Origin of the sequence: Campylobacter sp. P255, from assembly GCF_003627915.1 — a bacterium.
Lineage (GTDB): Bacteria > Campylobacterota > Campylobacteria > Campylobacterales > Campylobacteraceae > Campylobacter_D.
The window spans coordinates 1-57,671 of the sequence record NZ_NREN01000001.1 but is presented as its reverse complement, the minus strand read 5'-3'; the positions used below and the strand labels follow the sequence as shown (position 1 = coordinate 57,671).

58 protein-coding genes (1 of these 58 running past the window's edge) are annotated in these 57,671 nt (G+C 30.8%); 23 read left to right on the top strand and 35 right to left on the bottom strand.

The window, feature by feature from the left end; translation table 11 throughout:
- Positions 1 to 470: the 5' portion of a rhomboid family intramembrane serine protease gene (locus CKA54_RS00285; RefSeq protein ID WP_120759005.1), read on the bottom strand. Its footprint begins 61 nt before the window's first position; only the first 470 of its 531 coding nucleotides appear in the window; the start codon lies at positions 468 to 470; its stop codon lies beyond the left edge, outside the window.
- A 116-nt stretch (positions 471 to 586) separates the two neighbouring features.
- Between CKA54_RS00285 and CKA54_RS00280 the strand changes: the two genes are divergently transcribed.
- Positions 587 to 997, top strand: a complete 411-nt coding sequence (locus CKA54_RS00280; RefSeq protein ID WP_120759003.1) for a PepSY-like domain-containing protein — start codon at positions 587 to 589, stop codon at positions 995 to 997.
- 3 nt (positions 998 to 1,000) lie between these two features.
- Here the strand turns inward: CKA54_RS00280 and CKA54_RS00275 are convergent, their stop codons facing one another.
- Both CKA54_RS00275 and ybeY read right to left on the bottom strand, forming a co-directional pair.
- Positions 1,001 to 1,969 (bottom strand): DUF3298 and DUF4163 domain-containing protein, encoded by a 969-nt coding sequence (locus CKA54_RS00275; RefSeq protein ID WP_120759001.1) that lies wholly within the window; start codon positions 1,967 to 1,969, stop codon positions 1,001 to 1,003.
- Positions 1,962 to 2,381, bottom strand: a complete 420-nt coding sequence (gene ybeY, locus CKA54_RS00270; protein WP_120758999.1) for an rRNA maturation RNase YbeY — start codon at positions 2,379 to 2,381, stop codon at positions 1,962 to 1,964. The genes CKA54_RS00275 and ybeY overlap by 8 nt, the downstream gene beginning before the upstream one ends.
- Before the next feature lie 52 nt (positions 2,382 to 2,433).
- On the opposite strand from ybeY, the gene queC reads away from it, so the two are divergent.
- Both queC and CKA54_RS00260 read left to right on the top strand, forming a co-directional pair.
- Positions 2,434 to 3,099 (top strand): 7-cyano-7-deazaguanine synthase QueC, encoded by a 666-nt coding sequence (gene queC, locus CKA54_RS00265; RefSeq protein WP_120758997.1) that lies wholly within the window; start codon positions 2,434 to 2,436, stop codon positions 3,097 to 3,099.
- 62 nt (positions 3,100 to 3,161) lie between these two features.
- The gene (locus tag CKA54_RS00260) at positions 3,162 to 3,734 is read left to right on the top strand and encodes a YceI family protein (RefSeq protein WP_120758995.1); all 573 of its coding nucleotides are present in this window, start codon (positions 3,162 to 3,164) and stop codon (positions 3,732 to 3,734) included.
- Positions 3,735 to 3,774: 40 nt separating this feature from the next.
- On the opposite strand, the gene CKA54_RS00255 is transcribed toward CKA54_RS00260, so the two are convergent.
- The 6 genes from CKA54_RS00255 to mobB are packed head-to-tail and all read right to left on the bottom strand — an operon-like array spanning position 3,775 to position 8,950.
- Positions 3,775 to 4,518 (bottom strand): substrate-binding domain-containing protein, encoded by a 744-nt coding sequence (locus tag CKA54_RS00255; protein WP_120758993.1) that lies wholly within the window; start codon positions 4,516 to 4,518, stop codon positions 3,775 to 3,777.
- Between the two features lie 58 nt (positions 4,519 to 4,576).
- Positions 4,577 to 5,518: a hypothetical protein gene (locus tag CKA54_RS00250; RefSeq protein ID WP_120758991.1), complete on the bottom strand. Its 942-nt coding sequence runs from the start codon at positions 5,516 to 5,518 to the stop codon at positions 4,577 to 4,579.
- Positions 5,519 to 7,405, bottom strand: coding sequence for a methionine--tRNA ligase (gene metG / locus CKA54_RS00245; RefSeq protein WP_120758990.1), 1,887 nt, complete (start codon positions 7,403 to 7,405; stop codon positions 5,519 to 5,521).
- Between the two features lie 14 nt (positions 7,406 to 7,419).
- Positions 7,420 to 7,614 carry a hypothetical protein gene (locus CKA54_RS00240; protein WP_120758988.1) on the bottom strand — a complete coding sequence of 65 codons (195 nt, stop codon included), beginning with the start codon at positions 7,612 to 7,614 and terminating at the stop codon, positions 7,420 to 7,422.
- Positions 7,614 to 8,462 (bottom strand): class 1 fructose-bisphosphatase, encoded by an 849-nt coding sequence (locus CKA54_RS00235; RefSeq protein WP_120758986.1) that lies wholly within the window; start codon positions 8,460 to 8,462, stop codon positions 7,614 to 7,616. Before CKA54_RS00235 ends, CKA54_RS00240 begins: the two co-directional genes overlap by 1 nt.
- Positions 8,463 to 8,470: 8 nt before the next feature.
- Positions 8,471 to 8,950, bottom strand: coding sequence for a molybdopterin-guanine dinucleotide biosynthesis protein B (gene mobB / locus CKA54_RS00230; protein WP_039663570.1), 480 nt, complete (start codon positions 8,948 to 8,950; stop codon positions 8,471 to 8,473).
- An 88-nt stretch (positions 8,951 to 9,038) separates the two neighbouring features.
- On the opposite strand from mobB, the gene CKA54_RS07620 reads away from it, so the two are divergent.
- Positions 9,039 to 9,533 carry a hypothetical protein gene (locus CKA54_RS07620; RefSeq protein WP_143297917.1) on the top strand — a complete coding sequence of 165 codons (495 nt, stop codon included), beginning with the start codon at positions 9,039 to 9,041 and terminating at the stop codon, positions 9,531 to 9,533.
- Here the strand turns inward: CKA54_RS07620 and CKA54_RS00225 are convergent.
- The 3 genes from CKA54_RS00225 to gltX are packed head-to-tail and all read right to left on the bottom strand — an operon-like array spanning position 9,421 to position 12,643.
- Positions 9,421 to 11,001 carry a lytic transglycosylase domain-containing protein gene (locus tag CKA54_RS00225; protein WP_172586653.1) on the bottom strand — a complete coding sequence of 527 codons (1,581 nt, stop codon included), beginning with the start codon at positions 10,999 to 11,001 and terminating at the stop codon, positions 9,421 to 9,423. The two genes, CKA54_RS07620 and CKA54_RS00225, sit on opposite strands and share 113 nt — an antisense overlap.
- Positions 11,002 to 11,058: 57 nt before the next feature.
- On the bottom strand, positions 11,059 to 11,346 hold the full coding sequence (locus tag CKA54_RS00220; RefSeq protein ID WP_120758983.1) for a YggT family protein: 288 nt from the start codon (positions 11,344 to 11,346) through the stop codon (positions 11,059 to 11,061).
- Position 11,347: 1 nt separating this feature from the next.
- Positions 11,348 to 12,643: a glutamate--tRNA ligase gene (gene gltX / locus CKA54_RS00215; RefSeq protein WP_120758981.1), complete on the bottom strand. Its 1,296-nt coding sequence runs from the start codon at positions 12,641 to 12,643 to the stop codon at positions 11,348 to 11,350.
- 132 nt (positions 12,644 to 12,775) lie between these two features.
- On the opposite strand from gltX, the gene CKA54_RS00210 reads away from it, so the two are divergent.
- A complete protein-coding gene (locus tag CKA54_RS00210) occupies positions 12,776 to 13,198 on the top strand; it encodes a PepSY-like domain-containing protein (RefSeq protein ID WP_120758979.1) in 423 nt (140 codons plus the stop codon).
- Positions 13,199 to 13,226: 28 nt separating this feature from the next.
- Here CKA54_RS00210 and CKA54_RS00205 read toward each other — a convergent pair whose 3' ends face one another.
- From CKA54_RS00205 to CKA54_RS00185, 5 genes are all read right to left on the bottom strand, one after another.
- Positions 13,227 to 13,760: a HyaD/HybD family hydrogenase maturation endopeptidase gene (locus CKA54_RS00205; RefSeq protein WP_120758978.1), complete on the bottom strand. Its 534-nt coding sequence runs from the start codon at positions 13,758 to 13,760 to the stop codon at positions 13,227 to 13,229.
- A complete protein-coding gene (gene cybH, locus CKA54_RS00200) occupies positions 13,757 to 14,449 on the bottom strand; it encodes a Ni/Fe-hydrogenase, b-type cytochrome subunit (protein ID WP_120758976.1) in 693 nt (230 codons plus the stop codon). The genes CKA54_RS00205 and cybH overlap by 4 nt, the downstream gene beginning before the upstream one ends.
- A gap of 15 nt (positions 14,450 to 14,464) precedes the next feature.
- Positions 14,465 to 16,180 carry a nickel-dependent hydrogenase large subunit gene (locus CKA54_RS00195; RefSeq protein ID WP_120758974.1) on the bottom strand — a complete coding sequence of 572 codons (1,716 nt, stop codon included), beginning with the start codon at positions 16,178 to 16,180 and terminating at the stop codon, positions 14,465 to 14,467.
- A gap of 2 nt (positions 16,181 to 16,182) precedes the next feature.
- Positions 16,183 to 17,322, bottom strand: coding sequence for a hydrogenase small subunit (locus tag CKA54_RS00190; protein WP_120758972.1), 1,140 nt, complete (start codon positions 17,320 to 17,322; stop codon positions 16,183 to 16,185).
- Between the two features lie 159 nt (positions 17,323 to 17,481).
- A complete protein-coding gene (locus CKA54_RS00185; RefSeq protein ID WP_120758970.1) occupies positions 17,482 to 20,055 on the bottom strand; it encodes an ATP-dependent Clp protease ATP-binding subunit in 2,574 nt (857 codons plus the stop codon).
- Between the two features lie 210 nt (positions 20,056 to 20,265).
- On the opposite strand from CKA54_RS00185, the gene CKA54_RS00180 reads away from it, so the two are divergent.
- From CKA54_RS00180 to CKA54_RS00135, 10 genes are read left to right on the top strand one after another with little or no spacing between them, the layout of a single operon-like run.
- On the top strand, positions 20,266 to 21,582 hold the full coding sequence (locus CKA54_RS00180; RefSeq protein ID WP_120758968.1) for a S41 family peptidase: 1,317 nt from the start codon (positions 20,266 to 20,268) through the stop codon (positions 21,580 to 21,582).
- Position 21,583: 1 nt separating this feature from the next.
- Positions 21,584 to 22,297, top strand: a complete 714-nt coding sequence (gene purC, locus CKA54_RS00175; protein ID WP_120758966.1) for a phosphoribosylaminoimidazolesuccinocarboxamide synthase — start codon at positions 21,584 to 21,586, stop codon at positions 22,295 to 22,297.
- An 8-nt stretch (positions 22,298 to 22,305) separates the two neighbouring features.
- The gene (gene purS, locus CKA54_RS00170) at positions 22,306 to 22,542 is read left to right on the top strand and encodes a phosphoribosylformylglycinamidine synthase subunit PurS (protein WP_120758964.1); all 237 of its coding nucleotides are present in this window, start codon (positions 22,306 to 22,308) and stop codon (positions 22,540 to 22,542) included.
- Complete coding sequence (gene purQ / locus CKA54_RS00165; protein WP_120758963.1) at positions 22,539 to 23,189, top strand: phosphoribosylformylglycinamidine synthase subunit PurQ; 651 nt, start codon at positions 22,539 to 22,541, stop codon at positions 23,187 to 23,189. Before purS ends, purQ begins: the two co-directional genes overlap by 4 nt.
- Positions 23,183 to 24,388 (top strand): SH3 domain-containing protein, encoded by a 1,206-nt coding sequence (locus CKA54_RS00160; protein ID WP_120758961.1) that lies wholly within the window; start codon positions 23,183 to 23,185, stop codon positions 24,386 to 24,388. The genes purQ and CKA54_RS00160 overlap by 7 nt, the downstream gene beginning before the upstream one ends.
- On the top strand, positions 24,366 to 25,055 hold the full coding sequence (locus tag CKA54_RS00155) for a 1-acyl-sn-glycerol-3-phosphate acyltransferase (RefSeq protein WP_120758959.1): 690 nt from the start codon (positions 24,366 to 24,368) through the stop codon (positions 25,053 to 25,055). The genes CKA54_RS00160 and CKA54_RS00155 overlap by 23 nt, the downstream gene beginning before the upstream one ends.
- Positions 25,052 to 25,420, top strand: coding sequence for a fluoride efflux transporter CrcB (gene crcB / locus CKA54_RS00150; protein WP_120758957.1), 369 nt, complete (start codon positions 25,052 to 25,054; stop codon positions 25,418 to 25,420). The genes CKA54_RS00155 and crcB overlap by 4 nt, the downstream gene beginning before the upstream one ends.
- 10 nt (positions 25,421 to 25,430) lie before the next feature.
- Positions 25,431 to 27,260, top strand: a complete 1,830-nt coding sequence (gene htpG / locus CKA54_RS00145; RefSeq protein WP_120758955.1) for a molecular chaperone HtpG — start codon at positions 25,431 to 25,433, stop codon at positions 27,258 to 27,260.
- Positions 27,257 to 27,592, top strand: a complete 336-nt coding sequence (locus CKA54_RS00140; RefSeq protein ID WP_120758953.1) for a rhodanese-like domain-containing protein — start codon at positions 27,257 to 27,259, stop codon at positions 27,590 to 27,592. The genes htpG and CKA54_RS00140 overlap by 4 nt, the downstream gene beginning before the upstream one ends.
- A 1-nt stretch (position 27,593) precedes the next feature.
- The gene (locus tag CKA54_RS00135; protein ID WP_120758951.1) at positions 27,594 to 27,968 is read left to right on the top strand and encodes a rhodanese-like domain-containing protein; all 375 of its coding nucleotides are present in this window, start codon (positions 27,594 to 27,596) and stop codon (positions 27,966 to 27,968) included.
- Between the two features lie 13 nt (positions 27,969 to 27,981).
- On the opposite strand, the gene mog is transcribed toward CKA54_RS00135, so the two are convergent.
- From mog to CKA54_RS00105, 6 genes are read right to left on the bottom strand one after another with little or no spacing between them, the layout of a single operon-like run.
- Entirely contained in the window at positions 27,982 to 28,509 is a 528-nt protein-coding gene (gene mog, locus CKA54_RS00130) for a molybdopterin adenylyltransferase (RefSeq protein ID WP_120758950.1), read from the bottom strand.
- 3 nt (positions 28,510 to 28,512) lie between these two features.
- The gene (locus CKA54_RS00125) at positions 28,513 to 30,111 is read right to left on the bottom strand and encodes an AAA family ATPase (RefSeq protein ID WP_120758948.1); all 1,599 of its coding nucleotides are present in this window, start codon (positions 30,109 to 30,111) and stop codon (positions 28,513 to 28,515) included.
- Positions 30,101 to 31,357 (bottom strand): tRNA (N(6)-L-threonylcarbamoyladenosine(37)-C(2))-methylthiotransferase MtaB, encoded by a 1,257-nt coding sequence (gene mtaB / locus CKA54_RS00120; protein WP_120758946.1) that lies wholly within the window; start codon positions 31,355 to 31,357, stop codon positions 30,101 to 30,103. The genes CKA54_RS00125 and mtaB overlap by 11 nt, the downstream gene beginning before the upstream one ends.
- Positions 31,354 to 32,883: a mechanosensitive ion channel domain-containing protein gene (locus tag CKA54_RS00115; protein ID WP_120758944.1), complete on the bottom strand. Its 1,530-nt coding sequence runs from the start codon at positions 32,881 to 32,883 to the stop codon at positions 31,354 to 31,356. The genes mtaB and CKA54_RS00115 overlap by 4 nt, the downstream gene beginning before the upstream one ends.
- The gene (gene aroB, locus CKA54_RS00110; RefSeq protein WP_120758942.1) at positions 32,880 to 33,938 is read right to left on the bottom strand and encodes a 3-dehydroquinate synthase; all 1,059 of its coding nucleotides are present in this window, start codon (positions 33,936 to 33,938) and stop codon (positions 32,880 to 32,882) included. Before aroB ends, CKA54_RS00115 begins: the two co-directional genes overlap by 4 nt.
- A gap of 7 nt (positions 33,939 to 33,945) precedes the next feature.
- Positions 33,946 to 35,352, bottom strand: a complete 1,407-nt coding sequence (locus tag CKA54_RS00105; RefSeq protein WP_120758940.1) for a COG3400 family protein — start codon at positions 35,350 to 35,352, stop codon at positions 33,946 to 33,948.
- 169 nt (positions 35,353 to 35,521) lie between these two features.
- On the opposite strand from CKA54_RS00105, the gene CKA54_RS00100 reads away from it, so the two are divergent.
- Complete coding sequence (locus CKA54_RS00100) at positions 35,522 to 39,583, top strand: autotransporter outer membrane beta-barrel domain-containing protein (RefSeq protein WP_120758939.1); 4,062 nt, start codon at positions 35,522 to 35,524, stop codon at positions 39,581 to 39,583.
- A gap of 12 nt (positions 39,584 to 39,595) precedes the next feature.
- Here CKA54_RS00100 and CKA54_RS00095 read toward each other — a convergent pair whose 3' ends face one another.
- The 9 genes from CKA54_RS00095 to CKA54_RS00055 all read right to left on the bottom strand — a co-directional run bounded on the left by CKA54_RS00095 (position 39,596) and on the right by CKA54_RS00055 (position 48,494).
- A complete protein-coding gene (locus CKA54_RS00095; protein WP_120759294.1) occupies positions 39,596 to 40,831 on the bottom strand; it encodes an MFS transporter in 1,236 nt (411 codons plus the stop codon).
- Positions 40,832 to 40,833: 2 nt separating this feature from the next.
- Positions 40,834 to 41,661: a cysteine ABC transporter substrate-binding protein gene (locus CKA54_RS00090; protein WP_120758937.1), complete on the bottom strand. Its 828-nt coding sequence runs from the start codon at positions 41,659 to 41,661 to the stop codon at positions 40,834 to 40,836.
- A gap of 76 nt (positions 41,662 to 41,737) precedes the next feature.
- The gene (locus CKA54_RS00085) at positions 41,738 to 42,475 is read right to left on the bottom strand and encodes an amino acid ABC transporter ATP-binding protein (protein ID WP_120758935.1); all 738 of its coding nucleotides are present in this window, start codon (positions 42,473 to 42,475) and stop codon (positions 41,738 to 41,740) included.
- Between the two features lies 1 nt (position 42,476).
- Positions 42,477 to 43,136: an amino acid ABC transporter permease gene (locus CKA54_RS00080; RefSeq protein WP_120758934.1), complete on the bottom strand. Its 660-nt coding sequence runs from the start codon at positions 43,134 to 43,136 to the stop codon at positions 42,477 to 42,479.
- Complete coding sequence (locus CKA54_RS00075) at positions 43,129 to 43,776, bottom strand: amino acid ABC transporter permease (RefSeq protein WP_120758932.1); 648 nt, start codon at positions 43,774 to 43,776, stop codon at positions 43,129 to 43,131. The genes CKA54_RS00080 and CKA54_RS00075 overlap by 8 nt, the downstream gene beginning before the upstream one ends.
- A gap of 43 nt (positions 43,777 to 43,819) precedes the next feature.
- Entirely contained in the window at positions 43,820 to 44,422 is a 603-nt protein-coding gene (locus CKA54_RS00070) for a Crp/Fnr family transcriptional regulator (RefSeq protein ID WP_120758930.1), read from the bottom strand.
- Entirely contained in the window at positions 44,415 to 46,238 is a 1,824-nt protein-coding gene (recG, locus tag CKA54_RS00065; protein ID WP_120758928.1) for an ATP-dependent DNA helicase RecG, read from the bottom strand. Before recG ends, CKA54_RS00070 begins: the two co-directional genes overlap by 8 nt.
- Positions 46,228 to 47,448 (bottom strand): pitrilysin family protein, encoded by a 1,221-nt coding sequence (locus tag CKA54_RS00060; protein ID WP_120758927.1) that lies wholly within the window; start codon positions 47,446 to 47,448, stop codon positions 46,228 to 46,230. The genes recG and CKA54_RS00060 overlap by 11 nt, the downstream gene beginning before the upstream one ends.
- On the bottom strand, positions 47,448 to 48,494 hold the full coding sequence (locus CKA54_RS00055; protein ID WP_120758925.1) for a dehypoxanthine futalosine cyclase: 1,047 nt from the start codon (positions 48,492 to 48,494) through the stop codon (positions 47,448 to 47,450). Before CKA54_RS00055 ends, CKA54_RS00060 begins: the two co-directional genes overlap by 1 nt.
- A 105-nt stretch (positions 48,495 to 48,599) precedes the next feature.
- Here CKA54_RS00055 and CKA54_RS00050 point away from each other — a divergent pair, with 105 nt between their 5' ends.
- Positions 48,600 to 49,793 carry an MFS transporter gene (locus CKA54_RS00050; RefSeq protein WP_120758923.1) on the top strand — a complete coding sequence of 398 codons (1,194 nt, stop codon included), beginning with the start codon at positions 48,600 to 48,602 and terminating at the stop codon, positions 49,791 to 49,793.
- On the opposite strand, the gene CKA54_RS00045 is transcribed toward CKA54_RS00050, so the two are convergent.
- Both CKA54_RS00045 and CKA54_RS00040 read right to left on the bottom strand, forming a co-directional pair.
- The gene (locus tag CKA54_RS00045; protein WP_120758921.1) at positions 49,790 to 50,572 is read right to left on the bottom strand and encodes a protein-glutamate O-methyltransferase CheR; all 783 of its coding nucleotides are present in this window, start codon (positions 50,570 to 50,572) and stop codon (positions 49,790 to 49,792) included. The two genes, CKA54_RS00050 and CKA54_RS00045, sit on opposite strands and share 4 nt — an antisense overlap.
- A gap of 9 nt (positions 50,573 to 50,581) precedes the next feature.
- Positions 50,582 to 51,133 carry a CheB methylesterase domain-containing protein gene (locus CKA54_RS00040; protein WP_120758920.1) on the bottom strand — a complete coding sequence of 184 codons (552 nt, stop codon included), beginning with the start codon at positions 51,131 to 51,133 and terminating at the stop codon, positions 50,582 to 50,584.
- Positions 51,134 to 51,277: 144 nt separating this feature from the next.
- Here CKA54_RS00040 and rpiB point away from each other — a divergent pair, with 144 nt between their 5' ends.
- From rpiB to ychF, 6 genes are read left to right on the top strand one after another with little or no spacing between them, the layout of a single operon-like run.
- The gene (gene rpiB, locus CKA54_RS00035) at positions 51,278 to 51,715 is read left to right on the top strand and encodes a ribose 5-phosphate isomerase B (RefSeq protein ID WP_120758918.1); all 438 of its coding nucleotides are present in this window, start codon (positions 51,278 to 51,280) and stop codon (positions 51,713 to 51,715) included.
- Entirely contained in the window at positions 51,712 to 52,044 is a 333-nt protein-coding gene (locus tag CKA54_RS00030) for a hypothetical protein (RefSeq protein WP_039618138.1), read from the top strand. Before rpiB ends, CKA54_RS00030 begins: the two co-directional genes overlap by 4 nt.
- Positions 52,035 to 52,580, top strand: a complete 546-nt coding sequence (gene apt, locus CKA54_RS00025; RefSeq protein ID WP_253254839.1) for an adenine phosphoribosyltransferase — start codon at positions 52,035 to 52,037, stop codon at positions 52,578 to 52,580. The genes CKA54_RS00030 and apt overlap by 10 nt, the downstream gene beginning before the upstream one ends.
- 1 nt (position 52,581) lies before the next feature.
- Positions 52,582 to 53,175 carry a DedA family protein gene (locus tag CKA54_RS00020; protein WP_120758914.1) on the top strand — a complete coding sequence of 198 codons (594 nt, stop codon included), beginning with the start codon at positions 52,582 to 52,584 and terminating at the stop codon, positions 53,173 to 53,175.
- Positions 53,172 to 54,623, top strand: coding sequence for a leucyl aminopeptidase (locus CKA54_RS00015; RefSeq protein WP_120758913.1), 1,452 nt, complete (start codon positions 53,172 to 53,174; stop codon positions 54,621 to 54,623). Before CKA54_RS00020 ends, CKA54_RS00015 begins: the two co-directional genes overlap by 4 nt.
- Entirely contained in the window at positions 54,620 to 55,720 is a 1,101-nt protein-coding gene (ychF, locus tag CKA54_RS00010; protein ID WP_120758911.1) for a redox-regulated ATPase YchF, read from the top strand. Before CKA54_RS00015 ends, ychF begins: the two co-directional genes overlap by 4 nt.
- Positions 55,721 to 55,725: 5 nt before the next feature.
- On the opposite strand, the gene CKA54_RS00005 is transcribed toward ychF, so the two are convergent.
- Entirely contained in the window at positions 55,726 to 57,489 is a 1,764-nt protein-coding gene (locus tag CKA54_RS00005) for a hypothetical protein (RefSeq protein WP_120758909.1), read from the bottom strand.
- Positions 57,490 to 57,671 lie beyond the last annotated feature (182 nt).

Genomic DNA, 57,671 nt, shown 5'->3' with positions numbered 1-57,671 from the left:
TACCAAGCCACATTTACCCCCATAAAAATAGGCACAAAACTCATTAATAATATCGCTACGATTAATCCTTTAGTGGCAGTTTTATCCAAATAAGCATAATAACCCATCAAAACACATATCGCACCACTTGCACCCACTACATTCACAAAACTTCCATCAAAGCTTAAATACACATAAAAAACACTAAGTAGAGAGCAAAACACTCCACCTATTAGATAAAGTAAGATAAATTTAAAACTTCCTAAATATTTCTCCAACATCATTCCAAACTGAAAAAGCACTATCATGTTTAAAATCAAATGCGTCCAGTTTCCGTGCATAAACATTGTGCTTAAAATTTGCCAGTAAAACCCTTGATAGAAAAATAAATTTAAACCCAAAATAAGATCTAATTTCAATGATCCAAAATAAAGATAATTTACAAAAATAAATACAACAACATTTAAAGCGATTAAAAAAGAAGCTACCATCACCCTACTTTGTTTTTTATTAATTATAACAAAAAGCTATTTAAATTCTAGCTTACACATAAAATTCACACTAATAAGATACAATATCGGCAAAAAAACAAAAAATAAGGTTAAAAATGAAAAAATTAGCTTTAGCTTTTTTTATTAGTTTAAATACTCTTAATGCTGGTATTGTTATAGCACCCGATTCACTACCAGTTAATATCAAAAAATTCATCAAAGATTATTTTAATGTAGATATAGGCTTAGTAGAGCAAGATGGTCATTCGTATGAAATTTATCTTAGCGATGGTAGCGAAATCGAGTTTTCTTTAAATGGAGAATTTAAAGAAGCAGAAAATTTTAGGTCACTCAATTATGCGATTTTGCCTTTAGCTATACAAAATACCATTAAAAACATCTACCCTAATACCGCAATCATAGAAATAGAAAGAAAAATTTCTTATTATAAAATCAAACTCAACAATCAAATGAAACTTTATATAGATCACAACGGAACTATTTTAAGACAAAAATTTGATGATTAAAGCTTATTTGATTAGACTCAAATAAGCTAATTTTGAATTACTTTTCCAAAATGGCTTTAACTCTTCAAAACTCACAAATACTTCAACAACTCCAGTTGAATAAGGAGCTATTTCATAAGGTTCCCATATAAAATTAATACCATCTTCTCTTAATTCAAAAATTTCACTCATTTTAAATTCTTTAAGATCAAATAATTCTTTTACATCATATAAGCTTGTGATTTTTTGTCTCATCATTTCTTGAAAGTCTTCATTGTCTAGTTTTAATTCTTTTTTCAATCTAAGAAGTTTCATATCATCGATATTATATGTTTTTCTTATAATATGGGTCATACCATGAGCTCCGCCTTTATACTCATAAATATTTTTCCCCAAAGAAATCACATGCGCATCTTGGTAAAAAACAAAAGCTTGTGAAAAAAATTCATTACTAATATTTTCTTCTTTTTGCCATTTTTCTAAATTTTCTTTTGCTTTTTGCCTGAGTGAGTTTTGGTCTAAGTTTTCATTAAAATCATCTATAATTTGCATTAATTTCTTATCTGCACTTGAAAATTTCAGTATATCTTCACTAAAATCAAATTCTATGCTTTTATCGTTTTGAAGCTTCTTTTCTTTTTTAACTGAAACTTGATAAATTTTTGCTTTAGACTTTAAAGATAAAAAATCTAATTCTTTTTTCTCTTCGTTTATTTTACATAAAGCTTTAAATTTATTTTGGAAAGTATTTTTTAATGCACAAGTCCCAAAATCTGCTATATCAATATAATACTCACCATTTCTAGCACTACCCCAAAAACTATACTGCTTTTGCTTATTTTGTACTAAACCATAGCTAGTGTGAGTTTTTTTAGAGCTATATAAATAAATATCAAATTCTTTTCCTTTTAAAATGTCTAATTTAAAAATATTTTCATCGTATGCATATAAACTCGCACATAAACTTAATACTGTGATGATTTTCTTATTCATTTTCAACCTCTTGCACTCTTACAATTAAGCTTTTTGGAAGTTTAAAATACTCAATCCACTCTTGCTCTTTTTCTCTCATTTGACCTTGATCTACCTCATGATCATAGCCTTGCAAATGCAACATTGCATGGATAAACAACAATGCCATTTCTTCTTCGCTAGTATGTTTATATTCTTGAGCTTTTTTATCAACTTCATCTAAATTTATCACTATACTACCTAGCAAATTTTCACAATTTTGCACCAACGGAAAAGACAACACATCTGTACTTTTATCAATCCCTCTTTGACTAAGATTAATCTCACGCATTGCATTTTCATTTACCAAAACAAGTTCTATATTTTGATCACTCATTTTTTGTGCAATTTTTTCAAGAAAAGAAATATCCATTTCCTCTTCACAAAAAATCATTATTATCCTTTTGGTTTTATAATTTCAAATTATATCAAATTTAAGGAAAAGTATGAAAAAAGCTCTTTGTGTTATTAGTGGAGGCATGGATAGCACCTTATGTGCGTATTTAGCTAAAAAAGAAGGGTATGAGATCATCGCCTTACACTTAGACTACAACCAACGCACTATGAATAAAGAAAGAGAATGTTTTAATAAAATTTGTAAAGAATTAAATATTCAAACAAAATATATTTTAGATGTTTCTTTTATAGCTAGTATTGGCGGAAATTCTTTAACTGATTATGCTTTAGAAATCCCCAAAGAAAAATTACACGAAGTAGAAGTACCAAATACCTATGTGCCTTTTAGAAACGGTATCTTTTTATCGATTGCAGGCGCAATAGCTGAAAAAGAAAAATGTGAGAGTATTTTTATAGGTGTGGTACAAGAAGATAGCAGTGGTTACCCTGATTGTAGTGAAAAATTCATACAAAAAGCAAGCGAATTCATTAACGAGGGTACTACAAATTCTTGCAAGGTACAAATTAAAACCCCTTTAGTTCATCTTAATAAAAGTCAAATTGTTGCATTAGCATTAAAAGAAAATGTAGCCTTAGAGTACACTTGGTCTTGTTATGAAAAAGAAGATAAAGCTTGCGGAAAATGCGATAGTTGTTTATTAAGACTTAGAGGTTTCAAAGAAGCAAACGCCAAAGACCCTATCGTATATGAATAAGAATTTATTTTCATTTTATTTTCATAAGTATAATAAATATTTCAAATATTCAAGGAGAAAAAATGAAAAAATTATTTTTTAGTTCACTAGTTGCTGTTTCTATTTTAACAAGCGCTACTTTTGCAAAAGATTTCAGTTTAGACAAAGCGCACACGAGTGTAGCTTTTAAAATCAAACATCTACAAATTAGCAATGTAAATGGAAATTTTAAAGACTACGATGCAACGATTGATTTTGACAGTGCAAATTTTGAATTTAAAAAATTACAAGCAAATATAAAAGTTGCCTCTATTAACACTGAAAACAAAGCTAGAGATGCACATTTACAACAAGATGATTTTTTCAAAGCAAAAACTCACCCAAATATCACTTTCACTATGAGTAAGTATGAAAAAATTTCCAATGAAAAAGGCAAAATGTATGGTGCGTTAAACATTGCAGGTGTAAGTAAAGATATCATTTTAGAAACCGAAATTGGCGGAGTTATAAAAACAGATAGCGGCAAAGAAAAAGCAGGTTTTGCCCTACAAGGTCAAATCAAAAGAAGTGATTTTAATTTTGCTCCAGATACCACTAGTCTAACGTTAGGTGATGAAGTGCAAATTAATATTGAGGCAGAGATTAACGAAAAATAACACTAAAAAAGCATTTTACTAAAGTAAAATGCTTTTTGGATTATTTTGCCATCCAACCTTCTTTTTCCCAAACTTTTTGAGCTTCTTCACTTTGTGTAAATTGAATAAATTCAGCTACTTTTGGATTTTTAAGTCCTTTTTGAGTTGGAACTATTTCAGCTGCTCTATATATGATTGAGTTTTTGTCTGCTTTAATAAAGCGATTTTCTTTTTCACCCACTGCTTTAATCCAATGTGTCCAAATGATCAAGGCATCGATGTTTTTATTATTTTTCCACTCATCAACAGCCGCTTTAGAATTTTTTGCATAAACTTTTATATTTTTTCTTAGTTTTTCTAAATTTTCAATTTTTCCTGTTTTTAAAGCCATATCTTCATACAAACCAACCTGCCCTGCTCCATCAACCACCATAACATTCACGCCATCTTTTAAAAGATCTTCAAATTTTTTAATTTTTTTAGGATTATTTGCTCTTACAATCATACCAGAACCTCTAGCATTTAAAACCTGCACATCTTCGATTTTAATTTGTTTTGGTATTGCTTTAATAAAGCCATCCATCATAGAAGTATTACCTGAGTAAATAATATCCGCATCTTTTTTAGCTTGCTTGATCCATTTAGGAGTTGGCCCTGCATTAATAATTACTTTTTCTCCATTTTTTGCTTCAAATTCCTTAGCAAGTTCTTTTAAAACAGGGGCAGGACCACCTGGACCATAAACTAAAATTTCAGCATTTAACGCAGCTGCTGCAACTAAACTAACAAATAAAATTTTTTTCATTTTTTGACCTTATTAATAAAATAAAATCAAAAATATACCATATAATGTTTGATAGTTTTTAATCAAAAAGACTTATATTTTTTTCTTTATAAAGAAAATATTCTAAAAAGTCTTCTTTATTTTCCTTAATCAAGCAGTATTTAAAATCAAAGAATTTTTTTAATTCTTCTAAATTAGTATAAGAAAAATCGCAAAGCAAGGAATTTTTTAGCGCGGTTTTAAACCCCTTAAAACTTTGGAGTTTCTGTGCGATAAACTCAAAATCTTTTTCATTTTCTACAAGTAAAATTACTCTAGAGCTACCACCAAAAGAACAAATTTGATTTTGAGAATTTAAAAAATACGCATCAAAAAGCTCTAGTTTTTTTTCATTAAAATGAAAAGATAGTTTTTGATTTTCTATCAAATCAATGAAACTAGCAAAAATATCCGCGTAAAAAAATGCAAATTTCAAATCTTTAAAATATAATTTTTTACAAAGTATACTTGTTTGAAATAAAGACTTAGCACCTAAAATTTCATAATCACAAGTCTTAAGAGTATGAAAATTTGATTTGAGTTTTAAGATAAATTGCTCATTGCTAGAGCAAAAAAATGTTCTTTCTTTAGCATTTTTTAAATTTTCAAAATCTACTAAAACATTAGAGCTTAAGACTTTAAAATTAAATGCTTTAGCAAATTTCAACTCCACATCATCACAATATACAAACTCACAAGATTTTTCTTCGCATAAAAATCTAAACAGTCTTAAGATAGCTTCTTCAAGATCATCAACTTGAAGATAAAACACATCCTCATCTTCAAGCTTTAATCTTTCTTCACTTACTATCACATAAGCACCAAGCTTTATAGCATAACTTGCTTGTTCTTGATTTTTAGCAAAAAAAGCACTTGCTTGTTTTACTTTATTTAAATCTATACTAAAATCATACACACTAGAGGTTGCACCATAGTTGACAACCTGTGCATTAATAAGCTCGCAAAAATTAGATATATTCATCTAGCCTATTAAAGCTCCATTTTCAATAAAACTTTGCGGACTAATTAAAACCAATTTTCCATCTTTTTCTGCACTTAAAATCATACCTTGGCTCTCGTGTCCAAAAATTTTAGCCTTTTTTAAATTAGTGATCACGCAAACTTGCTTACCAATCAACTCACTTGCCTTATAAAATTTAGCAATACCTGAAAGCACTTGTCTTAGTTCGCCATTTTCAAGCTCAAGTTGAAATTTTAAAAGTTTTTCACTTCCTTCGATATTTTGACAATCTTTTACCAAGGCTACCTTGATTTCGATTTTTTTAAAATCATCAATTTTAATCTGAGCTAAACTTGGTGTAGCTTCTTTTTTTTCTTCTTTTTTTTCTTCTTGTGTACATTCTACTTTTGGAAATAAAGCTTCACATGTACTAGATTTTAGATCGCATAATTGATAGTTTAAAATTAATTTTTGATAATTTTCATTTGAAATTTCAAAATTTAAAGCTTTTGCGATTTTTAACGCTGTTTTTGGCATAGCCGCATAAAGTAAAATAGCTACCTTTGCTAAAATATTAGCACATAGAGCTACCAAAGCATTAGCTTTTTGCGTTTGATTGTTTTTAATTAAATTCCAAGGCTCATACTTACTAATACATAAATTTGCTAATGACAAGGCTTTAAAAAGCTCTTCTAGATAGCGATTTGGTTGAATACCCTCTAAAGCATTAATTGCATGATCTAAATACTTTTTACACTCATGTAACTCCTGAGTAAAATACGAACTCACATCTTTAGAATCAATCACATTTTGGGAATATTTAGCACTCATACCGATAATTCTATTTAATAAATTTCCAAGTTCATTACTTAGCTCCGCATTAATTCTAGTAATCAATGCTTTTTGTGAAAAATCCCCATCATTGCCAAAAGGAACTTCTCTAAGTAAAAAATACCTAAAAGCTTCTAAACCAAAAGTATCTGCCACTTCTTTAGGTGCTACCACATTGCCTTTAGATTTACTCATTTTTTCACCATCTTTAGTCCACCAACCATGTGCTGCAATAAATTGAGGTAAAGGAAGCTCCAAACTCATCAAAAATGCTGGCCAATACACCGCATGAAAACGCAAAATATCCTTACCTACAAAATGAATATGAGCAGGCCAAAGATCCATATTTTTTTCATCAAGTCCATAGCCCAAAGCACTCACATAATTCATCAAAGCATCAAGCCAAACATACACTACATGTTTTTCATCATTTAGTTCTTTTGGAAGTTTTACCCCCCATTCAAAACTTGTTCTTGTGATGGAAAGATCTTTTAATCCTCCTTCAACAAAGTGAATTAATTCATTGGCTTTATTTTTAGGTAAAATTGGCTCTTTTTCTTTATACCATTTAAGAATTTGATCTTGATATTTAGAAAGCTTGAAAAAGTAACTTTCTTCTTTCAGTAGTTGTGTTTTTTTACCGCAATCTGGACAATGGCACTCATTTACAAGTTGAGTTTGAGTAAAATAACTCTCACAAGAAACGCAATAAAAACCCTCATATGTACCTTTATAAATATCACCTTTATCAAACATTTTTTTAAATGCTTTTTGCACACTTAATTTGTGGTTTTCATCTGTAGTTCTAATGAAATAATCATAAGAAATTTCAAACTCATCCCATAATTTTTTAAATTTAGCACTAATCTCATCTGCATATTCTTTAGGAGTGAAATTTCTAACACTAGCAGCTTGTTCTATCTTTTGGCCATGCTCATCAGTTCCTGTAAGAAAAAAAGTTTTCTGACCTTGCAAGCGATAAAATCTCGCCAAAGTGTCAGCTATGATTGTAGTATAAGCATGACCTATGTGTGCTACATCATTTACATAATATATAGGAGTAGTAATATAACGCATTTTTTACCTTTAAATTAAAAATCAAATCCACCTTCTTTGCCTTTAGACATGCTTTTATAAACAGCATCAATATACTCTTTTCTTAAAGCACATTCAAAAATCATAGAACAAGGCAAACAAGATTTTAAATTTTTTGCATTTTGACAAGTTACAAGTTCATTTTTTTTGACTTCTAAAGCTAGTTCAAATTCATCTTTTACTTCAGACATCAAAGTCCTTTGTAAGCTTGTTTTAATTTTTCAATTTCATATTTTGAACCCAAAAAGCATGGTGTGCTTGCATGAATTTTATCAAATTCTAATTCCAGCAAAGAATCATTTACACCATTGGTAGAAAATCCCCCTGCTTTTTCAAATATAAACGCAAAAGGAAACACTTCAAAATAAGCTCTTAGTTTTCCATTGGGTGCATCGGTAGTTGCAGGATATGAAAACAAACCTCCACCTTTGAGTAAAATTTGATGTAAATCACTCACCATTGCACCTGAATATCTTAAACGATAACCCTCATCAAACAAAGCTTTGATGAAGTCTCTATGTGTACTAGACCAGTTTTTTTGTGTTCCACCACTTGCATTTAGCTTCCCCTTTTCGCTGAGTTTTAACTCTTTCACATACACAAATTCATTATTTTCATTAAGTCTATAAAGTTTAGGAGTATCCATGCAAACTATCAACTCTAAACGCACACCATAAATCGCATAAACAGCCGCTTTTAAATTCTTAGCGTTCGCTTCATGCTCATAAATGGCAAAAATTGATCCTATAGCAAAATTTACATCAACCAAAGACGAACCATCTAACGGATCATAAGCTATGATGTATTTTTCATTTTCATTGATGAGTAATTGCTCTTGTTTTTCTTCACTAATTAAGCTTTTAATACCTTTACTTTGTTTTAAAACACGAGTAATAATCTCATCACTTTTAACATCAAGCTTAAGCTGGTTATCTCCTGTGGCATTTTGAGAACTTGTATAATCAAAATCTTTTAAATATCTAAGCTCATGAGAAATTTCAATCACAGCCTTTTGTATATCATTGATAATCTCTTGCATTTTCACTCCTATACTTTTTTTGAATTATTTAATATAAAATCACAAATACCTTCTAAATCATCTAAACAAAGCCAAGTTAAATTTTCATTTTCTATCTTTTCATAACTTGCTATAGCATTAGAATAGGCAAAATAAGACTCATCAACCTCTTTGCAAAATACACTAATTCTTGGCATATCTAAAGTCTTCAAACCCTCTATTAACAAAAAATCAAAATCATCTAATTTTGAAATCGCCTCTTCTAAAGTGCTTGGAGAATGTGTAAATAAAGTTGTTCTTGTAGGACTTAAAACCATCACATCTGCGCCACTTTGAAAAAATTTAAAACTATCTTTTTTAGCGATATCAAAACTTGCCTTATCTTTTGGATCATGCTTAATAATACAAACTTTATAATTTTGACCCATCAAATGCTTAGCTACTTGAGTAATCAAAGTAGTTTTACCCGAATTGGAAGGACCACTAAAGGCCATTGCTAATCTTTTCACTATGTTTTCCTTAATATAAAGAAAATAAGTATAATTATATCTTTTTAAAAGTTAAAAGCTTATAATTATGAAAAAATTAGGAAAAATTATGAAAAAACTTTTTACGATTATATTGCTTGCTTTTGTTTTTAATGCATGCGCAAATAAAACTCAAGAACAAAGCACGGTGAATTTAAAAAGCCAAACACTCATGTATGCGCAAAAAATCAACTTTAACTATAAAAACAACAGAACAGTGGCTTTGCTTAGTTATTTAAACCCTGTTCTTGATGAAAAAAGTCAAAAAGAAGTTTTTGTGTTAAGCTTTTTACCAAGCATTCATATCAATCAAGATCAAATTTCTATTTTAATTAATGGAGAAAAAACCACAATAAGCGCTTTAAAACCTAATGATGAATTATTTAAGTATATCATCAAAAGTGATTATGCAAGTTATTACAAAATCACCCTTGATGAATTAATTCAAAAACCTATTTTGCAGGTTTATTCGTGTTTTGAGAATCAGTGTTTTGAATCAAAGTTTCAAAAAATTTCGAAATCGGTGTATTATCGTTCAGAAGATGTAAATACACAATATAATTAGCTAAAACTTTTTTAGCATACGCCCTACTTTCAGCATAAGGAACGAGTTCCATAGATAAAAATGGCTCGTACTTTCCTGCTCTAAACATATCATCTCTTTTTAACATTCTCGTGGTAAAACCTATACCTCCATTATACGCATATGCTACAAAAACCGGAGAATTAAGTTTGGATTCTAAATAATCTAAATGATGGTTTGCAAAAGTATAAGCTGTTTTTGGTTCAAAAAGCATATCTTGATCAAAATTTGGAATTTGCAATTCTTTATTACCTATATGGTTAGCTAAAAATGGGATAAACTGCATTATACCCAAAGCATAAGAAGTAGAAATTGCTGTTGGTATAAAACGACTTTCTTGTCTAGCTAAAGCCAAAATCATCGCTTGTCTTTGGGTTGAATACGCTTTTAAGTATTCAAAATAAGGCATGATAAAATAATGCTTTGAAAAATTTTCCGCTCTTTCTTTAATATACGCATAAATAGCGATATTGTCTTTAGTATAAAAGTCTTTAGCAAGCTTGTTTAATTCTTCTGGAGTGCCTTTTGCGACTTCTTTTGCTAGTTTTTGCCAAGCAAAAGGATCTTTCATATCAAAGTCATTTTTTTGCTTTTTAGGATTTAATTTTTCTATTTTAGGTAAAGACATTCCTTTGAGTTCTCTTGCATAAAGAGTATAAATATTTAGCGAATCACTTTTTACAAGCTCATCAAGGTATTTTTTATCTTGAGTAATCAAATACAACCAAAAAACCGCATTATCTATCAATGGTCTGCTTTTAAAAGTATCTCTTGCAACTTGAAAAAATTCTAATGCTTTTTGATCATCATTTTCTAAAATAGCATTCACACCTAGATAAAATGCATTATCCTGAAAACTTAAATTCGCATCCACATTAACTAAAGATTTTCTAATCAAAGGGCTTTTTTTCTTAATGATAATTTCTTTTACAAAATTTGTAAATTCTTTCTCTTTGGCCAATTCATTGACAAAATCTTTTTCCAAGAAAAAGTCTTTTTTATCTTTTGTAAAGTCATAAATTTTGTAAAAATTAGCACTGTCATAGTTTAAAATCGCATAGTTCAAAGGATCTTTTGCATCAAAAGCCTCTAAAAGTTTTGCTAAATTAGGATTATCTTGTGGAATATTTTTTTTCATTGCATTGCGTATTGTGCTATTTAGATCTTGTATAAAGGTTAGACTATTTAATCTTACAAGCTGACATGTTGTGTTAGCATCTAAGATATTTTGAGTGTTAAATTTATAACAAGCTTCGTATTCTTTATTATACCCCAAAGGTGGCACAATAGCTTCAATAGCATTTTTAATACGCCCAGCATAACGATAAATATGCTCCTTTAAGCCTTCAACTTCATCTTTTTTAAATTCATTTTTTTCCAACAAACGATATAAATAATAATCCTTAGCCAAAGAGTTGGGTTTTTGCTCTAATTCTTCATATGAATACATCGCACAATTAGCATAAACCGCTCCAGCTAGTAATAAAATCACACTTTTTTTAAACACTTATAAACTTCCTAAAATTAAATTTGATAAAAATATTTGAATAAATTTTAACCCCAAAATAATAATCAAGGGTGCTAAATCAATACTTCCTATTCTAGTTGGGATAAACCTTCTTACAAAAGTATAAGCAGGTTCTGTTAAACGATATAAAATTTGTACAATAGGATTATATGGGTCAGGTCTTACCCAAGAAATCAATGCTGCAATAACTATAACCCACACATAAATTTCAATTACCAAAGAAAAAATTTGCACCAAAGATACAATCAAACTTGTTCCAATTCCCATTTTACTCCTTTATGATTTCTTTAACAAATGGCTTAATTAAGGTATAAATTTCACTCATTTCAGGCCCATGGGTAACCCCTGTTAGCACTAAACGCAAGGGCATAAAGAAATTTTTACCTTTTAGTTTTGTTTTTTCCATTAAAATCTTTTTAAACTCTTCATAGCTTTGTGGCAAATCCAAATCTTTTAAAACCTCCTTGATTAAACCACATTCGTTTTCAAATTCATGGTAATTTTTACTTGCAAAAATAGCTTGAATTTTTTCTTTGATTTCATTTAGTGTGCTAGCTTCTTGAGTATAAAATTTCGCAAGCTCTGCTACATCTTTGTCTAAATTAAGCATAGCATTTAACTGTGTATTATCTAACATTTTAATATGCTCACGGTTAATTTGCATTAAACGCTTTGTGTCAAATCTTGCTGGAGATTTTGAAACTTTTTTCAAATCAAACCATTCTATAGCCTCTTCTAAGGTAAAAATTTCTTTTGGAGTTTTATTACCCAAAAGGATCAAATAATTTGCAATAGCACTTGCAAGATAACCATGATCAAGCATCCACTTAACACTAGAATGCGCTTCTCTTTTGCTCATTTTAACGCCCTCTTCATTTAAAATGATAGGCAAATGTGCATATGTCATGCTTTTATCATAACCCAAACTAGCTCTAATATGCTCTTGTTTAGGAGTATTTGAAACATGATCTTCTCCTCTTATAATACAACTTACACCTTCAAGCATATCATCAACCGCACAAGCAAAATTATAAGTTGGGGTTTTATCTGCTCTCATAATTACAAAACTATCAATATCTTCAGGATTAAAGCTAATCTCACCTTTAATATAATCAGTAAATCGCATTTGCGATTGTGGTTTTTTAAGGCGAATTACAAAAGGTTTTTCACAATTTAATACATCGATATCTGCAAGTTTTTCGCATGTGCCATCGTATCTGTAAGCTTGATTTTTATTTTTAGCTAGTTCTTTTTTATGGGCTAACTCATCTTCTGTACAAAAACACGCGAATGCTTTTTTTTCACTCACTAATTTTAAAGCCATTTGACGATGAAATTTTAAATTCTCACTTTGCACATAATAATGCTGCCAAGCTATGCCAAATTCTTTTAAAATTGCTTTTATTTCTTCTTCTTTTCCGGCAATATTTCTAGCATTATCTGTATCTTCAATACGTAAAATAAAATCTGTATTTTCTTGTCGTGCTTTAATGTAATTAAATAAAGCAGCTCTTAAATTTCCAATATGCATATCTCCAGTAGGCGATGGTGCAAACCTATACATTATCTATCCTTTAAAACTTTTTTATCATTATACAATTAAATACTTGCTATTTTTTTTAAAAAAACAAAGTTCACACAAAATTCACTTAATATTATTATGATTTCACAAACAATTCAATTTAAAGGATAAAAAATGAAATTAAAAATAGCTTTAACAACATTAGCCCTAGCAAGTTGTGTTTTTGCTAAAGATATCGTTGTAGGTGTTAACGCTCTACCAGCAAACTCTAAAAACTTCATACAAAAACACTTCACAGGCTCTAATATCGCTTTAGTAAAACAAGATATTGATAGTTTTGATGTATACCTTGATAATGGTACAGAACTTGAGTTTTTCACAAATGGTGATTGGAAAGAAATTGATGCAAAATATAGACCAATTGATACATCATTTTTAAGTCCAAATGTTTTAGCAACAATTAAAAAAATGCACCCAAACGCAAGCGTAATCAAAGTTGAGAAAGAAATTCAAGGTTATAAATTTAAACTCAACAATATGATGGAAATTTATACTGATATGAATGGAAATTTCTTAGGACAAAAATTTGATGATTAATAAAACTAAAGACTAAGCAAAACTTAGTCTAGTTTTTATAAGAGCTTAAAGCAAGCTCTTGTATATCATAGTTTGCAATTCTCTCATAAGTGAAGCTTTTTTTCTCTAAAAAATCAAGTAAAATTTTCTCCATTTTTTCTAAAGCAGCCAAGACTTCTTTGGAAAGCTCAAAACTTAAGGGTTCTATACGTTTTGGCACACAAGCTAAAATTTGAGTTTTAGGCAAGTCTCCCATAAGCTCCATATACTGTAAAGTTTGTAGCATTTCAACTTCATGCGCACTACCACTCCAATTTACTTTTTTTGGCATTGCATCATAAGGAAAGAAAAATATATCTCCGATTTTAGCATCATCTGCTGCTATACAATCAATCACAACCATTTCATCATAATCAGCGATGATATAACTAAGTTGTAATGCCAATGTTCCACCATCTACAAAACTTACCGAATCCTTTTCATGATAAAATCTGTAGTTTTTTTCTAAAAGTTTGCAAAGATGAACGCCTAAGCCCTCATCTGCAAACATGATATTACCAATGCCTAAAACTAAAAGTTTCAATGATTTTCTCTTACAAATTTATAACCACTAAAGATAGCATCTAAAGCACCATCTTTACCTTTAACCGAGTTAAATACAGCCATATAAATATGCACTGGCACAAAAATCAACACAACCCACATTAAAATTCTATGATAGGTTCTAACATCAGCTAAACCACCCAACATTACTTCAACAGGTCTTAAAATGTCATATAAAAATCCACCCAAACCCTCATGATACACATGCATATAAAGAATCAAACCGGTTAAAATCAGCCCAAACATTACAAGATAAAAGAAAAAGTAAGTCGCAAATTGCAAAGGATTATACACGCCTTGTAAATGAGGATGTTTTCCTAAGAAAATATAAAATTTAATTTGCTCTATCCATAATTTTACATTAAAAATATCTTTAATACTTCTTCTTTCATTTGCACTTTTTGGATCAAAAAAGAACAAATACGTCTTAAAAAGCACACAAGCTATCATAATAAAACCAAAAATTTGGTGTACCATACGGTATTTTGCTTGCATGAATAAAGTTGGCTCAGATGAAATAGAAGGAGCTTGAAACACATAAGAAATGTAATATCCAGTTCCCACTAAAATCACGATCACAATCGCTCTTAACCAATGCGTAAAACGAAGACCGATACTAAATTCATACTCGGCCTTTCTATTTGATTTTAAGGAATGTTTAGAATCCATACTAAAGTCCTTTCCTTATAAATTTACATTTACTTTATACTCGCTAAGATTATTACCTTTAGTATCCATCACATGCACAGCACATGCAATACAAGGATCATAAGAGTGGATTGCTCTTATAACTTCTAAAGGTTGTTTAACATCAGCTAGTTTCATACCAATAAGACATTGCTCATAGCTCCCACCTACTCCATTTGCATCTTTTGGACTTGCATTCCAAGTAGAAGGCACCACTGCTTGCCAATTTTCAATTACACCATTTTTAATTCTACACCAATGGCTTAATGCACCACGAGGCGCACTTCCCATAAATCTACCTTTATACTCTTTGTTTTTATCGATCACATAAGTAGCACAAGTGCTTTCATCTGTTTTTAAATTTTCAACCAAAGAATTAAATGCTTTTAAACCGTGATCTGCAATGATTTTTGCTTCAATTGCTCTAGCACCTGTTCTTCCTAGAGTACTCATGAGCGCTTGAACTGGTAAGTTAGTTGCTTTTAAGAATGAATCAACTGCTTCTACAACAATTTGATTACCCTTAGCATAATTCACTAAAATGTTAGCCAATGGTCCAACTTGCATAGGTAAGTTTTCATATCTTGGAGCTTTAATCCAGCTATATTTGCCCTTAGTATCAAACACTTTACTATGAACCATATTGCCTTTATCATCAATACTTTCGCCATCAACTAAGCCAGTATAATTTGGATTTGTTTTGCCATCATAAGGATGTAAGGCTTCATTGTCTGCATACCAAGCTCTTGTGGCTTCTTCAGTGATTTTAGCTTCATCTACTTCTTCCACCTTACTCAAATCACCATTTCTAATAATACCGCCTTCAAACAACCATTCATCACTTGAAACTTGGAATTCTCTTTCGGTGTAAAAGTTATTAACGCCCACATCATTTAAAACACTCGCTTCTTTAGAATAAGCTTTTGCTGCCATGATTAAATCCGGATAATAAGCACGATTAATAAAATCAGCCACTTCTTGGAATTTAGTCATATACTCAGCCATTCTTGAAGGGTTTAAAAGATCCATAACACAAGTCACACCACCGACTGTTAAGCTTTGAGGGTGAGGATTTTTTGCACCAAAAATTGCCATTGCTTGGGCAATTGTTCTTTGAATTCTTAAACATTCTAAATAATGCGAAAGTGCGATAAGATTTTGCTCAGGAGTAAAGCGGTAAGTTGCGTGTCCATAATAAGCATTTGCAAATGGCCCAAGGTTACCTTTATCTACAAAAGCTTTTAATCTTTGCTGTACTTCTAAAAGCTTATCTGCACCTGTTGCATAAGGCACATCAGTGTATTTAAACGCTTCATCACTTGCTTTTTTTACATCAGCGCTTAAAGCACTTACAACATCAACAAAATCAAGCCCATGCAGTTGATAAAAATGTACAGGGTGATCATGCATATACAAAGCTGCATTCATTAAAGTTCTAGTTAAAACTGCATTTAACGGCGGAGTAATACCTAAAGCATTTTCTACCGCTATAATCCCTGCTCTATAATGTGAAAAAGTACAAACCCCACAAATTCTTTGAGTTAAAAAGCCCGCATCTCTTGGATCACGCCCCTTAACAATTGTTTCCAAACCTCTCCATAGAGTTGATCCCGAATATGCTTCCTTGATGACATTGTTTTCATCAACCACTACTTCAACTCTTAAGTGTCCTTCTATTCTAGTAAGTGGATCTATAATAATTCTTTTTGACATTCTTAATCCTTATTCTTTTCTAATGAAGCAATCACAGCATGCGCAGCAACAGCAACACCTGTTACACAAAGCACACCTATACCGATTTTATCTGAAATACTATCTGCACCCAAACCATAAACAGTATCAAATAATCTTCCTGCCATTACCTCTTCAAAAGGCCCCATAGTATCCCAAAAATCAGGTTCAGAACAACCTATACAGCCATGCCCAGCTTGCACCGGCCAAGAAGTGTGCTGATTAAATCTTTCTTTAGAGCAATTGTTAAATGTATAAGGTCCTTTACAACCTACCTTATATAAACAATATCCTTTTTTTGCACCCTCATCACCAAATTGTTGCACAAACTCACCCGCATCAAAACGCCCTCTTCTTTCACAAAGATCATGAATTCTTAAAGCGTAAGCCCATTTTGGTCTATTATAAGCATCAAGTGCTGGTAATGTTTGATAAAGTATATAATGAATCACATTGCCAATGATGTTTTTCTCGCTTGGAGGACAACCTGGAACATTGATCACTGTTTTGTTTGTAACTTTGCTTAAACTAACTGCATTACTCGGGTTGGGTCTTGCAGCTTGAATACCACCAAAAGCCGAACAAGTTCCTATAGCAAAAATAGCCAAAGCATTATCACAGGCTTGTTGCGCTATTTGCTTTCCTGTTTTACCATGCGGTCCTATAGTTAAAAAGTGCTCTGTATTACCTGTTGGTATACCACCTTCTACCATTAAGATATATCTACCTTTGTATTTTTCCATGGCAGATTCAAGGTTATACTCTGCTTGCCAACCTGCTGCACCCATTATAGTTTCATGATATTCTAAAGAAATATGATCAAAAATCAAACTATCGATTGTAGGCGCATCACTTCTTAACAAACTCTCAGAACAGCCTGTACATTCAGCCATATGAAGCCAAATCACCGGAAGTCTATCGCTAAGCTCAGCAGCTCTTGCAACTACAGGTGTAAAGCTAGCAGGTAATGCTAAAAATGCAGTCATCGCACTAGCCCATTTCATAAAATCTCTTCTTGAAAAGCCTGATTGTTCTAAGGCTTTAGAGATAGAAATCTCATTTTTCAAAAGAGGAAGTTTTTCTAATGCATCTAAACGGCGATTAAAAATATCCAAATCACTCATTTGTTGTTCCTTAATTTTTAAAAATATCATTAAAGATTTTAAAATATTTATTGTTAAGAATAGATAAAAAAATAATAATTTATTAAACAAAAATACAAAATGTTTACAATTTAATGTTAATAGGAGAAATTTACTCTAAATAAGCAAGTATAAACTTGCTTATTTTTTTGTAATTACAATAGAATCATCTTTTGAGTCTATAAAGATGGTTTCATTTTCATTTAATTCATCAGATAAAATCATATCGCTTAGTTTGTCCTCAACCATGTCATATAAAGCTCTTTTTAATGGCCTTGCACCAAAATCTACATCAAAACCAATCTTTGCAATCAAACTAGCTGCCTCATCACTCAAATTCGACTGAATACCTCTGTTTGCAAGAGTTTTTTGCAGGGTATTAAATAATAGTTTAACTATTTTAACCGCCTCGCTCTCTCCCAAAGGATTAAACGTAATAATATCATCTAAACGATTTAAAAATTCAGGCTTAAAAAATCCTCTAAGTGCTTCTTTGATCGCCTTATCTCTTTCGTCTCCTTTAAGCTCCATAATAAAATTAGCACCAATATTAGAAGTTAAAATAATAATAGTATTAGTAAAATCAACCGTAACACCTTTGCTATCTGTAGCTCTACCATCATCTAAAATTCCCAAAAGTATATTAAATACATCTTTATGTGCCTTTTCCACTTCATCAAACAAAATCACACTATAAGGTTTTCTTCTTACTACTTCGGTTAATTCCCCACCCTCTTCATGTCCTATATACCCAGGAGGTGCTCCTAAAAGTCTTGATACGCTATGTTTTTCCATAAATTCACTCATATCAAAACGCACCATAGCCTTTTCATCATCAAATAAAAATTGAGCCAAGGCTTTGGCACTTTCTGTCTTACCCACTCCAGTTGGCCCTAAAAATAAAAAACTTCCTATAGGTTTTCCAGCTTGATTCAACCCTGCTTTATTGCGCTTAATAGCTCTAGCCAAGGCACTTAAAGCCTCATCTTGACCTATAACACTTTTTTGCAAATATTCTTGAATATTTAAATACTTTTGTTTTTCAGAAGTAAGCATTTTTTGCACACTTATACCTGTCCACTTGCTTAAAATTCCAGCTACTAAATCCTCATCAACTTGATTTTTAAGCAAAACCCCTTCTTGTGTCATTTGCTTCCATTTTTCTTCTAAATTTAAAACTTCCTTTTCACACTCTAAAATCTTACCATACTCTATCTCAGCTGCTTTTTGAAAATCACCTTTATTTTTTGCAAAATTTGCTTCATTTTTCAAACTGTCAATTTCTTTTTTCTTTAAGCTAATGCCATTAAAAACAGCCTTTTCATTCTCAAACTGAGTATTTAGCTTAATCTGCTCTTCTTTTAAATTTGCTAATTCTTTTTTAATTTCTTCTAGTCTTTTTGTATTAGCTTCATTGTTTTCCATTTTTAAAGCTTCATTTTCTACTTCTAAACTTTCAATTTGCTTTCTAACTTTTCTTAATGAATTTGGCTCGCTTTCTATTTGCATTTTAAGTTCAGCCGCAGCTTCATCGATCAAATCAATCGCTTTATCAGGTAAAAATCTATTAGCGATATAGCGTTTAGATAATTTTGCAGCAGCCACTAAAGCACTATCATTGATGGTTACATTGTGATGAATTTCTAGTTTTTCTTTTATCCCTCTAAGCATAGCCAAAGCTTCATTTACATTTGGTTCGGCTACATTTACAGGCTGAAATCTCCTTTGCAAAGCTGCATCTTTTTCAAAATATTTTCTATATTCTTTTAAGGTAGTAGCTCCTATGGTATGAAGCTCACCTCTTGCTAATGCGGGTTTTAAAATATTTGCCGCATCCATACTGCCTTCGTTTGCACCAGCACCTACTATAGTGTGAATTTCATCAATAAATAAAATAATATTTTTATGCTTTGTTACTTCATTAACCACAGCCTTTAATCTATCTTCAAATTCGCCACGATATTTTGCTCCAGCTATTAAAGCACTCATGTCTAGTGCAACAACTTTTTTATTTTGTAAAGAAGTCGGAACATCTTTTTTTACTATTCTTTGTGCTAAAGCCTCTACCACTGCAGTTTTTCCCACACCAGGTTCACCAAGCAAGATGGGATTGTTTTTTGTTTTTCTTATTAAAATTTGCATTAATCTTTGAATTTCTTCTTCTCGACCTATTACTGGATCAAGCTCTCCATCTAAAGCTTTTAAAGTTAAATCAATACCAAATTTAGATAAAGAGTCTAAAGTCTCATCACTTGTTTTAGTATCTATCTTAGCACCCGATCGGATCAACTCTAATTCTTTTTTAAATTCATTCAAGTCCACAAACTTAGACAAAATACTCTTTATAGGTTCATTAAAACTTTCCGAAATAAGCCACATATCTACGGCTAAATAACTATCTTTGTTTTCTAAAGCCAAGCCCTTTGCTTTTTCAAAAGAATTAATAAAATCATTTGAAAATTTAATATTATCTTTATTAACATTTGAGCTTGTAGGAAGAGAAGCGATTTTGCTTTTTATTTCTAATTCAAAAGCTTCTTTTGAAATATTTAATTTATTAAAAACTTGATTTAGCAAACTTGAACTATCAACACTTAAAGCCCATAGCAAATGCAAGGGTTTAATTTCGCTATTTTTAGAATGAATGGCCAAAGAAATCGCACTTTCTACATTAGAAAGCATAGAGTCTGTTAAAAAATCTTGTATATTTGCCATTGTTACTCCTTTATTACTTTATATGAAAAATATTATATAACTTTAGTCTTATATTGTCAAGTTTATTTAGTTATTTTTATAAATATTATTTTATATTATTACACTAATATCATAAAAATATTTGGTATATTTACGATTTTTTAAGCAAAAATCAATAAAATTAGATAATTTATTTTTATGAATTCATATATTTAATTTTGGAGTTTTCCTTTGAAGACAAAAAGAAATCTTATTATTGCAGCAAGTCTTTGTAGTCTATTAACCGCTTCTTTTATTTTTACCAATCTACAGGCTAAAAACCCTGCACCAAGTGAAGCAGAAAAGAAAATAGAAGCTTTATCAAAACTCACAAGAACTATGTCTATTATCGAGCAATATTATGTTGATGATGTAAATTATACAGATTTGGTTGATAAGTCTATAGCAGGCTTATTAAGCAACTTGGATGCTCACTCATCTTTTTTAGATGAAAAAGGCTATAAAGAACTTAAAGAACAAACTAACGGGGAATTTGGTGGACTTGGTTTTACTATCACCCAAAAAGATGGTGCAATCACCGTAGTAGCTCCTATTGAAGGAAGTCCAGCGGATAAAGCGGGTATAAAAACCGATGATATCATCTTGCGAATCAACCATGAATCTACTTTAGGTATGACTTTAAATGAAGCTGTATCAAAAATGCGTGGAGAGCCTAAAACCAAAGTTACTTTAACTATTTATAGAAAAGGCGACCTTAAGCCGTTTGATGTTAATTTAAAAAGAGATATCATCAAGGTTGATAGTGTTTATGCTAAATTAATCGAAGATGAAAATCTACTCTATTTAAGAGTAACCAATTTTGACAAAAATGTCGTAGATGAAGCAGGTAAGGCCATAAAAAAACACTCTAATGCAAAAGGAATTATACTTGATCTTAGAACTAATCCAGGTGGAATTTTAAATCAAGCAGTTGGCTTGGTTAATCTTTTTGTTGATAAGGGCGTGATTGTTTCTCAAAAAGGCAAAATAGAAAGCGAAAATGTAGAATTTAAAGCAAATCCTAGCAAAAAAATCACCAACGCACCTTTAGTAGTGCTTGTAAATGGCGGTAGTGCTAGCGCTAGTGAGATTGTAAGCGGTGCGCTTCAAGACTTTAAACGTGCGATCATCATAGGAGAAAAAACTTTTGGTAAAGGTAGTGTTCAACTTATTTTACCTATGGATGAAAAAGGCAAAGAAGGATTAAGATTAACCATTGCAAAATACTACTTACCAAGCGGCAGAACCATACAAGCGGTTGGGGTTAGTCCTGATATAGAAGTATTTCCAGGTAAAGTAAGCAAAGAAGAAAATCAAGGTTTTGAAATCAAAGAAAGCGACCTTAAAAAACACCTGCAAGCTGAACTAGATAAAATAGGACACCAAGAAAAGAAAAAAGATACTAAAGAAGATAAAAATATCATTACCAAAGAGCAAATTCAAAATGACATACAATTAAAAACAGCAATTGATGCGATCAAAATTCTAAACATCACAAAAGGAGACTAATATGGCAACAAAACTAGAACTTTTATACGAAGGTAAAGGTAAAAAAATGTTTAAAACAGATAATGAGAATATTCTCATTACTGAATTTAAAGATGATTTAACTGCTTTTAATGCAGAAAAAAAAGGTAATGAAGCAGGAAAAGGTGCATTAAACTGCAAAATTAGCACTGAAATTTTTCATCTTTTAGAAAAAGAAGGCATTAAAACCCATCTAATAGAAACAATTGGCGAAAAAGAACAAATCGTTAAAAAATGCGATATTATACCTATTGAAGTAATCACTAGAAATGTGGCAACAGGATCTTTAACCAAAAGACTAGGTATCAAAGAAGGAACAGTTTTGCCTTTTGCTTTAGTTGAGTTTTGCTATAAAGATGATGCTTTAGGTGATCCTATTATCAATGATGAGCACTGCTTGATTTTAAATTTAGTCAAAAGCGAAAAAGACCTAGAATTAATCAAAAACACCGCAAGACATATTAATTCTATTTTAGTTAAATTCTTTGAAGCAAAAGGATTGAGACTGATTGATTTTAAATTAGAATTTGGTATCGATAGCGAAGGGAATATGATTTTAGCAGATGAAATCAGTCCTGATAGTTGTAGATTTTGGGATAGCAAAACCAATGAAAAATTAGATAAAGACCGTTTTAGACAAGATTTAGGCAATGTTAAAATGGCATATGAAGAAGTATTAAAAAGAATTTTAAGTTAGGAAATATAATGAAAGTAACTGTAAACATTACACTGAAAAATGGGGTTTTAGATCCTCAAGGTAAAGCTATAGAAAAAGCTTTACACTCTTTAGATTTTAATAATATTGCAAATGTAAAAACCTCAAAACAAATTAGTTTTGATATTGCTTGCGAAGATAAAGAAGAGGTTTTAAAACAAGTAGACTTAATGTGCAAAGAATTACTTGCAAATACTGTGATAGAAGATTATGAGATAATACTATGAAAGTAGCTATCATTCGTTTTCCTGGAACCAACTGTGAATTTGATACAGCTTATGCTTTTGAAAAGCTAGGTGCTCAAACTGAAATCATTTGGCATGAAAGACAGGATTTTAACGCAGATTTAATTGTCTTACCAGGTGGATTTTCTTACGGAGATTACTTAAGATGCGCAGCTATTGCAAAACTTGCTCCTGCTATGAAAACACTAAAAGAACATGTGCAAAAAGGCGGATATGTCTTAGGGATATGCAATGGTTTTCAAATTTTACTTGAACTTGGACTTTTAAAAGGAGCTATGAAGCACAACAATAGCTTAAGTTTTGTTTCTAAAATGCAAAAATTACAAGTAGTCTCAAACCAAAATGTTTTTTTAAAGAATTTTCAAAAAAATGATATCATAGAACTTCCTATTGCACATGGTGAAGGAAACTACTTTAATAGTGAAGATGGTATCAAAATGCTAGAAGATAAAGATATGATTTTACTACGATATGTAAATAACCCAAATGGTTCTTTGAACGATATAGCTGGAATTTGTGATGAAAATAAAAAAGTATTTGGATTAATGCCACACCCTGAAAGAATGTGCGATGAAATACTAGGATCAAAAGTAGGACTTAAAATGTTTGAAGGATTTTTAAATTGCTAAAAACCTTCAAAGTTTTTTGTATATTTTTACTTACTCTTCATCTTTATGCTCAAGAAAATAGTGTTTTTCAAGATTATGAAACCTTAGAAAAAAACTATAATATGCTTGATGATCAAGCTAAGCAAATTTATAATACTATTGCACCTAGTGATGAGAATAACTATGAAAATAAAGTTAGCGAGGAAAAGTTTATCCCTCAAGGATCACTAGTATTAAACGCAAAAGATTATATTGAAGAAGCTTATATTGATCAAGCTTTTGCAATAGACCTTGAGGTAATTACCACAACCAATGCAAGCTTTGATTTGAATGTAAGCTTTGAAAAAAATGAAGATATGCTTTGGATTAATCCTAATCCTATTTGGGAGCAAAAAGCAAATTCATACCATACAAAATTATGGTTTGAAGCTAAAAGTCTCAATGCTAATTTAAACAAAATCATTGTTTCTTTGAGTAGAAATGATTATATTTTCCAAAGTTCTTCTTTGATTATCAAACCTATTAAATTTATTAAAATTGATGCTCCTTCAAATAAATATTCTCATATTGTTGCAAGCAATCTTGAAGTAAAACAGATTAAAGCAAGTAATTTTGACAATGATAATATGATTTTATTTATAGAGCTTGCGGGGGAAAATACCAATCTAGCAAGTTTTAATATCAAAGACATACAAAAACAAGGTGTAGAAGCTATCAAAGGAGATTTTGAAAAGCAAAGTGGTTTTTACTATGCCATCTTAGATAAAAGTAAAACTCGTTTTGATTTTTCTTATTTTAATTTAAATTCTAAAGAACTAAAAGATTTTTCTTTAAAAATAGAACTAAAAGAAGATAGCATTAGCACACAAAGCGATTTAAATCCAAAAACTAATGATTTTAACTTTTATAAACAAGTAATTTTATGGAGTTTAAGTGGTATTTTTGCTTTATGGTTTGTTTTCAAAAAAAGCTATGTGGCTTTAGGCCTAACTATACTAGCTTTAATTGCAAGTTTTTTAGCGCAAAATAACATTTACAAAGCAGTATTACAAGCAGAAAGCAAGGTGCAGCTATTACCAACGCTTAATTCAACGCATTTTTATTCAGGCAAATACAATCAAGAAGTAGAAGTACTCGACTCAAGAAATGAATACCGAAAAATTTTATTTAAAAATGGAAAAATAGGCTGGGTTAAAAGTGAAAATTTATCAAAGATTTAAGGCTTTAATTTTTTGGATAGAATTTATTTTTTCTATCATTTTTTTATGTATAGCATTTTTATTAATGCATTCTCAAGAAAAAATTTGGAAACTTAGAAAAACTTGGGCGAAGCTACAAAAATACATTATAAACTATCAAATTCAAACTCAAGGATCAATGCACCCGCAGGCTAATTTGCTTCTTATTAACCACCAAAGTATGCTAGATATCGTTGCTTTGGAAGATTTAAGTCCTAGAAATATTTCTTGGATAGCTAAAAAAGAATTAGGAGAGCTTCCTATCTTTAAAACCTTAATTAAAAAACCCAAAATCATTTGTATTGATAGAAGTCCTAAAGGTTTAGTAAAGCTTTTAAAAGAAGCTAAAGAAAGACTTAATGAAGATAGAATTTTAGCTATATTCCCAGAAGGTACAAGATCAAAAACACCACAACTTTTAAAATTTAAAGTTGGAGCTAAAATTTTAAGTGAAAAACTGAATTTAAAAGTTCAACCTGTAGTGATTGTTGATTCAGCTAAAATTCTAGATACTCAAAGTTTTAGTGCCAATAGTGGGGTTTTAAAAGTTGTTTTTCTTGACCTTGTAGATACTAGCAAAGAAAATTGGCTTGAACAAACTAGAAAAGACATGCAGGCTGTATTAGATAAAGAAAGGTTGCAAAATTGATCACAACAATCTTAGCAGTGGGCTTAGGAGGATTTTTAGGAGCAATTGCAAGAATGCTAACTAGTAATTTCTTCAATAAAATCATTCCACACAACTTTCCCTATGGCACTTTAATGGTTAATATCATAGGTTCATTTTTAATGGGATTGTTTTTTTCTTATACTAATTCAAAAGGCATTAACATCCACACTAAAAGTTTTTTAAGTACAGGTTTTATGGGTGCTTTTACAACTTTTTCTACTTTTTCTTATGAAAATTTACTTTTTTTACAAAGTGGGGATTATTTACATTTTGTATTAAATGTTGTGTTAAACATAGGTCTTTGCCTTTTAGCTGTATGGCTTGGCTTTTTAATTTTTAAATAAAGGAGATATAATGCAATTTCAAACCGAAGTTAATCAACTTTTACAATTAATGATACATTCTTTGTATTCAAACAAAGAAATTTTTTTAAGAGAACTGATTTCAAATGCAAGTGATGCGCTTGATAAACTAAGCTATTTAAGTGTCAGTGATGATGCATATAAAAATTTAAAATTTGAACCAAAAATTCAAATCAATTTCAACCAAGAAGCAAAAACTCTAACCATTAGTGATAATGGTATAGGTATGAACAAGGAAGATTTAATCAATCATCTTGGAACTATTGCTAAAAGTGGTACAAAAAGCTTTTTAGAAAATTTAAGCGGTGATGCAAAAAAAGATTCACAACTAATAGGTCAATTTGGCGTAGGTTTTTACTCTGCTTTTATGGTAGCTTCTAAAATAGAAGTTTTGAGCAAAAAAGCTTTAGAAGAGCAAGCTTATCTTTGGACTTCTGATGCAAGTGGCTATGAAATCGAAGAAGCAAAAAAAGATGAACAAGGTACTTGTATTACTTTACATCTAAAAGATGAGGAATTTTTAAATTCTTATCGCATTGAAAGTATAGTAGAAAAATACTCTAACCATATTCAATTTCCTATTTTTATGGAGAAAGAAGAGTATTTACCATTAGAAGAAGGCGAAAAAGAACCTAAAAAAGAATTAAAAAATACTCAAATCAATACCGCAAGTGCTTTATGGAGACAAAACAAAGCAAATTTAAAAGCACAAGATTATGAAAGATTTTATGAGCAAAATTTCCATGATTCAAATAAACCTATGCTTTATATTCATACAAAAGCTGAAGGTTCTATAGAGTATAATTCTTTATTTTTTATACCTGCACAAGCTCCATTTGACCTCTATAGAGTGGATTACAAAAGCGGTTTAAAACTATATGTAAAACGCGTATTTATCAGCGATGATGATAAGGAATTGTTACCAACTTACTTAAGATTTGTACGTGGTATTATTGATGTAGAGGATTTACCACTTAATGTTAGTCGTGAAATTTTACAAGAAAATAGAATTTTGAAAAGCGTCCAAGAAGCAAGTGTTAAAAAAATCCTAGCAGAACTTAAGAAATTTAAAGACAAAGACAAAGAAAATTATCTTAAATTCCATGAAAATTTTGGAAAAGTTTTAAAAGAAGGTTTATATGGTTTTAGTGAAAACAAAGACGCAATTGCTAAACTTTTATATTTTAAAAACTCAAACAAAGAAGAATTAATCGATCTTGAAGAGTACAAACAAAATTTAGCTGAAGGTCAAAATGAAATTTTTTACATTAGCGGTAAAAATGAAAAATTATTAAGAAATTCTCCATTGCTTGAAAGCTATAAACAAAAAAATATCAATGTTTTATTGCTTGATGAAGAAATCGACACCATAGTTATGCCTATGATGAATGAATTTGAAGGTTTAAAATTTAGTGCTATTAATCACTTAGCAAGTGAAGAAACAAGCGAGGAACAAAAGGCTGAATTTGCACCTTTACTCATTAAAATTAAAGAAGTTTTAAAAGATGAAGTGGAAGAAGTTAAATTAAGTCAAAGACTTTCTAATAGTCCAAGTTGTATTGTTTATGATCAAAATAAACCAGATTTTGCTATGCAACAAATTCTTAAACAAATGGGTCAAGAACAACAAATAAAACCTATACTTGAAATCAATCCTAATCATGCAATTTTAAAAGCCTTAAAAGACAATGACTCACTTGCTAGCGAAATGGCACACATTCTTTTAAATATGGCTAAATTAAGCGAAGGTATGGGTATAGATAATCCTAGCGAATTTAATAATGCATTAAACACTATCATTTCTAAGGCTTTAGAAAAATGAAAAATATTGCAATTTCTAAAGATATTTTAAAAGAGTATTGCATTATAGATGTAAGAACTCCGAGTGAGTGGAGAAGCGGTGTAATAGAAGAAGCAGAATTAATCGCACTTTGTGATGACAATGGCTTTATGAATGAAAATTTCATACAAGAATTTCAATCAAGAATAGATTATCAAAATAAAAACATCGCTTTTGTATGTGCTACAGGATCAAGAAGTAGACACACCGCTATTATGATTGAAGATGCTTTAGGTATAGAATGTGTCAATCTTGATGGTGGCATGGTGTCGCTTTTAGCGCAAGGCTATGAAGCAGTAAAAAAGGATATTTAAAGTGAAAAAAATATTTTTTACTCTCATAGCATGTATTAGCATTGCTTTTGCAGAAGTTAAAAACATAAACATCAATGCTGATATTTTAAAAAATTACCAAGTAGTTGACATTAGAACACCAAAAGAATGGGATTATACAGGTATAATTAAAAATGCAGCTAAAATCAGCTTTTATAAAGAAGATGGCACCTTAAATGAAAATTTCTTACAAGAAATTAAAAAATTAAAAAGCATAAAGCCTATTGCTTTGGTATGCAAAAGTGGAGCAAGAAGCGCTAAAGCCTCAGCATTATTAAGTCAAAACGGTATAGAAGTGATAAACCTACAAGGTGGCATGAATGCCCTTTTATCACAAGGCTATCAAACTACAAAGTAAGTCTCAAAAAGACTTACTTTTTCTTTGGTCTAAAAACCGAAATAACCTCTTCATTATTTTCAATATAAGCCCCACCTATTAAATCAACACAATAAGGTATCGCAGGAAAAACTGGTTCCAAGCACTCTCTTATAGCTTTTGGATTTCCTGGTAAATTTACTATCAGTGTTTTTCCTTTAATCCCTGCACTTTGTCTTGAAAGTATAGCTGTTGGAACATACTCTAAGCTTTTAGCACGCATTAATTCACCAAAACCTGGAAGCATTTTATCGCACACTATCTCAGTTGCCTCTGGTGTCACATCACGCAAAGCAGGACCCGTGCCCCCGGTGGTAAATACCAAATCACATTTTACATCGTCTGCTAAATAGTTTAATTTTTCTATAATAAGTTCATATTCATCTGGAATTAATTCATAAAAAAATTCTTTTTCATTCTTAATATATGAGTTTAAAATTTTTTCTATCTCTATACCGGATTTATCTTCATAAACTCCACTACTTGCCCTATCTGAAAGTACTAAAATTCCTATTTTTACCATTGTTTACTCCATTATAATTTTTTCTATATCTTGTTTTTCTATCTTTTCATTTTCTAAAAGCATATTGGCTAATTTCACTACTTTTTCTTTCATTAACTCCAAAAACTCTTTTACTTCTTGTTTTTGCTCTTGCAATAAACCTTCATTTGCCATTGCAAAACTTTCCATATAACCAAACAACTCTTTAGCTTTTAAAAGATCGCTTTGAGCATTAGTATAGCTTTCATTAAAAATAAGTTCCATCGCAACAGATCCTGCTAAAAAAACTTTGATTTTATTTAGCAATTCTGATTTTGACTTAATCGTATTTTCATATTCTTTAAATCTATCTTCAATCAAAGTAATCTTTTCAAATTTCACATCAAAATAGAAAGCACTCAAGGCTTTAGCTGCTTGATATGTAGCTTGAATTTTTCTTTCTTTATCACTCAAAGAAAAAATCTTTTTTTTACCCATTAAAACTTTATTAAGTACTGCAAAAAAATCATTTTCTTCAATCATATCAGATTTTCGCCTTATAGCATTAATCGCTGCTTCATTTACCAAAGTTTCTAAAGCCGCTCCACTAAAACCCACGCTTGCTTTTGCAATTTTTTCTAATTCTACACTTGATTTTTTTGCTTTCATATAATTTTGCAAAATATGCATTCTGTCTTTAAAATCTGGCAAAGATATAAAAATTCTCCTATCAAAGCGTCCTGATCTTAACAAAGCACTATCCATAAGGTCGATTTTATTAGTTGCAGCCATCACTATCACGCCACTATTATCTTCAAAACCATCCATTTGTGTCAAAAGCTGATTTAGAGTATTATCTCTTTCTACATTTGAAAAATCTCCCCTACTTTTACCAACTGCATCAATTTCATCTATAAAAATAATACTAGGTGCTTTTGATTTAGCTTTTAAAAAAAGCTCTCTTACTCTTTTAGCACCCATACCTACATAAATTTCTACAAAACTAGCCCCACTTTGATAAAAAAACGGCACCCCTGCTTCACCGGCTACTGCTTTAGCGATTAGAGTTTTACCCACACCAGGAGGCCCTACCAACAAAACGCCTTTTGGCATTTTTACACCAAAATCTTTATATTTTTGAGGATTTTTTAAAAAATCAACAATTTCCAAAAGCTCTACTTTGGCTTCATCCACTCCGGCTACATCTTTAAATTTCACTTCGCTAACTACATCTTGTATAGTGGTATTTTGTTCAGTTTTTTCTAAAATATTTTTTTCCAAAGAAAGTAAATTTTGTCTGTCTTTATTTCTCTTATTTAAAAACAATACATAACTTACTAAAAAAACAAGTAAAATAACAATTAAAACTATTTCACTGATATTATAATCTTTAGCATGCTCAATAGGAGTTTTTTGCCACAAAGTATTTAAGTCTACAAGTTCTTTGGCGATTAAAAAATTCCCTTCTTTAGTTTTTAATAGTACTTCATTATTTTCTATGATGACATTTTCAATTAAATTTTGCCCCAAAAGCTCCTCATAAGCTGCCTTGCTAATGTAGTCAGGTTGATTTTTTATCAACGCAACCACCACAAAAACACAAAGTAATAAAAACGAAGCTAAGATAATTTTTTTATTTTTCATCCCCTAACCTTGTATAATTACAATCTTCTTTACATTCGTAATTTTCAACACTTACCCACTGTTTAGCAATATCTTCTTTGCTTACAATTTTGATTTTATTAAAAAACTGATCATAACCTTCATAAAATTCATCTTTCTTGCTTTCGACTAAAACCTCTAAGCTATTTTTTTGCTGTTTTCTAAACTCATAATTATTTTTTGCAACAATATCTTTTAAAGTATTGAGTCTTTCTTTAGCTATATCGCCATTAATTCTCTCATTCATTGAAGCAGAATGCGTTCCATCACGCGGTGAAAAAATAAAAGCATGAATATGTGTCAATTTAAATTCTTTAAAATTTTTCAAGGCTTCTTGCCATATCAACTCACTTTCGCCAGGGTGTCCTACAATAAAGTCTGTTCCTAAAGCAAAGCCTTTTTGACTTAATTCATTAAACAATGCTAAATCATTGTGTGTGTGTGATCTTCTTCGCATAATGCGTAGCATTTTTTCGTGAGTGTGTTGCAAAGCAATATGCAAATGCTTCTCAAGCCACGGTTCATCTAAAATTTCTTTAAAACTCGCATCAATTTGTGCAGGCTCTAAACTCCCAAGTCTTACTCTTTTTATGCCGTTGATTTTTCCTATATCTTGTAGTAGTTTCCCAAGTGTTGTTTTGTCTTTTAAACCATAACTTCCTATATTAGTACCTGTTAAAACTACTTCACTGTATCCATTTTGCGCTAAAAGCTTGATTTGTTTTACGATTTCCTCGCTTGGTACGCTTCTTGACTTTCCCCTAACACTTGGGATAATACAATAACTACAAGCAAAATCGCAACCTTCTTGAATTTTCACAAATGCCTTAGTATGATTTTCATAATTACTTACAATTTTTGTATCAATAAATTGTAAATTACCAAGCTCATAAAAGGCTTTATCTTGTGAAATCAACTCATTAATTTTATTTTTATTAGAAGCTCCTAAAACTCCAAAAATTTCTTTTTTGTCGAAAAAATCTTTCCCTTTACTTACCGCACCACATCCAGTAAGTACAACTTTAACTCCATTTTTTCTTACACCATTAATATAACTTCTAAGCCCACTATCAGCACCATTAGTAACTGTACAAGAATTTACCACTATCACATCCGCTTCTTGCTCATTTTGTGTGATTTCATGATCTTTGATATAGGTTTTTAATAACTGCGTATCATAGATATTTGTCCTACAACCAAAAGTTTTAAAATATACTTTTTTTTTCAAATATTTTCCTTATTTTCTATAAATTCATGTTTTGCCATGTATAAATTTTGCGATGGATAAGCTATTTTAATATCATCATGTTTGTTAAATTCATTGATAATTTCTTTACTTATATTACTCCTTAAAACTAAAGCCGCATAAGAATTAGTCATATACCATGCAGAAATTCTCATACCATAACCTTCTAAAAATGTAAAAAATCTAGGTTCAACTTTAGGGTTTCGAATGCTATATTCATTTCTAAGCTTGCTCATAGATTCTTTTGCAATTTTGGTATAACCTTTAGAAGCTTTTACTACAATTTCTTCTATAATCTCTAAAGCTTTTTGATGATTTGAATCAAATGTTAAAGTGATATCTAGTCCATCCCATATGGTTTTCATTCCATGGTGAGTGTAATTGGATATTAAATTAGTAAAAATGAAATTATTTGGGATAAAAATAATCCTTCCACTTCTTCGGTTATCAGTATATGTAAGCAAAGAGATATCTTCATATAATGTAATCCTTAAAAAAGATATATCAATGATATCGCCAATATAATGCGTATTGTTTTGAAAAACTCTCACCCTATCACCCACTCTAAAACTTCCACCAAAGACTATCACACACCAACCAAGCATAGACATAAACATATCCTTCATCGCAATAGCCAAACCAGCAGAAGCAAAACCAAGCACAGTGACTAAATAACTAATGTTTTCTATATAACCAAAAAGCAAAATCAAAATAATCAAATTAATATTAATAAAATTGATAATTTTATTTGCTGTGTAGAAACGATCATTATCGCCAATGTATTTTCTTGCTATAAATTTAAGTAAAAAAGCTATAGCAACCACAATCACGATAGCTAAGACAATATTAAAAGCTCTCACACCTTGAATTTTAATTGAAGCAGTTGTTTTTTCGATTTCTTCTTGAATTTTCTTTTCATATACTGAGTAAGAAATTTCACCAAAACGCAAAGTCTGCGAAAAATCTCTAACCATTTGATTTGAAATTCTTAAATACTCGTTATTTTCTTTATTAGGCTCTAGTTTTGCCACCTCTGCAACCAAAACATTTTCCTTGATAAGATCATCTAAGGTTTGCTTAAAGCTGTTTAAAAGATTAATATACTCTTCTTTATCACGCTTAAGTTTTTTAATATGCGAATACGCCGAAATAATCGCCAACGGATTGGTGATTTTATCCATTTTTTCAATCTCTTCGGGAGCTAGTATCATCTTTGAAAAATTAGTGCTTTTATACTCACTTAAAAGCTCTAGTCTTTCTTTTAAAGTTAAAATTTGTCTTTCAATAATGCTTTTATTGCGTTCATTTGCCTTAAAACTTTCCTTTTCTAAAGCCAAAATTTCTGCTTGTGTTTTTTTATAAATATTAAAATTATTATATTTAATCACCCAGGTATTATAAGCAAGATTATTGTGTATTTCATTTAATTTTTGCTTTAAATGATCCAAATCTTCTTGTGCCAAAAGCAACACAAAGGGTAAAAATAAAATCAAAATAATTTTTTTCATGCAAAAACCTTTAAAGTTTCTAAAACATCTTCTTTAGATATATCATTTTTAATACAAGCTTTTCCAAGACCATCAAGCAAGATAAAGTTAATTTTTTTAAAATGTGTTTTTTTATCCATAAAAAAAGCATTATAAAACTCATCAACATCAAGTACTAAATAATCAACAGGCAAATTAAACTCAAGCAACAGCTTTTTAATCCTTTCGCATTCTTGTAAATCTAACAAGCCCAAACGAAGCGCTAAAACATTTGCCATATGCATTCCCATAGCAACAGCTTCTCCGTGTAGATACTTTTTATAACCTGTTTGGTTTTCAATTACATGTGCAAAAGTGTGACCGTAATTTAAAAGCATTCTTAGCCCATTTTCTTTCTCATCTTGCGAAACTACATTGGCTTTTAATTCGATGCTTTTTTGAATAATCTGAGCTAAAATATCATCTTCTAAGCTTCCGTTTAAAAATCTTTTTTTATCTAAATTTTCTAAAAAATCTAACATCTTATCATCAAATACCGCCGCCATTTTAATAAATTCAGCCATACCCGCAGCTAGTTCTCTTGAAGGTAAAGTTTTTAAAAAATCACTTTCGCAATAAACCGCTTTTGGTTGATAAAAACTTCCTATAAGATTTTTTCCAAAGCGATTATTCACACCTGTTTTACCTCCCACACTCGCATCTACACATGCTAGTAAAGTTGTGGGGATATTGATAAATTCTATCCCTCTTTGATAAATACTTGCTACAAAACCACCCATGTCAGAAACTACACCGCCACCAAAACTTATCAATATGCTTTTTCTATCTAGTTGATAATGGCACATTTGATCTATAATATACTCGATAGTTTGTAAGTTTTTGTACTCTTCTCCATCTTGAATTTTAATTACAAAAAGCTCTTTAGCTTGAATTTTCTCTAAAAGTATATCAAGGTGAAGTTTTGCCACTAAATCATTGGTTAAAACCACTACTTTAGTATCAAATTTTAGCTGTTTAAGCTCATTAATATATACATTATAACTTATCTTTTCACCTAAATTTACTCTAATTTGCATGCTATTCTCACAATGATGGTATAAATAATTGATAATTTTTATTCATCTTATAATATATCGTATTTAAATCTGTTTTTAAAATTTTATTAAAATTATTTCCTAAAATTTTTTCATTAAACGGTACAAAATGCAATACATTCTGCTTGTAGGAAAATTTATTAATAGGGTTGTGTTCTTTTTCTTCCACTAAAAGCAATTTTTCATCATGTAACTTTGAAAGACTTTCAAAATACTGATGATATTCAAAAATTTCTGCTTTGTTTAGTTTTAACGCATAATAATATAAAGAAAGTCCAAGTTGAATTTGCTTATTAAAATCAAGCATAATCGAAGCAATCCCTTCCACATCTTCAAAATTAGAACTCAAAACCACTGAAGATTTAAGATCTGCAAAATCTCCTTTTCCTGCTTTTAACACAGGAATTTTTAAACCAAAAAGAAAGCTTTTTTCTTTTTCAAAGAGATAATCTTCTATCACAAGTAAACCTATGTTGGTATTTTCTACAAATGTTTTAATATTTTTAATATTAGTATTTTCATGATCAAATATCACTTCAATACTATTTTTATGTAAAGCTTTAAGCTTATAATACATAGGAGTTAAAGTAGGATTGATGATTTTAAAATAAAGTTTTTTACTATTAATTCTAGTATGCAAAAGCAAACTAGTAAAAATAAGCTTCTCTATGGCAAATTCGCTCATTTTTTTCATATCAATAAAACAAAGTATATTATCACCAAATGGAGATGGAAAACGCCCAAGACTTGTTTTGACATTTGTAAAAACACTTTGCAAAACCTTAGGATCGCCTACGATTAAAATGCTATCATTTGGCATCAAAATCAACCCCGGTCTTGCTAGTATAAATTCGTTATTTCTATACACCATTACAATTTTAAAGCGTTTTTGACTAATCGAACTAATATGCCTATAAGCAAAACTTGACCCTGCAGGAATTCTCACCTCCATAATCTCACCTTGTCCAAGTCCTATAAACTGCGCCATGGAAGGCATGTTATCTAAACAACCTGCAAGTCTTATGCTTAAAGTATCATAAACATTAATCACTTCGCAAAAATTATCATCAATTTGTGTATTCCACAAATCCATAATCACAATATTTAATCTTGGTTGTAGTTTTCTTAAATTTTTATAACAAGCCAACATATCTGCTTCTTCTTGCATATAAATAATAGCTTGATGAAAATCTTCTTTGAATAAATTCTCCAACTTAATTAAACTCGTAGGATCAAACTTAAAAAAAGATATTTGTTCATTTTCTAAGTCTAAATCTACTGTTTCATCATTATAATACACAACACACAAATTCTCTTTAAAGGTCTTATTGCTATGAATTTTTCTTAAAAAATCTTTCGCAAAAAGTCCATCAGCTAACAATAAAATCTTATTCATACAACCCTCTAATTTTTAAAATATAATTATAGCAAATTTAAAAAGCTCATAAAAATTTATATTAAAATGTTTTTACTACAAAAAAATACTAATATTCTTTTAATAAATTTTATTGTAGAATCGTTAAAGTTTAATTTAGCAATTTTCAAAAAAACTAAGGAATATTTACATGAAAAATTACAACATTTTATCAAAGCGTAAATCGGCTCTAGTTTTAAGTATGGTATTGGTAAATAATATTTATGCAATTGATCTTTGCTTTGCAAACGGTATTATTGATATTAATCAAAAATGCACCTCTACCATAAAACCCAACGATCATCAAAAAATCATTATTGGGATCAATGGAAGCATAGAGATTGATAAACGCAACAGCGATGCCATCACCATTAACAAAAAAACTGGTGTTAGTATAGAAAATAACTCTAAAATACTCTCAAGCAACAAAAATGGTATCAGTATCAACAATTCTAATGTTACGAATATCGACAACAAACACAATGGTTTCATCAATGGAAGAGAAGATGGTATAGAAATTTCTAATAGTTCAACAGTAAACAACATCAACAACAATGGTACCATTAAAGGCAATAAAGAAGTGGCCATTGATATCACCCATAATTCAAAAGTTGATACCATTAATAATCATGGATTAATTCATGGTGGTAAATATGGTATAGATGTTACTAACAATTCTAGCGTAGGTTCTATTTATAATCATGGCAATATAAAAGGCAAACACGCAGGTATAGAGGTACACAGCAACAGTACAGTTGATAACATTCATAACCATGGAAACATTCAAGCCATGAAAGGTATTAAATTATATAGAAAAAATTCTCAAATAAATACTATTATCAACTATAAAAATGCAAACATTATTACAAATGAAGTAGGTATTGAACTACAAGAAAATACTAAAATTAATTATCTTAATAATCAAGGAAAAATACAAGGTGCAAATGGTATCAAGGTTTCTGATGAGTCTCACCTTGGAAGCTTGGTTAATTCAGGGCAGATTATAGGAACAGGCATATATCAAGGTCCATGGTTTGCTCACTCTGGCATTGAAATCTCTGGACACTCTGCAAAAATAGATAGCATAATCAATCAAGCAAATGGGATTATAAAAGGAACTAAAGGCATATACATCCATGGTGGAAGTATTGGTCAAATTAGTAATAATGGAATTATACAAGGAACAACAGAAGCAGGTATAGGCTTATATAGTGATTTTTACTACACTAATTCAAGTATCAATACCATTGATAATACAGGTGAAATTAGCTCTATACGAAACAGTGCTATTGTCGTAAACACTGGCGCTAGCATAGATAATATCCACAACAAAGGAAATATTCACGGTGCTAAAGATGGTATAGAATTAAAGTTTAATAAGGACTCTACAAACAATCTTAAAACTAGTATAAAATCGATCCAAAATGAAAATCTTATCTATGGAAAAAACAACGGGATCAACATTGCAAGCAATGGCAACGGATCTGATCAATTTAATATCGAAAATATCATTAATAGTGGAAATATCATAGGCGAAAATGCCAATGGTATCTATCTTCAAAAAAGTAAAGATGAAAGCAAACCAACAGCGATCAAAGGTATCATACTTAAGGGTGATTCACTCATCCAAGGTGGCCAAAATGGTATCAATAACGAATCAATCATAGGTGATAAAAACAACAAAACAACTAGTATTGATCTACAAAGTGGTTCTATACAAGGCATAAAGCACTCTGGTATATTAAATAACGGTCAAATATATGGCAACATCTCCTTAGGTGCTAATGCATCTATCCTAGGTAAAAAATATGGTATTTTTAACAACGACCTAATTGATGGTAATATCTCCAACCAAGGTGTAATATCAGGAGAGCAATCTGGAATTTATAACAACTCTACTATCAATGGAAGTATTTTCAACTCAAATCAAGAAGCAATGATCTCTGCAATACACAACAACGAAAAAGCCTCCTTAGAATCTATAGAAAATCAAGGCACAATCTATCTAGCATACAATGAAGGAACCATCAAAGGGCATATCAAAAACGATGGTTTTATAGATACGATTCATAATATAGGCTCTATCAAAGGAAACATTCAAAATAATACAAAAATAACCAATATCATCAATGATGGTATAATCGAAAAAGATATCAATCTAGGTAAAAACTCTCACACGCAAAATATTATCAACAATGGAACTATTAAAGAAGGTATTTCTATACAAGAACAAGGCAAGGTTGATTACTTAGCAAACACAGGATATATCAAAAATATCAAAAGCAAAGGGGACATCCAAGAATTTGTAAATACAGGTACGATTGAAAGTGATTTTAGTATTGATGGAGATATGAACACTCTTGTAAATAGTGGAAGTATTAAATCTATCACAAGCAAAGGGGATATTCAAGAATTTGTAAATACAGGTACGATTGAAAATGATTTTAGTATTGATGGAAACATGGTTTCTTTTGCAAATACAGGAAATATAAACTCTGTTACAAGCAAAGGAAATATTAAAGATTTTACCAACACCGGTACGATTAAAAATGATTTTAGTATTAATGGAGATATGAACACTCTTGTAAATAGTGGAAGTATTAAATCTATCACAAGCAAAGGTGATATCCAAGAATTTGTAAATACAGGTACAATTTTAACAAGCATTAACAATGAGGGCGGAAGTATCAACATTATCAACCATGGTAATATCAAAGGTGGTATTATTAATAAAGAAGGTACAGTAAATATCAACAACTTCACCCCGACCCCAACAAATAGCCATAAAGGTTTTAATGGAAATTTAGGTAAAACTAACGGCTATCATATCAAAAATGAAAAAGGTGCAACTACCAATATCAAAGGTTGGTTTTTTGACAACACAGAGTATACTACAAATGAAGAAAGAAAAGAAAACTCCATTATCGTTGATGGGGATATTAATGGAATTCGTGTAGAAAAAGTTGTTGTCTCCACAACCAAAGTTAATGTGGTGTATGATTCTAACACCTTTGTTGCAGATAAAGACGGAAAAGCCATAGGCGATCGGGTTAACAACGGACAAGGTATTACCATTAATAACCTCGAAGATATTACAGGGCTTTTTGATTTTGTTCGCACTGGAAATAGAGGACAATACAAAGTCAAGGTAAACAATAATGAAACATCAGGTAAAACCTTAATAAAATCATCTATCTACTCTGCAAGATTAAGAGCGATTAATATCTCAAATATGTTAAAAGATATCAATGGTAAAACATTTGGAACAGATTTTAGCCAAGTAGATAATATGAATAACTCAAAACACAACGAAAGTTATGGTAATAATGCTGATTTGATCAACGAACTTGATCAAACTTTTCTAACACACAAAAACTACGATAGCGAGTATTTTACCTTTGCCATTCCTTATCATAGCTACTCAACCATCAACATAAGCCCAAGTCTAGGTAAAATCAAAAACCACACTAGTGGTATTTTAGCAGGGGTTCAAAAAAAATTATCAAGCGATGATGGTATACTAGGTGTATATCTTGGATATGAGGGCGCAGATAGAGTTCAAAGTATGCAAAGACTTAGTTTTGATGATACAACTTATTATGGTGGTTTAAGCTATTATAATATTTTTGCGCGAGATGGTATTAAAGAATTTTTTATAAGCGCTGGAACTAAATTTGACTACACTCAAATTGATATCGATAAAAAATACAAACTACTACCCGAATCAGCAAAATCAAACTCTAAATCATTTAGCTATGGTGGTGATATCAAAATAGGCGTTAACCTTTATGATACAGCAAACATTTCAATGCTTTCACCTGAGATTGGTTTAAATTATCAAGGTATGAGTTTTAAAAATTTCTCTATAAGACATATCAACGGATTAAAAGAGCATTATTACGCATCGCAAGTTAATTTTTTAGATACCACAATGGCAGTAAAATGGCAAAAGCCATGGAGTGATAAAGTACGCTCAACCATTTCAGTAGGTGGATTGATCAACCTTTACAATGATGCTGATAACACTACTATACAACTAGCAGATTACAAAAACGAAGAAGACATTTCCACGGCAAAATGGTTTGCCTATACTCAAGTTGGACTTTCTTATGCAATAGCAAACAATATCGACTTATCGTTAAATTATGGTGGCGTTTTCAATACCCGAACAAGATCACATGCTGTTTATTTAAAAGCAGGCTTATGGTGGTAAAATCTTATAGTGCTATAAAGCACTATAAGATCTACTCTTTAAAATTTTAAAAACCAATACCATACTCACAAAACTTACTAGCATCACAAAAATCATATAAACAAACATATATTCTTTATAAATAGCATTGATCAATAAAGGTGTAACAAACCCAAACAATGCATATGAGATATTATACGCAAAAGAAAGTCCACTTGATCTTACTTCTACATTAAAAATTTGGGTCATAAAAATAGGAGCAAAACTTATAATACCTTGCGCAAAACAAGCCAATAAGTAAAAATATATAAAATCATCATTATAAAAACTAAATAAAAATCCAAACAATCCCAAGGCAATACTAAAAACTATACAAGTTTTAAAAGCACCAAAAATATCACTTAAAAAACCTTGCACCAAAGCACCAAAAATCACCGCAAGAATGGCAAAATTTTGATAATACAATGCAGTATTTTTACTTATATTTAATAAACCTTCAAAATACTGAGGCAATATCATTAAAGTTGCCACCCCACTTGTCAATACAATAGTTTCAAGCATACAAACTAACATACTCAACTTGTGAGTTTTTATCGCATTTTTAAGTGGGAATTTCAAAAGTGTTTTAGATTGTTTGATTTTTTGAAATTCTGGAGTTTCGCTTAATTTATTTCTTAAAAATAAACTCAAAATTCCAAAAAATCCTCCAATAATAAAAGGAATTCTCCAAGCATAAGCTTCTACCTCTTCTTGAGTAAAAAATTCATACACCATCAAAGTGGCTAAATTTCCAAGCAACAAACCTAAAGTTAAAGTCGCTGAAATAAACCCAAGAGCTAAGCCTATTCTTTTTTTACTTACAAACTCGCTCACAAAAATCCATGCTCCACTTACTTCAGCACCAATGGCTAATCCCTGAGAAATTCGTATCGCAAAAAGACAAAAAGTAGCAAACAAACCTATGCTTTCATATGTTGGCAAAAACGCTAAAATAAAACTAGGTATCACCATCAAAAGCATACTGATGTAAAAAACATTTTTACGACCTTTAGTATCTGCAAAATGTGCCATTATAACAGCTCCAAAAGGTCTAGCTAAGTATCCTGCTCCAAAAGCAATATAAGTATTCACCAAAGGCCAAAAATCATCATTTTGAGGAAAGAAGATTTTTGCAAAAATATTTGCAAAAAAAACAAAAAGCACGAAGTCATAAAATTCTAAAATACCACCTAAAGATGCATAGATGGTATTTTTAAAAGATTTTTGCATTCTCAAATTTTGCCACCTTCGATCACAACATCATCAGCTTTAACATCATCACTAAAGAAAGCTTTTAAAGTCTCATCATATGCTTTGTGGAAAAATTGTTCACTTTCTAATTTAATAATCAAATCATTAATAAAATTAAGCATTTGCATATCGCCTTTTTTTACAGCAGGAGCTATTACATCATGATTTCCAAGTTCTTTAATCACTACTTCAAAGTTTGGATTTTCTTTTGCCCACGCAAAAAGCAATGCGTTATCATGGCTTAATGCATCACCTCTTTTTCCAATCAAAGCTGCAAAAGTTTCTGTATTTTGATCAAATTTAATGGTTTTAATTTCTGGCATATTTTTTGTAAAATACGCATCTGCTGTAGTACCTTTGTTGATGATTAAAGTTTTGTTTTTTAAATCATCTACGGTTTTAATATCTGAATTTTTAGGAGCTACAACTCCAAGTGCTACTTTCATATAAGGTAAAGCAAAATCCACCACCGCTTCTCTTTCTGGGGTTTTAGTGAAATTTGCTAAAATCACATCAACCTTATTAGACTCTAAAAACTCTACTCTATTAGCCGCTTCAACCAAAACAAATTGAACTTTAGACTCATCTCCTAAAAGTTCCTTAGCAATACGCTTTGCAAAATACACATCATAACCTTGATTTTTACCTTGTGCATCTAAGTAACCAAAAGGAGGTTTATCTCCAAATACACCTATGCGGATCACACCTTGTTCTTTGATTTTTTCTATCGTGTTTTCATTAGAATTAGATTTTGAACATGCACTTAATATAAGCGCCATAAAAAACGATAAGAGAAAAATTTTCTTCATATTTTTATCCTTATATTTAAATTTGATTTTTGAAACCTTATATTATTTTTCTAAATATTTTTTTAAAAAAATAAAATCAACGATGAAAATCAAACAAATTGAGAAATTTCTTCGCACGATCTGTTTTAGGATTTTCAAAAAATTCCTTCGGATCTGAAATTTCGACTATCTTTCCCTCATCCATAAAAACTATCTTATCAGCAACAGCTTTTGCAAAACCCATTTCATGTGTTACTATCAACATAGTCATACCTTCTTTTGCTAAATTTAAGATCACATCTAAGACTTCACGTACAATCTCGGGGTCAAGTGCTGCTGTTACTTCATCAAAAAGCATGATTTCAGGATTCATACAAAGGCTTCTAACGATAGCTATACGTTGTTTTTGTCCACCACTCAACTCTTTAGGATAAGCCTTTAGTTTATGCAAAAGCCCTACTCTTTCAAGCCAATACTTTGCCTCTTCCAACACCTCTTCTTTTTTTCGTTTTTGCACCTTTAAAGGACCCAAGAGTATATTTTGCTCTACATTTAAATGGTCAAAAAGTTCATATGATTGAAATACCATGCCTATTTTTTGGCGAATTTGCGTCCACTTTTTATAGTTTTTATCAATCTTTTCATTATCTACAAAAATAGCTCCATCTGCCATTTCTTCTAAACCATTAATACATCTTAAAAGTGTGGATTTTCCACAACCACTTGGACCAAGTATCACTACTACTTCTTTTTGTTTTACTTCTAAGTTAATATCTTTTAAAACATGATGATCTTCATAATATTTTTGCAAATTTTGTATTTTTAAAAAACTCATATTAACTCCATTTTTTCTCTAAATACTTCGAATAAACCGACAAAGGGTAACATAATATAAAATAAATCAATAAAATCAAACCATAAATCACAAAAGCTGCATAAGAATTTTGAAATAAATTTAATTCTATTACTTGTTGACCAACCTTAATAAGCTCTATACCACCGATTAAATAAATCACTGAAGTACTTTTAATAATTCTTGTAAAAAGATTAATACTCATTGGCAACAATCTTCTTAGTGACAAAGGTATAACAATAAAAAGATAAACTTCAAATTTATTAAAACCCAATGAAAGTCCTGATTCATACTGATGTTTTGGTATACTTGCTAATGATGATCTCACTAAGTCCATCATCTCAAACACACCCCAAATACTAAAAACAATAATACTCGAACCCACCGCACTCAAATGCCAACCAAACCATTTAGCTAAACCAAAATGTACGATAAAAAGCCAAACAATCAAAGGCATAATACGTACAAACTCGAGCATAAAACGACAAAATACATAAAGAAATTTATTTTTTGAATGCATTAAAATTCCAAAAAATAAACCACCTAACAAAGAGATCAAAACACTTACAATAGAAAGCTCAAGCGTAACCCTTAAACCCTGTGCTAATCTAAAAAAGGTATCTTGGTTTAAAATTTCAAACATAACTCAACCTTTTTTCTATGCGGTTTAACACTAACGATATAGGCAAAATCAAAATCAAATAACAAAGCACTAAAGCAAACAAAGCCTCATTACTTTTATAATAAAGCCCTATAAGATCCTTAGCCACATACACCAAATCCGCTAAAGCGATAATACTTACAACCGATGTTTCTTTCAGTAAAAAAATGATATTTGCACTAATGCTTGGCATGGCTATCCCTAAAGCTTGTGGCATGATCACATAGCGAAAATTTTGCCATTGGCTTAAACCTAAAGAAAGTCCTGATTCATACTGTTGTTTTTTTACCGCTTCCATACCCGCTCTTAAACTTTCAGCCATATAAGAACCACCCAAAAAGCTAAGTCCTATAACAGCACACGCAAAAGAACTAAGTTGAATTCCCAATTCAGGTAAGGCATAATACAAAAAGAAAAGTTGGATCAATAAAGGTGTATTTCTTGAAAACTCGATATAAAATTTACAAATATAATTTAAAAAAGAAAATTTAAAATAATTCACTCCCACGCAAAACAAACCCACTAAAAATGAGAAAAACACCCCATAAATAGCAAGTTTTAAAGTTAGCCAAGAAGCTTGTATAAACATAGGGCTAAACTTGATTAAAAAATCAAAATCCATAAAACCTTCCATATTTTAAATATATTATTGTAACAAATAAGACTTAAAAAGACTTAATTAATTTTTGCATTTTTTCTTTATTCAAAATTGATATTTTACCTTTATTTGTACAAATTAACTCATTTTGTTTTAATTCTTTTAAAAATCTCGATAAAGATTCTGGGGGTAAATTTAACATCACGGCAATTTCTTTTTGCTTTAGATATTGCAGCTTTTCTTCATTTTCTAGTAAAAAACTAATCAATCTTGTTTTCAAATCCAAAGATTTTTGTCGGATAAAATTTTCTAGAATGCGAATTTTTCCAATCAATGAAGTTAAAAGCAAAAAACTAAATTCACCATTTTCTAAACACATTTTTTTAAATTCATTAAAATCAAACACACAAAGTTCACAATCTTGCTCACAAATAGCATTCGCTGGGTAGTCAATCCCTTCAAACACAGGCATTTCTGCTATAAAATTTACCGGGGTTAAAGTATGCAAGGTTAATTCAAAGCCTTTTGTATTGACTTTATATATACGAACTTTACCACTCAATAAAATATAAATTTTATTTGCTTTTTCACCTTGAAAAAATAAAATATTTCCTTTTTTTAAAAACTCTTTCTTTCCTTTTGAAATCAAAATTTCAAAATGCTTATCCATTTTCCACTTCCATATTTTTTATGCTTTCTTTTGCTTTAACAACAAGCTCCTCATCATCTGCAAAATCAAAAAATTTAAAATGATTACCATGTTGTACTCTACCATCTAGCAAATCCCCGCTTAAACGATTATGTAAGTCAAGTTCGGCTATTTTAAATCCATCTAAAGTTTTAGCAAATTCAAGCAAACGAGGTGGGATTTGTTTTTGTTTAGTATATAAATAACAAAAACTCTCAAGCCCTACTCTACCAACTCTTCCTCTAAGTTGATGTAAAGTTGCAAGCCCTAGTCTTTCAGCTCCAACGATCACAATCACACTTAGTCTTGGTAAAGAAATTCCCACCTCCACGACAGTTGTAGAAAGTAAAATCGTACCTTTTTCTCTAAATTCTTGCAAAATTTGATCTTTATTTTTATCTTTTCCATGCGTAACATAAACATTTTTATATTTGTTTATCCAGTACCCCTGTGCTTGTTCTAATGAGAGATAGTCAATATTTTCACTTTCGCTTACTAAAGGATAAATAATAATCACTTGATGATTTTTTGCTAACTCATTACCAATTTTTTTCAATAAATATTTAAAGTCCTTATCTTGGATACAAAAGGTTTTAATATCCTTTTTAAAGGGCATCTGTTTAATAAAACTAAAATTAACAAGTTCACTTTGTATCATCGACAAGGTTCTTGGTATCGGCGTGGCCGAAAACTGTACAATATGCGGAGTATGATAAGAATTTTTACTCAATTCGCTTATTTTTTGTCTTTGATTTGATCCAAAGCGATGTTGTTCATCTATCATGATCAACACTGCTTCTAATTCTTCTTGATGAATTAATGCATGTGTGCCTATGATAAAATGAGCTTGTTCTTTTTGTCTTAGAAGATCTTTGTCTTTTTTGCCCCCTTTTAAAAGCAAAATATTGACAAAATCAGGCAAAAGTCTTTTTGCCTCATGATAAATTTGCTCAGCTAATATACTAGTTGGAGCCATTAAAATAGCTTTTTTGGGATAAACTAGTAAACTTGCTGCAAGTATAACCAAAGTCTTACCACAACCCACATCACCCATCACCACACGTCTTTTAGCCAATTCACTTTGTAAGTCTTTTTTAATATCTTCTATTGCCAAAAGCTGATCATTGGTGGGTGTAAATTCCAAACTATCAAGCCAAGAATTAATATCAAAAAGTTTTATCTTGTATGCTTTTTGATCAATTTTCTTACCCTTTAAGCGCCTTAAATGGTTAAAAATTTCAATATATTTTAAGTCTTTAACAATAAGATCAAAATTTTCATAACACTTTAAGTCTTCATAATGATGCAAATTTAAAAGCAAATTAATGTATTTTTGCTCCAAATTTAATGCTTTTAAATTTGCTTCATTGACGTATTTTAAAATAAGCTTTTTGATACTTTCATCTTTTACATTACTAATTTGATATTTAGGGACTATTTGACCTATTTTTTTTACTATTTTTGGGTTGATGAACTGCCAAATTCCATTAAAAAAATTCATCTTTGCATGAATACAAACCAAAACATTATGCTTAAAAATTTTAAAATGCCATTGATTAGGATGAAAGATCACGATATTTGCTTTAATACCCCATTCTAGACATTCACAAAGCATAAAAAGTTGAGAGTGATGATTTTGCGTGCTGATGATTTTAACATTTTGAGTACAAAAGCTTTCTTTTGGGTGTTGCGAAATTCTAAAATCATCAAATTTTTTCGGCAAAATCAAAGCCAAGTCAATACAGTTTTTAACACCCAAAAGATGAAGTAGTTTTAAGTCCTTTTCTTCAACTTTCATTTTCTATACTTGCAAAGCTCACTTTTGTAATTTCACTATGTGATTGGATAAAATTATTTAGCTCTTCCAAACTTGTATTTTTGATTTTTTGTACTTCTTCTTTTAAATTTCCAAGCTTTAAGCCATGTAAATATTCATTTAGCATGATGTCCAATCTTTTTGCCAAGCTTTCATATCTTAAAGGCATAGAACCTACTAAAAACTGCTTTGCTAGTTGAAATTCTTTTTCTTCTACACCATTTTGCACAAAGGTTTTAAAGATTTCCTTTACTAAAGCTTTAGCTTCTTCAGCGCTTTCATTTTTAGTTTGTAAATATCCAAAAATTCTACTATAGTTTAAATTCACATCAAGCATTGCATAAGCAGAATACGCCAAACCTCGTTTTACCCGCACTTCCTCCATCAAACGCGAGCCAAACCCACCTTGACCTAAAATAAACAAAGCAAGTTTTGCTAGATACATTTTCTCATCGCTAATTTGCATATTAAATGGGGAGCAAAAATATATATAAGCTTGTTCTGTGCTTTTTTGCTCGCTTACTTCGATAATATTTTCATTAAGCATAAATTGTTTATTGGTGTTAGGGGTGTTTCTTGCTAAAATTTGACCTATCTTTTCAGTCTTGGATTTTACTTCATCTTCTTTGATATCTCCACCAAAAACAAATAAAACATTATCAAGTACTAAATTTTCACTCATAAATTCTTGTAGTTCTTCTAAAGTGATTTTTTCTATACTTTCTTTTGTTCCATCAAGTCCACTTTCAAAAATCTCATCTTTGAAAACATTTTTATTCAAAAGCCTTTTGGCTTGATAATCATAATCAGTATTTAAACTCGCAAGTTCTCCTAAAGCAAGCGTTTTTAGTCTTTGTAAAATTTTTTCTTCAAAACGTACATTTAAAAGCAATTCTTGCAATTTCTCTACTGCAAATTCAAAATGCTCTTTTAAACATTTAATACTGATTTGAAAATGCTCAAAACTAGCCTTAGCATAAAGTTCTATGGCACGGTATTCTAAACTTTTAAAAAACTCATCATTACTACCTTCGTTAAAAAGTCTAGCAAGCATACTCGCACAACCTCTATGGTGCTTTTCTGCTATTTTTCCACTGTTTTTAAAAATAAGTTTAAAAAATACTACAGGAAGTTCGTTTTCATACTCATATATTATGTCTATTTTAGTATCATTGAAGTCTAATTTTAACATTAAAACCTTTCTAAAACATTATAAGCTGTGTCGCGTTTGGCAGGAATTTCTCCTATATCTTTGATAAGTTCTATCATTTGTTCTTGGTTCATTCTGTATTTAGCACCAGCTGCAGCTACGACATTTTCCTCCATCATAGTAGAACCTAAATCATTTGCACCAAACTGCAAAGCGAGTTGACCTATCAAAGAACCTTGTGTCACCCAAGAACTTTGTAAATTTTTAAAATTATCCAAGTAAAGTCTTGCTAAAGCTAGCAACCTCAAATACCTATTGGAACTTTGCTTAATGATTTCAGGGTGCTTTTTAATTAAAGGGGTGTTTTCACTTTGAAACGACCATAAAATAAATGCCCTAAATCCATTTGTTTTATCTTGTAAGGTTCTTAAATGATCAAAATGTTCGATAATCTCCTCATCAGTTTCCACCGTACCAAACATCATCGTTGCGGTGCTTTTCATGCCTATATTATGTGCACTCTCATGCACTTTAAGCCAAGTTGCAGTATCGCATTTATGTGGTGCGATGATATCCCTTACTCTATCGCTTAAGACTTCAGCACCCGCTCCAGGTATAGAAAAAAGTCCTTTAGCTTGCAGTCTTTTCAATACTTCTTCGATAGAAATTTTAGACACTTTTGCTATATAAGCTATCTCAACTGCAGAAAAACCATGTACTGTGATTGTAGGATAATGACTTTTTATATAAGAAAGCAAGTCTTCATACCATTCTATTTTAAGTTTTGGGTGTACTCCACCTTGAAATAAAATTTGCGTACCGCCTATGGCTTGTAGTTCTTCGATTTTTTGCCCTATTTCTTCGTATTTTAAAATATAAGAATCATCATCTTTTTCTTTTCTACAAAAAGCACAAAAATCACAGTCGATACAACAAATATTTGTATAATTTATATTTCTATCCACTACAAAAGTAGTGATCTTATCAGGGTGTAATTGTAATTTTTTCTCATATGCCATAGCACCTAGTTCATACAAAGGTGCATTTTGAAGCAAATCTAAAGCTTCTTCTTTGCTTAATCTACTCATTTTCAAACCTTTTTTATAAAAAAACTATTATATCATTTAAATGTAAAATAATCTTAAAAACGATATAATCAAACCCTTTAAATTTCATATATTCACAGGATTATCATGACTTATAGAGCCTTATTTAAAAACAATAAAACATTTCGATATTTAGCCATGGTGCAATTTATAAGTTATTTTGGTGCGTGGTTTTCTCAAGTTGGTGTTTTTACGCTTTTAACCAAAGAATTACAAGCACCTGCAAGCATTATTAGTTTTTCGGCGATTTTTGTATTTTTACCCTCAATTATTCTTGCACCAATTAATGGAATCATCGTAGATAGATTTAAACCTAAAAATCTATTACTAACGATGATTAGTATCGAAATGCTTTCAATTTTTATGCTGATTTTTGTTAATTCTTTAGCAATGCTTTGGCTTTTATATCTACTTACCTTTATACGTATGGCAGTAGCAAGCATGTATTTTCAAACTGAGATGTCAGTCTTGCCTAAAATTCTAACTCCACAGGAATTAAAACTTGGCAACGAACTTCATAGTATCATATGGGCTGTATCTTATGCTTTGGGTATGGGAGCAGCTGGGCTTTTTATAGATACTTTTGGTGTAAAACCCGCATTTATCGCGGACTCTTTAATGTTGTGTTGTGCGATTTTCATACTTAAAACTTTAATTTTACCTGATGAAAAAAATACCACACAAAACAACCCTTTTATTCTTATTAAAGAAGGTTTGGTATATGTCTTTACTCATAAAAAAATCATTCACTTAATCTTACTTCACGGTATTGTAGGTATTACTGCCTATGATGTTTTAATCACACTCTTAGCCGAATACGAATACGCCAAAATCATCTCCATACCTTTAGCCATAGGAATTTCAAATGCCATTAGAGCAGTATCCTTACTTATAGGTCCTTATATTTTAAGTTCATTTATCAACAAAAATACTTTGGTATATTTATATCTTGCACAAGGTATTGGCATTATGTTTTGGGCTTGCTTGCAGTTTAATTTTTACCTTGCATTTATTGGTTTAGCTATGGCAGGTTTTTGTACTTCATCTTTATGGAGTTACACTTATACGCTTTTACAAAATGACTGCGACAAAAGATACTATGGTAGAGTGATCGCTTATAATGACATGGTGTATTTAACCTTTAGCGCAATTATTGCTTTTTCAACTGGACATTTGTTTGAATTTTATGGAGTAAAACTAAGCCATTTTACTTTTGGCTTAGGTGTGTGCTTTATATTAGCAGCGGGATATTGGTGGTGGTTTAATAAAAAATATAATTAATCCACCTTAGAGTAATAAACCCCACCCGCTGAAAAGTTTTTATTAAAATAAGCTGTTTCAGGCACAAGATCTGATTTACCAGGGTAAATTCTACCCTCTTTATTCAAGATCCTATGAAAACGCTCCATTAGTCTTATTTTAAAATCTTGATCGAAATATATCATCATGTTTCTTGAAAAAATCACATCAAATTTTCCAAGCTTAAACAAAGAATCATCAAAAACATTACAAAGTTCAAAACGACATCTACAAGCCAAAGTTTCCTTTTTTAAATGATACATTTTATCTTTTACATCAAAATAGCGTGTTTTTTGCACCGCGTTTAATCTAGCAACCGAACGTTCTGAATAAATCATTTCATTGCACTTATCGATCATTTTTTTATTAATGTCTATACCAAAGATATTCATACCCTTGACAAAATTTTCACTAGCTAAGATCGCCAAAGAATACACCTCTTCACCACTAGAACACGGAGCACAAAGTACATTAACTGGACGATCAAGAGATTTAATGTAAAAAATAACATCTTTTAGCTGTTCTAATTCTCTGAAAAAATAAGTCTCGCAAACTGTGATAAAATCCATAGTTTCTTGTTTTAAATTTCTTTGAAACTGAACTTTTTCATTTAATTCACTAAGACTGTTTAAGCCCAATTCTTGTAAAAATTTAGGAAGCTTGATGAGTAAAATATCTCTTTTAGTGTTTAAATTATTTCCACTTATTTGTTCTACAATTTTCACAAAATCATGCAATTCGTTTTCTGTAATTTTTACCATGTTTTTATCCTATGATTTTATAAAATTCATTATTTCTTTTTTAAGCTCGATTAAACTCATCGGCTTTAAATTTGGGTTAGTATCCCTAGCTTTTTTAGGCATACCATACACTATAGAATCTGCTTCATTTTCACATAAACATCTCACACCAACCTTATAAAGTTCAAACAAGGACTTAGCACCATCATCACCCATTCCTGTCATCACTAAAGCTAGAATTTTATGATATTTGCAAAGATTTACAGCTGAATGAAATAAAACATCTATACCAGGATTAAAACTACTAATTTGCTCTGTAGTATTTAAAACCAAAGTATTATTGCCACTTAAAACCATATTTCTTTGACAAATATAAATTTTGTTTTTAAGAATTTCCTTATCCGATGGTATGATGACTTCGCTTACTGCTTCTTTGTTAAACTGATTTACAAAAGAAGGAATAAAAGCTGGATTCATATGTTGAGCAATCACCACCGCACAGTCTTTTAGCTCTATATCATTGAGTAAAAACTTGAGTTGACTAGGACCGCCCGTTGAAGAACCAATCAATATAAGCTTCATTTTCTACCTTAAATAATTATTGTTATTATATCAAATAAATATTTGAAATTGTCACAAAAATAATTATATACAAGAAAGAAAAATTTTAATTAAATATGATAAAATAAATACTTTAAAAATTCTAATTGATAAAGTGAATGTTAAATGTTGAGAGAAAAAATTTACATTGCAAGTGATCATGCTGGTTTTGCGCTAAAACAAGAAATCACAAAATTTTTACAAGAAAAAAATATCATTTTTGAAGACTTAGGCCCTTTTTGTGATGATCGTTGTGATTATCCTGATTATGCGCACTTACTCAGCTCTAAAATCGATGAAAAAAGTTTTGGTATTTTAGTTTGTGGCTCAGGGATTGGAATGAGTATAGCAGCTAATCGCCATAAAAATATACGCTGTGCTTTATGTAATGAGCCACTAAGCGCTAAACTTTCAAGAGAACATAATGACGCAAATGTTTTAGCGCTTGGAGCAAGATTAAGCGGTGTAGATATGGCTTTTGAGATTATTTCAAATTTTCTTAACACTCCATTTAGTGGCGGAAGACACTGCGTAAGAATTAGCAAAATAGAGGAAAATCTATGATACTCAGTTGGCTTGTATTAACTGTATTAATTTGTGTTAGTATTTATATGACAATCATGCTACTTTATTATAAAACCTTACTACATAAAGAAAAAGTAGCAAAAGAATTTATAAAAAACAACCTAGATGATACTGAAATCGTTATTAGAAAATTACAAGTGCAATTACAAAGAAGTTTGGGAAATATCGATATCTTAACCGAAGAGTTAAACAAAAGCAAAGCAGACTTAACTTCTCTTAGAACAAGAAATTCACAGTATCGTATCGAAAATGAAAAACTAAGACAAAGAATCAAAGAATTAGAAGCGAAGATAGAGGCATTATTATGATGAACGAACAAGATAAACAGTATTTATTAAATAGCATTAGAGCTATAAAAGACTTCCCAAAAAAAGGAATTGTTTTTAGAGATATCACGACTTTATTAAACAATAAAGAAGCATTTGCGTTTTTAATGGATCATTTGGTGGAAAAATACCAAAACGCAAATCTTGATTATATTGTTGGTATAGAAAGTAGAGGTTTTATTTTTGGAGCTGCATTAAGCGCAAGATTAAAACTACCTTTTGTGCCTATTAGAAAACCAGGGAAACTTCCATCAAAATGCATACAAGAATCATATAGTCTAGAATATGGTAACGATACCATAGAAATCCATGTTGATGCTTTTAACAATACAAATGCAAAAGTTTTACTTATAGACGATCTTATTGCTACAGGTGGGACAGCAATCGCAGCTGTTAAACTCATAGAAAAACTCAATGCAAAATGTGCAGAGGCTTGTTTTTTACTAGAATTAAAAGATCTTGATGGAGCCAAAGAACTAGCTAAACTTACTTCTGTTTATAGCGTTTTAGAGGTGTGACATGGAAGAATTTCTAAAACAACTTTTATATGATTATAAAAATTGGGCTTATATTATTGTATTTTTATGGTGTATACTTGAGGGAGAACTTGCATTAATTTTAGCAGGTATTTTTGCACATGAAGGGCATGTAAATCTAGGACTTATCATTTTTATCGCGGGTTTAGGTGGTTTTGTGGGAGATCAAATATACTTTTATATAGGAAGATATAATAAAAAATATATCCAAAAAAAGCTCCGAACTCAAAGGCGTAAATTTGCCATAGCGCATTTACTTTTACAGCGTTTTGGTTGGCCTATCATCTTTATACAAAGATATATGTATGGCTTTAGGACTATCATCCCTATGAGTATAGGACTTACACGCTATAGTGCAAGAAAATTCGCTTTTATCAATCTCATTAGCGCTTGGGCTTGGGCTGCGATAACTATTTTACTTGCTTGGTTTTTCGGTAAAGAAATTTGGCTAGCTGTTGAATGGGCAGGAAATCACTGGTATTTTGCGGTGCCAATTATTGCTTGTTTCTTACTTGCATTGTTTTTAGGCATGAAACAAATAGAAAAATCCATACTTAAAAAAAGGACTAGAAAATGACTTTTAATTTTAAAGAAGAAAGCATTGAATCCATTCATGCTGATTTTGAAATCATTTTAATACAAGATAAAAAAATAGAAAAATACACTCAAAGTCAAGAACTTTTTAAACTTTCTAATTATAAAGGAGAAGGTGTTTGCATTGATATGCAAAATAAAATTCTTTATTGTGAGCTAAAAAGTTTAGACTATGAAGATATAAGACTTGCCTTTGCTAATGCTTACAAGGCTTTAAAAAAACTTGAAATTCAAAGCGTTAAAACACGCAGTGTAGTTGGCAAATGCGTAGTTAATAGCTTTAATGCGATTATTCAGGGTTTTACCTTTGGTGCTTATGAATTTAACAAATACAAAAAAGAACCAAGTTTAAGTAAATTACAAAACATCATTATCTCTAAAGATGAAATCAATGAAAAATCTTACAGTCTAGAAGAAGCATGCATAGGCGTTAATTATGGTCAAGTTTTTTCTAATGCATGTGATTTTGCAAAAAATATCGTTAACGAAATTCCACAAATTTATACTCCTGCTAAAATGGCAGAAGATGCACTTGACTTAGGTCAAAATGACTATAAAATCACTTGCAAAATCTACGAAAGTGACTTTTTAGAGCAAGAAAAAATGCAAGCATTTTTAGCTGTAAATCGCGCTTCGGCACACCCACCAAAACTCATTCATCTTTCTTATAAACCAAAAAATGCAAAGATGAGAGTGGTATTTGTAGGTAAGGGTTTAACTTATGATAGTGGCGGGCTTAGTCTAAAACCAGCTGATTATATGCTGACAATGAAATCAGATAAAAGTGGTGGTGCAGCCGCAATGGCTATCATAAAAGGCGCGAGTGAATTAGATCTTGACATTGAAGTGCATTCTATCATCGGAGCTACTGAAAATATGATAGGTGGCAATGCTTATAAACCCGATGATGTATTAATTTCGAGAGAAGGTGTGAGTATTGAAGTAAGAAATACTGATGCTGAAGGAAGATTGGTTTTAGCAGATTGTCTTTCGCTTGCTCAAGATCTTAAGCCTGATTTACTCATCGATTTAGCTACTTTAACAGGTGCGTGCGTTGTTGGGCTTGGGGAGTATACTAGTGCCATCATGGGCAACAATGAAGACTTGCAAAACGAATTTTACAAGGTAAGCAAAAAAAGTGGAGATTTAGCTACTATTTTACATTTTAATCCTCACTTAAAAGAACTTATTAAATCTAATATCGCAGATGTTAGCAATACTTCTACAAGTCGTTATGGTGGAGCTATTACTGCGGGGTTATTTTTAAATTCTTTCATTAGAGAAGAATACAAAGACAAATGGCTACATCTAGATATCGCAGGACCAGCTTACCTAGAAAAGGCTTGGGGTTATCATAGCTTTGGCGCAACCGGTGCAGGTGTTAGAATGTGCCTTGCATATTTACTTTATCTTTCAAGGAATAAAAAATGAGTTTATCAGTTGGTATAGTTGGACTTCCAAACGTAGGAAAATCAACCACTTTTAATGCACTAACAAGAGCACAAAATGCCGAAAGTGCGAATTATCCATTTTGTACTATAGAACCTAATAAAGCTGTGGTTCCTGTGCCTGATCATCGCTTAAAAGAATTAGCAAAGATTGTAAATCCACAAAAAATCATACGCTCTAATATCGAATTTGTAGACATAGCAGGATTAGTTGCAGGAGCAAGTAAAGGCGAAGGTTTAGGTAATAAATTTTTATCTAACATCCGCGAAACAGAAATGATTTTACACATTGTGCGTTGTTTTGATGATGAAAACATCACTCATGTTGCAGGCAGTGTTGACCCTGTGCGTGATGTGCAAATCATAGAAACTGAATTAATACTAGCAGATATTGAACAACTTAGCAAAAAAATAGAAAAACTCACCAAAGGTGCAAAAGCAAACGAAAAAGGTGCAAAAGAAAGTTTGGCCTTGGCAAATGAACTCTTAGAGCATTTAAACCAAAACAATAGCGCGAGTTCATTTCCAAATAAAAATGAAGTTTACCAAGCACTCATAAAAGAACTAAGACTACTTTCAGCCAAAGAAGTCATCTATGGAGCTAATGTTGATGAGAATTCGCTTTTAGAAGATAATGACTTCGTAAAAGATCTAAAAGAATTTGCCGCTAAATCCGGCCATGAAGTGATCAAGCTTTGCTCTAAAATAGAAGAAGAAATGATAGCTCTAAGTGATGAAGAAAACTATGAATTTTTAAAATCCTTAGGTATAGAAAGTAGTGGTTTAGAAGTCGTAATACGCACTGCATTTTCTAAACTGAATTTAATTAGTTATTTCACTGCAGGGCAAATCGAAGTCAGATCATGGACTATACAAAGAGGCTGGAAAGCACCTAAAGCAGCAAGTGTGATCCATAACGACTTTGAAAAAGGTTTTATCAAAGCTGAAGTAATTTCTTATGAAGATTATATTGCCTGCAAAGGCGAAAGTGGCGCTAAAGAAGCAGGAAAGCTACGCCTTGAAGGAAAAGACTACATCGTACAAGATGGCGATGTAATGCATTTTAGATTCAATGTTTGATACCATCAAACATTGATCTGCTTTTTAATCCATTTTTGTAATTCTTCTTTAGTATTTTCTTCATTGCTAAAAGTAAGCAAATTTGCTTTAGGCCAAAAATAACTCTTTGGGTTTTCAAATTTACCCCAACGCCAATCAAACCTAGGAGCTAAAAGCACAGTAGTAGGTATATCTAAGGCTAAAGCCAAATGAGCTATGGCGCTATCTATACTCACAACACAATCAATATCTTTTAAGCGATTTAAAGTATCTTCCCAGTTTTTTAAATCCTCTCCCCTATTTTCTACTATATCAGGCAAGTTAAAATGACCAACATTCTCCACTTGAAAAGAAACAATTTCACAATCTAAATCTTTTAAAGCATTAAGTAAAAATTCTAATTCTACATTTCTTAACAAATCCGAATGAGCTGCATTTGGTGTAAACCAAAAAATACCTATTTTTTTCTTTATATTGCTTGGTTTTTCTAGACTTATAAGTGGTGTTTTTAGTCTAGGAATTTCATCTAGCTTGATATCGCACAACAAAGGCAAAGAGCAAATTGGCATTGCATAGTCAAAATCTTTTGGAAAGTCTTTTAAAACTTTTAAATTTAAAAATGCTTTACTGTTTTTGTTAATTTCTTTGATTTGATTTTTAAACATTTCATACATAGCACTTTGCGGGGCAAATAAAACTTTAGAGGCAATTTGACAAAGTTTTTCTAAACATCTTGCATACATAATGGTATCGCCAAAACCTTGCTCACAAAAAACCAAAATCGTTTTATCTTTAAAAGCTTGCACACCTTCTTTATTAAAAGCTTGAATAGTTTTGTTGTAATGATACGGAGAAAAAGTTTCATTATGTGCGTAAAAAAGTCTACTTTCATATATCCTTTTACCTTCTTCAAAGTTATCACTCTCACCCATACGCATTAACAAATACGCCAGATCAAACTGATAAGTCGCGTGAGAATGTAAACTCAAGGCTTTTTGGTATGCATTGTAAGCACCTTGGTAGTTAGAACTAAGCTCGAGCGCCTTTGCATAATTTTGCCAAAATTGTGCATTGTTTTGATTAAATTCGCATAAGCAAGCAAATAAATTTAAAGATTCTTCTAATCTCAAAAGTTTAAAAAGCAAATAAGCCTTTTGCGGTAGAATTTGTGTATTAAGATACTCATTAATCTTAACAATCGTTAGATTTTCTTGTGTTTTTTTCTGTAGTCTATCTTGCAAATTAGCACTATGAATATGGTTTTTTTCTACTAATTCTCCATTTTGAAGTTTTTCTATCATTACTTGCGCAAATTTACAAAGCTCCTCATGTGCTTGTAGTGCTTTAGTGAAATTACTTTTAAAATAAAGCTCAGCATAGCTTTTCCATAAGTCAAGATTATACAAGTCTTTTTCCAAAGCAACTTGATATAATTTTTCCGCTTCGACTAGATTACCTATGCTTTGGTATGCATACGCAAGCTCTAAACTAAGTTCATCAAACAAATCATCTTTTCTTTTTAAAAGCTCTTGCAATAATTTCACACCATCTTCAAAATATCTATTAGACAAAAGTGCTTTTGCATACATTAAACCATAAAAACTTGTAGGGTAAAGGTTAAAAATTTGCCTTGCATAATGCAAAGCATTTGTAAAATCACCTAGTTTAAACGATGATATCATCGCATATTCTAGTGCATTTTTAGGATCATACTCTAAATACATTTGAGCGCATTCTAAACACTTAGCATAACTGCCATTGTGATAATAATATAAAATTTTATCCAACATTATTACCTCTTATTTTTTTATTATTATACCCAAATCATACTTTTTTCTAAACCCCACCCAACTCCCCAGAGTTTGCTAATAAGCATTAAGCTTTTTAGCTTAATGTTATTAGAGAGTTTGCCTAATAAGGAGTTTGGTATTTATATACCATTACACACTTGTATTCTTGATTAACGTGCTTT

What these genes read in the sequence shown, in the direction of transcription:
- CKA54_RS00280 (WP_120759003.1), top strand. Translation starts at nt 587, where the DNA reads ATGAAAAAATTAGCTTTAGCTTTTTTTATTAGTTTAAATACTCTTAAT.
- CKA54_RS00275 (WP_120759001.1), bottom strand. Translation starts at nt 1,969, where the DNA reads ATGAATAAGAAAATCATCACAGTATTAAGTTTATGTGCGAGTTTATAT.
- ybeY (WP_120758999.1), bottom strand. Translation starts at nt 2,381, where the DNA reads ATGATTTTTTGTGAAGAGGAAATGGATATTTCTTTTCTTGAAAAAATT.
- queC (WP_120758997.1), top strand. Translation starts at nt 2,434, where the DNA reads ATGAAAAAAGCTCTTTGTGTTATTAGTGGAGGCATGGATAGCACCTTA.
- CKA54_RS00260 (WP_120758995.1), top strand. Translation starts at nt 3,162, where the DNA reads ATGAAAAAATTATTTTTTAGTTCACTAGTTGCTGTTTCTATTTTAACA.
- CKA54_RS00255 (WP_120758993.1), bottom strand. Translation starts at nt 4,518, where the DNA reads ATGAAAAAAATTTTATTTGTTAGTTTAGTTGCAGCAGCTGCGTTAAAT.
- CKA54_RS00250 (WP_120758991.1), bottom strand. Translation starts at nt 5,518, where the DNA reads ATGAATATATCTAATTTTTGCGAGCTTATTAATGCACAGGTTGTCAAC.
- metG (WP_120758990.1), bottom strand. Translation starts at nt 7,405, where the DNA reads ATGCGTTATATTACTACTCCTATATATTATGTAAATGATGTAGCACAC.
- CKA54_RS00240 (WP_120758988.1), bottom strand. Translation starts at nt 7,614, where the DNA reads ATGTCTGAAGTAAAAGATGAATTTGAACTAGCTTTAGAAGTCAAAAAA.
- CKA54_RS00235 (WP_120758986.1), bottom strand. Translation starts at nt 8,462, where the DNA reads ATGCAAGAGATTATCAATGATATACAAAAGGCTGTGATTGAAATTTCT.
- CKA54_RS07620 (WP_143297917.1), top strand. Translation starts at nt 9,039, where the DNA reads ATGAAAAAACTTTTTACGATTATATTGCTTGCTTTTGTTTTTAATGCA.
- CKA54_RS00225 (WP_172586653.1), bottom strand. Translation starts at nt 11,001, where the DNA reads ATGTATTCATATGAAGAATTAGAGCAAAAACCCAACTCTTTGGCTAAG.
- CKA54_RS00220 (WP_120758983.1), bottom strand. Translation starts at nt 11,346, where the DNA reads ATGGGAATTGGAACAAGTTTGATTGTATCTTTGGTGCAAATTTTTTCT.
- gltX (WP_120758981.1), bottom strand. Translation starts at nt 12,643, where the DNA reads ATGTATAGGTTTGCACCATCGCCTACTGGAGATATGCATATTGGAAAT.
- CKA54_RS00210 (WP_120758979.1), top strand. Translation starts at nt 12,776, where the DNA reads ATGAAATTAAAAATAGCTTTAACAACATTAGCCCTAGCAAGTTGTGTT.
- cybH (WP_120758976.1), bottom strand. Translation starts at nt 14,449, where the DNA reads ATGGATTCTAAACATTCCTTAAAATCAAATAGAAAGGCCGAGTATGAA.
- CKA54_RS00195 (WP_120758974.1), bottom strand. Translation starts at nt 16,180, where the DNA reads ATGTCAAAAAGAATTATTATAGATCCACTTACTAGAATAGAAGGACAC.
- CKA54_RS00190 (WP_120758972.1), bottom strand. Translation starts at nt 17,322, where the DNA reads ATGAGTGATTTGGATATTTTTAATCGCCGTTTAGATGCATTAGAAAAA.
- CKA54_RS00185 (WP_120758970.1), bottom strand. Translation starts at nt 20,055, where the DNA reads ATGGCAAATATACAAGATTTTTTAACAGACTCTATGCTTTCTAATGTA.
- purC (WP_120758966.1), top strand. Translation starts at nt 21,584, where the DNA reads ATGGCAACAAAACTAGAACTTTTATACGAAGGTAAAGGTAAAAAAATG.
- purS (WP_120758964.1), top strand. Translation starts at nt 22,306, where the DNA reads ATGAAAGTAACTGTAAACATTACACTGAAAAATGGGGTTTTAGATCCT.
- purQ (WP_120758963.1), top strand. Translation starts at nt 22,539, where the DNA reads ATGAAAGTAGCTATCATTCGTTTTCCTGGAACCAACTGTGAATTTGAT.
- htpG (WP_120758955.1), top strand. Translation starts at nt 25,431, where the DNA reads ATGCAATTTCAAACCGAAGTTAATCAACTTTTACAATTAATGATACAT.
- CKA54_RS00140 (WP_120758953.1), top strand. Translation starts at nt 27,257, where the DNA reads ATGAAAAATATTGCAATTTCTAAAGATATTTTAAAAGAGTATTGCATT.
- mog (WP_120758950.1), bottom strand. Translation starts at nt 28,509, where the DNA reads ATGGTAAAAATAGGAATTTTAGTACTTTCAGATAGGGCAAGTAGTGGA.
- CKA54_RS00125 (WP_120758948.1), bottom strand. Translation starts at nt 30,111, where the DNA reads ATGAAAAATAAAAAAATTATCTTAGCTTCGTTTTTATTACTTTGTGTT.
- CKA54_RS00115 (WP_120758944.1), bottom strand. Translation starts at nt 32,883, where the DNA reads ATGAAAAAAATTATTTTGATTTTATTTTTACCCTTTGTGTTGCTTTTG.
- aroB (WP_120758942.1), bottom strand. Translation starts at nt 33,938, where the DNA reads ATGCAAATTAGAGTAAATTTAGGTGAAAAGATAAGTTATAATGTATAT.
- CKA54_RS00105 (WP_120758940.1), bottom strand. Translation starts at nt 35,352, where the DNA reads ATGAATAAGATTTTATTGTTAGCTGATGGACTTTTTGCGAAAGATTTT.
- CKA54_RS00100 (WP_120758939.1), top strand. Translation starts at nt 35,522, where the DNA reads ATGAAAAATTACAACATTTTATCAAAGCGTAAATCGGCTCTAGTTTTA.
- CKA54_RS00095 (WP_120759294.1), bottom strand. Translation starts at nt 40,831, where the DNA reads ATGCAAAAATCTTTTAAAAATACCATCTATGCATCTTTAGGTGGTATT.
- CKA54_RS00090 (WP_120758937.1), bottom strand. Translation starts at nt 41,661, where the DNA reads ATGAAGAAAATTTTTCTCTTATCGTTTTTTATGGCGCTTATATTAAGT.
- CKA54_RS00085 (WP_120758935.1), bottom strand. Translation starts at nt 42,475, where the DNA reads ATGAGTTTTTTAAAAATACAAAATTTGCAAAAATATTATGAAGATCAT.
- CKA54_RS00080 (WP_120758934.1), bottom strand. Translation starts at nt 43,136, where the DNA reads ATGTTTGAAATTTTAAACCAAGATACCTTTTTTAGATTAGCACAGGGT.
- CKA54_RS00075 (WP_120758932.1), bottom strand. Translation starts at nt 43,776, where the DNA reads ATGGATTTTGATTTTTTAATCAAGTTTAGCCCTATGTTTATACAAGCT.
- CKA54_RS00070 (WP_120758930.1), bottom strand. Translation starts at nt 44,422, where the DNA reads ATGGATAAGCATTTTGAAATTTTGATTTCAAAAGGAAAGAAAGAGTTT.
- recG (WP_120758928.1), bottom strand. Translation starts at nt 46,238, where the DNA reads ATGAAAGTTGAAGAAAAGGACTTAAAACTACTTCATCTTTTGGGTGTT.
- CKA54_RS00060 (WP_120758927.1), bottom strand. Translation starts at nt 47,448, where the DNA reads ATGTTAAAATTAGACTTCAATGATACTAAAATAGACATAATATATGAG.
- CKA54_RS00055 (WP_120758925.1), bottom strand. Translation starts at nt 48,494, where the DNA reads ATGAGTAGATTAAGCAAAGAAGAAGCTTTAGATTTGCTTCAAAATGCA.
- CKA54_RS00050 (WP_120758923.1), top strand. Translation starts at nt 48,600, where the DNA reads ATGACTTATAGAGCCTTATTTAAAAACAATAAAACATTTCGATATTTA.
- CKA54_RS00045 (WP_120758921.1), bottom strand. Translation starts at nt 50,572, where the DNA reads ATGGTAAAAATTACAGAAAACGAATTGCATGATTTTGTGAAAATTGTA.
- CKA54_RS00040 (WP_120758920.1), bottom strand. Translation starts at nt 51,133, where the DNA reads ATGAAGCTTATATTGATTGGTTCTTCAACGGGCGGTCCTAGTCAACTC.
- rpiB (WP_120758918.1), top strand. Translation starts at nt 51,278, where the DNA reads ATGTTGAGAGAAAAAATTTACATTGCAAGTGATCATGCTGGTTTTGCG.
- CKA54_RS00030 (WP_039618138.1), top strand. Translation starts at nt 51,712, where the DNA reads ATGATACTCAGTTGGCTTGTATTAACTGTATTAATTTGTGTTAGTATT.
- CKA54_RS00020 (WP_120758914.1), top strand. Translation starts at nt 52,582, where the DNA reads ATGGAAGAATTTCTAAAACAACTTTTATATGATTATAAAAATTGGGCT.
- CKA54_RS00015 (WP_120758913.1), top strand. Translation starts at nt 53,172, where the DNA reads ATGACTTTTAATTTTAAAGAAGAAAGCATTGAATCCATTCATGCTGAT.
- ychF (WP_120758911.1), top strand. Translation starts at nt 54,620, where the DNA reads ATGAGTTTATCAGTTGGTATAGTTGGACTTCCAAACGTAGGAAAATCA.
- CKA54_RS00005 (WP_120758909.1), bottom strand. Translation starts at nt 57,489, where the DNA reads ATGTTGGATAAAATTTTATATTATTATCACAATGGCAGTTATGCTAAG.